50 protein-coding genes and 3 pseudogenes (2 of these 53 only partly in view) are annotated in these 57,169 nt (G+C 67.6%); 23 read left to right on the top strand and 30 right to left on the bottom strand.

Going from position 1 to position 57,169, the window contains the following annotated elements:
- The 5 genes from benC to MUN33_RS06795 all read left to right on the top strand — a co-directional run.
- A protein-coding gene (gene benC, locus MUN33_RS06815; RefSeq protein WP_244804151.1) for a benzoate 1,2-dioxygenase electron transfer component BenC crosses the window boundary here: on the top strand, nt 1–436 show its 3' portion. Its footprint begins 1,157 nt before the window's first position; only the last 436 of its 1,593 coding nucleotides appear in the window; its start codon lies off the left edge, out of view; the stop codon is at nt 434–436.
- The gene (locus tag MUN33_RS06810; RefSeq protein ID WP_244804150.1) at nt 433–1,263 is read left to right on the top strand and encodes a 1,6-dihydroxycyclohexa-2,4-diene-1-carboxylate dehydrogenase; all 831 of its coding nucleotides are present in this window, start codon (nt 433–435) and stop codon (nt 1,261–1,263) included. The genes benC and MUN33_RS06810 overlap by 4 nt, the downstream gene beginning before the upstream one ends.
- Complete coding sequence (locus tag MUN33_RS06805; RefSeq protein WP_244804149.1) at nt 1,264–3,945, top strand: helix-turn-helix transcriptional regulator; 2,682 nt, start codon at nt 1,264–1,266, stop codon at nt 3,943–3,945.
- A gap of 46 nt (nt 3,946–3,991) precedes the next feature.
- Nucleotides 3,992–5,248 carry a benzoate/H(+) symporter BenE family transporter gene (locus tag MUN33_RS06800; RefSeq protein WP_244804148.1) on the top strand — a complete coding sequence of 419 codons (1,257 nt, stop codon included), beginning with the start codon at nt 3,992–3,994 and terminating at the stop codon, nt 5,246–5,248.
- Nucleotides 5,249–5,345: 97 nt separating this feature from the next.
- A complete protein-coding gene (locus tag MUN33_RS06795) occupies nt 5,346–6,476 on the top strand; it encodes a class II histone deacetylase (RefSeq protein WP_244804147.1) in 1,131 nt (376 codons plus the stop codon).
- On the opposite strand, the gene MUN33_RS06790 is transcribed toward MUN33_RS06795, so the two are convergent.
- The 3 genes from MUN33_RS06790 to MUN33_RS06780 are packed head-to-tail and all read right to left on the bottom strand — an operon-like array spanning nt 6,466 to nt 10,302.
- The gene (locus tag MUN33_RS06790; protein WP_244804146.1) at nt 6,466–7,455 is read right to left on the bottom strand and encodes a helix-turn-helix transcriptional regulator; all 990 of its coding nucleotides are present in this window, start codon (nt 7,453–7,455) and stop codon (nt 6,466–6,468) included. The two genes, MUN33_RS06795 and MUN33_RS06790, sit on opposite strands and share 11 nt — an antisense overlap.
- Nucleotides 7,427–8,722, bottom strand: a complete 1,296-nt coding sequence (locus MUN33_RS06785; protein WP_244804145.1) for an MFS transporter — start codon at nt 8,720–8,722, stop codon at nt 7,427–7,429. The genes MUN33_RS06790 and MUN33_RS06785 overlap by 29 nt, the downstream gene beginning before the upstream one ends.
- Complete coding sequence (locus MUN33_RS06780; protein WP_244804144.1) at nt 8,719–10,302, bottom strand: GMC family oxidoreductase; 1,584 nt, start codon at nt 10,300–10,302, stop codon at nt 8,719–8,721. The genes MUN33_RS06785 and MUN33_RS06780 overlap by 4 nt, the downstream gene beginning before the upstream one ends.
- 221 nt (nt 10,303–10,523) lie before the next feature.
- Here MUN33_RS06780 and MUN33_RS06775 point away from each other — a divergent pair, with 221 nt between their 5' ends.
- Together MUN33_RS06775 and MUN33_RS06770 are read left to right on the top strand one after the other, a co-directional pair.
- Nucleotides 10,524–10,847: a hypothetical protein gene (locus MUN33_RS06775; protein ID WP_244804143.1), complete on the top strand. Its 324-nt coding sequence runs from the start codon at nt 10,524–10,526 to the stop codon at nt 10,845–10,847.
- Between the two features lie 6 nt (nt 10,848–10,853).
- Entirely contained in the window at nt 10,854–11,375 is a 522-nt protein-coding gene (locus MUN33_RS06770; RefSeq protein WP_244804142.1) for a hypothetical protein, read from the top strand.
- 33 nt (nt 11,376–11,408) lie between these two features.
- On the opposite strand, the gene MUN33_RS06765 is transcribed toward MUN33_RS06770, so the two are convergent.
- From MUN33_RS06765 to MUN33_RS06740, 6 genes are read right to left on the bottom strand one after another with little or no spacing between them, the layout of a single operon-like run.
- Nucleotides 11,409–12,173, bottom strand: coding sequence for an alpha/beta fold hydrolase (locus tag MUN33_RS06765; RefSeq protein WP_244804141.1), 765 nt, complete (start codon nt 12,171–12,173; stop codon nt 11,409–11,411).
- On the bottom strand, nt 12,170–12,817 hold the full coding sequence (locus MUN33_RS06760) for a CoA transferase subunit B (protein WP_244804140.1): 648 nt from the start codon (nt 12,815–12,817) through the stop codon (nt 12,170–12,172). The genes MUN33_RS06765 and MUN33_RS06760 overlap by 4 nt, the downstream gene beginning before the upstream one ends.
- Nucleotides 12,814–13,545 carry a CoA transferase subunit A gene (locus tag MUN33_RS06755; RefSeq protein ID WP_244804139.1) on the bottom strand — a complete coding sequence of 244 codons (732 nt, stop codon included), beginning with the start codon at nt 13,543–13,545 and terminating at the stop codon, nt 12,814–12,816. Before MUN33_RS06755 ends, MUN33_RS06760 begins: the two co-directional genes overlap by 4 nt.
- Before the next feature lie 5 nt (nt 13,546–13,550).
- A complete protein-coding gene (locus tag MUN33_RS06750; RefSeq protein WP_244804138.1) occupies nt 13,551–14,786 on the bottom strand; it encodes a fumarylacetoacetate hydrolase family protein in 1,236 nt (411 codons plus the stop codon).
- A gap of 38 nt (nt 14,787–14,824) precedes the next feature.
- Nucleotides 14,825–15,688, bottom strand: a complete 864-nt coding sequence (locus MUN33_RS06745; protein ID WP_244804137.1) for a hypothetical protein — start codon at nt 15,686–15,688, stop codon at nt 14,825–14,827.
- Nucleotides 15,685–16,908: a homogentisate 1,2-dioxygenase gene (locus tag MUN33_RS06740; RefSeq protein WP_244804136.1), complete on the bottom strand. Its 1,224-nt coding sequence runs from the start codon at nt 16,906–16,908 to the stop codon at nt 15,685–15,687. The genes MUN33_RS06745 and MUN33_RS06740 overlap by 4 nt, the downstream gene beginning before the upstream one ends.
- A gap of 135 nt (nt 16,909–17,043) precedes the next feature.
- On the opposite strand from MUN33_RS06740, the gene MUN33_RS06735 reads away from it, so the two are divergent.
- From MUN33_RS06735 to MUN33_RS06725, 3 genes are all read left to right on the top strand, one after another.
- Complete coding sequence (locus MUN33_RS06735) at nt 17,044–17,616, top strand: MarR family winged helix-turn-helix transcriptional regulator (protein WP_244804135.1); 573 nt, start codon at nt 17,044–17,046, stop codon at nt 17,614–17,616.
- 145 nt (nt 17,617–17,761) lie between these two features.
- Entirely contained in the window at nt 17,762–19,210 is a 1,449-nt protein-coding gene (locus MUN33_RS06730) for a GntP family permease (RefSeq protein ID WP_244804134.1), read from the top strand.
- A gap of 104 nt (nt 19,211–19,314) precedes the next feature.
- Nucleotides 19,315–19,815, top strand: a complete 501-nt coding sequence (locus tag MUN33_RS06725) for a MarR family winged helix-turn-helix transcriptional regulator (protein ID WP_244804133.1) — start codon at nt 19,315–19,317, stop codon at nt 19,813–19,815.
- 24 nt (nt 19,816–19,839) lie between these two features.
- On the opposite strand, the gene MUN33_RS06720 is transcribed toward MUN33_RS06725, so the two are convergent.
- Complete coding sequence (locus MUN33_RS06720; protein ID WP_244804132.1) at nt 19,840–22,137, bottom strand: cytochrome P450/oxidoreductase; 2,298 nt, start codon at nt 22,135–22,137, stop codon at nt 19,840–19,842.
- Nucleotides 22,138–22,413: 276 nt separating this feature from the next.
- Here MUN33_RS06720 and MUN33_RS14285 point away from each other — a divergent pair.
- Nucleotides 22,414–22,684: pseudogene (locus MUN33_RS14285) on the top strand (maleylpyruvate isomerase); the annotation flags it as partial.
- A 5-nt stretch (nt 22,685–22,689) separates the two neighbouring features.
- Here the strand turns inward: MUN33_RS14285 and MUN33_RS06710 are convergent.
- Nucleotides 22,690–23,529, bottom strand: coding sequence for a hypothetical protein (locus MUN33_RS06710; RefSeq protein ID WP_244804131.1), 840 nt, complete (start codon nt 23,527–23,529; stop codon nt 22,690–22,692).
- A gap of 310 nt (nt 23,530–23,839) precedes the next feature.
- On the opposite strand from MUN33_RS06710, the gene MUN33_RS06705 reads away from it, so the two are divergent.
- Nucleotides 23,840–24,742 (top strand): LysR family transcriptional regulator, encoded by a 903-nt coding sequence (locus tag MUN33_RS06705; protein ID WP_244804130.1) that lies wholly within the window; start codon nt 23,840–23,842, stop codon nt 24,740–24,742.
- Here the strand turns inward: MUN33_RS06705 and MUN33_RS06700 are convergent.
- From MUN33_RS06700 to madL, 13 genes are all read right to left on the bottom strand, one after another.
- Nucleotides 24,719–25,867, bottom strand: coding sequence for an acyl-CoA dehydrogenase family protein (locus MUN33_RS06700; protein WP_244804129.1), 1,149 nt, complete (start codon nt 25,865–25,867; stop codon nt 24,719–24,721). The genes MUN33_RS06705 and MUN33_RS06700 overlap by 24 nt on opposite strands.
- A gap of 18 nt (nt 25,868–25,885) precedes the next feature.
- Entirely contained in the window at nt 25,886–27,133 is a 1,248-nt protein-coding gene (locus MUN33_RS06695) for an acyl-CoA dehydrogenase family protein (protein ID WP_244804128.1), read from the bottom strand.
- Complete coding sequence (locus MUN33_RS06690; protein ID WP_244804127.1) at nt 27,130–28,731, bottom strand: acetyl-CoA acetyltransferase; 1,602 nt, start codon at nt 28,729–28,731, stop codon at nt 27,130–27,132. Before MUN33_RS06690 ends, MUN33_RS06695 begins: the two co-directional genes overlap by 4 nt.
- Entirely contained in the window at nt 28,732–29,556 is an 825-nt protein-coding gene (locus MUN33_RS06685; RefSeq protein ID WP_244804126.1) for a crotonase/enoyl-CoA hydratase family protein, read from the bottom strand.
- Nucleotides 29,553–32,012: a CaiB/BaiF CoA-transferase family protein gene (locus MUN33_RS06680; RefSeq protein ID WP_244804125.1), complete on the bottom strand. Its 2,460-nt coding sequence runs from the start codon at nt 32,010–32,012 to the stop codon at nt 29,553–29,555. Before MUN33_RS06680 ends, MUN33_RS06685 begins: the two co-directional genes overlap by 4 nt.
- Before the next feature lie 283 nt (nt 32,013–32,295).
- Nucleotides 32,296–33,216 (bottom strand): ACP S-malonyltransferase, encoded by a 921-nt coding sequence (locus MUN33_RS06675; protein ID WP_244804124.1) that lies wholly within the window; start codon nt 33,214–33,216, stop codon nt 32,296–32,298.
- A complete protein-coding gene (locus MUN33_RS14215; RefSeq protein ID WP_369414942.1) occupies nt 33,213–33,842 on the bottom strand; it encodes a malonate decarboxylase holo-ACP synthase in 630 nt (209 codons plus the stop codon). Before MUN33_RS14215 ends, MUN33_RS06675 begins: the two co-directional genes overlap by 4 nt.
- The gene (locus MUN33_RS06670; RefSeq protein WP_244804123.1) at nt 33,839–34,636 is read right to left on the bottom strand and encodes a biotin-independent malonate decarboxylase subunit gamma; all 798 of its coding nucleotides are present in this window, start codon (nt 34,634–34,636) and stop codon (nt 33,839–33,841) included. Before MUN33_RS06670 ends, MUN33_RS14215 begins: the two co-directional genes overlap by 4 nt.
- On the bottom strand, nt 34,633–35,736 hold the full coding sequence (locus MUN33_RS06665) for a biotin-independent malonate decarboxylase subunit beta (protein ID WP_244804122.1): 1,104 nt from the start codon (nt 35,734–35,736) through the stop codon (nt 34,633–34,635). Before MUN33_RS06665 ends, MUN33_RS06670 begins: the two co-directional genes overlap by 4 nt.
- Nucleotide 35,737: 1 nt before the next feature.
- On the bottom strand, nt 35,738–36,607 hold the full coding sequence (locus tag MUN33_RS06660) for a triphosphoribosyl-dephospho-CoA synthase (RefSeq protein ID WP_244804121.1): 870 nt from the start codon (nt 36,605–36,607) through the stop codon (nt 35,738–35,740).
- A gap of 4 nt (nt 36,608–36,611) precedes the next feature.
- Nucleotides 36,612–38,261: a malonate decarboxylase subunit alpha gene (gene mdcA / locus MUN33_RS06655; protein ID WP_244804120.1), complete on the bottom strand. Its 1,650-nt coding sequence runs from the start codon at nt 38,259–38,261 to the stop codon at nt 36,612–36,614.
- Between the two features lie 44 nt (nt 38,262–38,305).
- Complete coding sequence (gene madM / locus MUN33_RS06650) at nt 38,306–39,079, bottom strand: malonate transporter subunit MadM (protein WP_244804119.1); 774 nt, start codon at nt 39,077–39,079, stop codon at nt 38,306–38,308.
- A 1-nt stretch (nt 39,080) separates the two neighbouring features.
- Nucleotides 39,081–39,482, bottom strand: coding sequence for a malonate transporter subunit MadL (gene madL / locus MUN33_RS06645; protein WP_244804118.1), 402 nt, complete (start codon nt 39,480–39,482; stop codon nt 39,081–39,083).
- A gap of 157 nt (nt 39,483–39,639) precedes the next feature.
- Between madL and MUN33_RS06640 the strand changes: the two genes are divergently transcribed.
- Nucleotides 39,640–40,581 (top strand): LysR family transcriptional regulator, encoded by a 942-nt coding sequence (locus MUN33_RS06640; RefSeq protein ID WP_244804117.1) that lies wholly within the window; start codon nt 39,640–39,642, stop codon nt 40,579–40,581.
- A 91-nt stretch (nt 40,582–40,672) separates the two neighbouring features.
- On the opposite strand, the gene MUN33_RS06635 is transcribed toward MUN33_RS06640, so the two are convergent.
- Nucleotides 40,673–41,257: a hypothetical protein gene (locus tag MUN33_RS06635; protein WP_244804116.1), complete on the bottom strand. Its 585-nt coding sequence runs from the start codon at nt 41,255–41,257 to the stop codon at nt 40,673–40,675.
- A gap of 441 nt (nt 41,258–41,698) precedes the next feature.
- Nucleotides 41,699–43,084, bottom strand: coding sequence for an aminotransferase-like domain-containing protein (locus MUN33_RS06630; RefSeq protein ID WP_244804115.1), 1,386 nt, complete (start codon nt 43,082–43,084; stop codon nt 41,699–41,701).
- Between the two features lie 114 nt (nt 43,085–43,198).
- Here MUN33_RS06630 and MUN33_RS06625 point away from each other — a divergent pair, with 114 nt between their 5' ends.
- The 3 genes from MUN33_RS06625 (at nt 43,199) to MUN33_RS06615 (ending at nt 45,938) form a co-directional block, all read left to right on the top strand.
- The gene (locus MUN33_RS06625; RefSeq protein ID WP_244804114.1) at nt 43,199–44,452 is read left to right on the top strand and encodes a Tm-1-like ATP-binding domain-containing protein; all 1,254 of its coding nucleotides are present in this window, start codon (nt 43,199–43,201) and stop codon (nt 44,450–44,452) included.
- A gap of 54 nt (nt 44,453–44,506) precedes the next feature.
- Nucleotides 44,507–45,337, top strand: a complete 831-nt coding sequence (locus tag MUN33_RS06620; RefSeq protein ID WP_244804113.1) for a phosphoenolpyruvate hydrolase family protein — start codon at nt 44,507–44,509, stop codon at nt 45,335–45,337.
- 151 nt (nt 45,338–45,488) lie between these two features.
- On the top strand, nt 45,489–45,938 hold the full coding sequence (locus MUN33_RS06615) for a hypothetical protein (protein WP_244804112.1): 450 nt from the start codon (nt 45,489–45,491) through the stop codon (nt 45,936–45,938).
- 18 nt (nt 45,939–45,956) lie between these two features.
- Here MUN33_RS06615 and MUN33_RS06610 read toward each other — a convergent pair whose 3' ends face one another.
- The gene (locus tag MUN33_RS06610; protein ID WP_244804111.1) at nt 45,957–47,432 is read right to left on the bottom strand and encodes a GntP family permease; all 1,476 of its coding nucleotides are present in this window, start codon (nt 47,430–47,432) and stop codon (nt 45,957–45,959) included.
- 147 nt (nt 47,433–47,579) lie between these two features.
- On the opposite strand from MUN33_RS06610, the gene MUN33_RS06605 reads away from it, so the two are divergent.
- The 3 genes and pseudogenes from MUN33_RS06605 to MUN33_RS06595 all read left to right on the top strand — a co-directional run bounded on the left by MUN33_RS06605 (nt 47,580) and on the right by MUN33_RS06595 (nt 49,556).
- Nucleotides 47,580–47,996 (top strand): PTS transporter subunit IIC, encoded by a 417-nt coding sequence (locus tag MUN33_RS06605; RefSeq protein WP_255806593.1) that lies wholly within the window; start codon nt 47,580–47,582, stop codon nt 47,994–47,996.
- 265 nt (nt 47,997–48,261) lie between these two features.
- Nucleotides 48,262–48,582, top strand: a pseudogene (locus MUN33_RS06600) (transposase); the annotation flags it as partial.
- A 25-nt stretch (nt 48,583–48,607) separates the two neighbouring features.
- A pseudogene (locus MUN33_RS06595) lies at nt 48,608–49,556 on the top strand (IS481 family transposase).
- A gap of 289 nt (nt 49,557–49,845) precedes the next feature.
- Here the strand turns inward: MUN33_RS06595 and MUN33_RS06590 are convergent.
- The 3 genes from MUN33_RS06590 to lepA are packed head-to-tail and all read right to left on the bottom strand — an operon-like array spanning nt 49,846 to nt 53,210.
- Complete coding sequence (locus MUN33_RS06590) at nt 49,846–50,445, bottom strand: hypothetical protein (RefSeq protein ID WP_244804109.1); 600 nt, start codon at nt 50,443–50,445, stop codon at nt 49,846–49,848.
- Nucleotides 50,446–50,491: 46 nt separating this feature from the next.
- Complete coding sequence (locus MUN33_RS06585; RefSeq protein ID WP_244804108.1) at nt 50,492–51,349, bottom strand: DUF4747 family protein; 858 nt, start codon at nt 51,347–51,349, stop codon at nt 50,492–50,494.
- Nucleotides 51,350–51,359: 10 nt separating this feature from the next.
- Complete coding sequence (gene lepA / locus MUN33_RS06580) at nt 51,360–53,210, bottom strand: translation elongation factor 4 (RefSeq protein ID WP_244804107.1); 1,851 nt, start codon at nt 53,208–53,210, stop codon at nt 51,360–51,362.
- 612 nt (nt 53,211–53,822) lie between these two features.
- On the opposite strand from lepA, the gene MUN33_RS06575 reads away from it, so the two are divergent.
- The 4 genes in view from MUN33_RS06575 to MUN33_RS06560 are tightly spaced (at most 27 nt apart) and all read left to right on the top strand, a layout consistent with a single transcriptional unit that may run on beyond the window.
- Nucleotides 53,823–54,005 (top strand): hypothetical protein, encoded by a 183-nt coding sequence (locus MUN33_RS06575; RefSeq protein ID WP_244804106.1) that lies wholly within the window; start codon nt 53,823–53,825, stop codon nt 54,003–54,005.
- On the top strand, nt 53,998–55,422 hold the full coding sequence (locus MUN33_RS06570) for an amidase (RefSeq protein ID WP_244804105.1): 1,425 nt from the start codon (nt 53,998–54,000) through the stop codon (nt 55,420–55,422). Before MUN33_RS06575 ends, MUN33_RS06570 begins: the two co-directional genes overlap by 8 nt.
- Before the next feature lie 27 nt (nt 55,423–55,449).
- Nucleotides 55,450–56,115: an AmiS/UreI family transporter gene (locus tag MUN33_RS06565; RefSeq protein ID WP_244804104.1), complete on the top strand. Its 666-nt coding sequence runs from the start codon at nt 55,450–55,452 to the stop codon at nt 56,113–56,115.
- Nucleotides 56,115–57,169 carry the 5' portion of an ArsB/NhaD family transporter gene (locus MUN33_RS06560; protein ID WP_244804103.1) on the top strand. Its footprint extends 151 nt past the window's final position, so 1,055 of the gene's 1,206 nt are visible here — the first part of the coding sequence; its start codon is at nt 56,115–56,117; its stop codon lies beyond the right edge, outside the window. The genes MUN33_RS06565 and MUN33_RS06560 overlap by 1 nt, the downstream gene beginning before the upstream one ends.

The raw sequence follows: 57,169 nt of genomic DNA, 5'->3' as shown, positions 1-57,169 counted from the left end.
GTTCGAGGCCCGGATGGCCCTGGAGTTCGGGGCCCTCGAACTGACCGTCGGCCGCCTCGGCGACGCCGACATCGCGGAGTACCGGGCCCTCGCCGAGGCCGCCAACGACGTCCTCGACGGAGACCACATCGTCGACTCGGCGGAGTTCACCCGTGCGAACAACCGGTTCCACGAGTTCCTGTTCACCCGTACGGGGAACCCGGCACTCCTCGCGGCCTACCGCAACCTCACCGTCGTCGACGTCATGAACGAGACGCTGAACGACGCGACGTGGATCCACCGGGACATCGCCGACGAGCATCTCGCCCTGGTGGACGCCGTCGCCGCCGGCGACCGGGACCGTGCCGCGGCGGTCATCCGCAGCCACAACGACCATGCGGTCACCACCATGAACACAGCCATCGACGGCGGAGCAGACACGGAGGCCGGGGCATGAGCGCCCCGGTCGGCCCCGGGACGGGGGAACGCCCCAGGCACGTCACGCCGGAACGGTTCTTCGGCCAGTCGGTGATCGTCACCGGCGCCGCCCAGGGGATCGGGAGAGCCGTGGCACAGCGGATCGCGTACGAGGACGGCAACGTCCTGCTCGTCGACCGGTCCCCCGTCGTGGAGGAGGTCGCCGCCTCCCTGCGCGACGTCGGCGCCGGCACCGTCGCGGCGTTCACCGCCGACCTGGAGACCTGCGACGGGGCGGAGCGCGCCGTCGCCACGGCGGAGGAGGTCCTCGGCACCCTCGACATCGTGGTCAACAACGTCGGCGGCACCATCTGGGCGAAACCCTACGAGCACTACTCGGCACCGGAGATCGAGCAGGAGATCCGCCGCAGCCTGTTCCCCACGCTGTGGATGTGCCACGCCGCGATGGCGGTCTTCACCGGCAACGGCGGCGGCACCGTGGTCAACGTCTCGTCGGTGGCGACCTCGGGGGTCAACCGGGTCCCCTACGCCGCGGCGAAGGGTGGCGTCAACGCGCTGACCCGCGCCCTGGCGCTCGAGGGCGCCCCGCACGGGATCCGGGTGGTGGCGACGGCCCCCGGCGGGACCCTGGCACCGGAACGCGTCATCCGACGAGGCCCCGGCCCCGACGGCGAGGACGAGGAGCGCTGGTACCGCCAGATCGTCGACCAGACGGTCGACTCCTCGCTGATGAAACGGTACGGCACCCTGGACGAGCAGGCGGCCCCGATCTGCTTCCTGGCGTCTGAGGAGGCGTCGTACATCACCGGGACGGTCGTCCCGGTGGCCGGTGGGGACCGCGGTTAGATGGCGGCGCACCTCGACTCCACCGCCGACATCCTCCGCCCGACGATCCACGAGCTCGTGCGGGCCGTGGAGTCCGCCGCCCCCGGTGACGGTCGGGTGCTGGTGGTGTCCGGTCCGCACGGGTCGGGACGCAGCGGTGTCCTCCGCGGCACCCTGGCGGCGTTGCCCGGGTGGCGGTCCGCCCGTGTCACCGCGCTTCCGTGGCACGGCCACGACAGCGGCACCCTGGCACGGCTCCTGGCCGCGCGGCTGGGCGCCGACGCCACCCTGGCCGGGACCGCCGACGTCCCCGGGGCCATGACCGTCCTGGCCGTGGACGACGCCCAATGGGCCGACACCGGCACCGTGCAGGAGCTGGTCTCGCTCGCCCGGCACAGTACCCGGGGCCGCGTCGCGGTCGTGCTGTCACTGCCGGACGGGGCGGGGAGCGGTACCGCCGGCCTGATACGGGAGATGGCCGACACCGTGACGGTGCTGCCTCCGCTCGACCTGCGTGACGTCCGCGCCTTCGCTCTCGCCGTCTCCGGAACCAGGTTGGGCCCGGAGGCCGCCGCGCAGCTCCAGGACCTCACCGGCGGTCGTCCCGGCCTGATCCGCGAAGTCCTCGACTCCGTCCCGGGGGACCACTGGCGGCAGGCGTCCCCCTCGATCCCGGTCCCGGAGTCGTGGCGGGACGCGATGGCGGCGAGACTCGACGCCGTGGCCGACCACGGCAGGTCCCTGCTGCCGGTACTGCAGGCCGTGGCCCTGTTCCCGGAGGGTGCGACGACCGACCTGGTCCGCACACTCACCGCGGACGACGGCACGGGGATGGACCACGCCGTGTCCCTCGGTTTCTGCCTGCTGCACCCCAGCCCCGGACACCCCGTGCTGCGCCTGGTCTCCCCGTCGGACCGTGCGGTCCTGACGTCGATGACCCCGCCGGGCCGGAACGCCGCGATGCACCGCGTCGCGGCCGAGCACTTCGCCGGCCTCGGCGACACCGACGCGTCGCTGCGGCACCGGGCCCTGGCGTTGACCACCCCGGACGGGGAACTCGCCGCGACCATCGCGGACCGCGGGCACAGGCTGGGGGCCACGGGCTACTGGCGGCGCGCCGCGTCACTCATGACCCTGGCCGCCGAGATCGCCACGGACGCCACGCACCGGGAGCGCTACCGTCTGGACGCCGCCGAGGCGATGCTCGGTGCCTCCGACATCCCCGCCGCACGGCTGCACACCCGGGCGTTGTCCCCGGTGATACCGGTCGGCACCGCCGCGGTGCAGCGGCATTCCGTCCTCGGCTACCTGGCCCTCCACGAGGGACGACGGGCCGAGGCCATCAGCCACATCGACTCGGCGTCGGACCAGCTGGCGTCGGACGGGCCCGACGGGGACGACATCGTCCCCCGTGGGCTGGCCTCCCGCGTGGCGTCGCGCCAGGCCCTGCTGAACCTGGCCGAATGGCGGCCGGAGCAGGTGGTCGCGTGGATGGACCGGGCCGACCGGTGGGCCACCGCCGGCGCCGCGGCACGTACCGAGTCGCAGGCGATCGCCCTGATCGCCCAGGGCGCGATCACCGGACGGATGCCGGAGGAACCCGTCGACGACGGCAGCGCCGGGCTGCACGTCCAACGCCGCAACATGGCGATGGGGTGGCTCTCGCTCGTCTTCGACGACCCGGTCACCGCCCGGCAGCGGCTCCAGCGTCGCACGCAGGTCGACGGCTCCGAACGGATCAGCCTGTGGCAGGACGCCTGGTTGGCCCGTTCGCAGTTCGTCATGGGCGAATGGGACGACGCGATGACCACGGTGGAGCGCGGGCTGGCCCGTGCCGAACGTTTCGGGATCAGCTTCCTCGAACCGCTGCTGCTGTGGACCGGTGCCCAGATCTCCGTCTTCCGGGGAGCCCCGGGTCTGGCGCGCAACTACATGAACCGTTTCGCCGTGGGCACGGACTCCTTCGTGGTCGAGCAGGTCCCCGCCGCGATGTGCCGCCTGCTGTTCGGCAGCCTCGACAACGACCTCGCCTCGGCGGTCCATGCCGGCGAGAGACTCACCGGGATCCAGGGGCACACCGACATCTCCCAACCGGGCTTCTGGCCGTGGGAGGACGTGTGGGCCCAGACCCTGATGCGGGCGGGCAGGTTCGCCGAGGCCGAGGAGGTCACCACCCTGGCCGAGGAACGCGCCGCGGCGTCCGGGCTGCTGTCGCTGCAGGCGAAACTCGGCGTCCCCCGGGGAAACCTCCTGATCCAGCGCGGTGACGTCGACGCCGGCCTCCGGGTGCTCGACGACGCCGCCGACGCCATAGGCACGCTGCCGATGCCGTCGTACCAGAGCCGGATCCTCTTCGAGTACGGCCAGCTGCTGAGACGACTCGGCCAGCGCAGGCGGGCCGACGAGCAATTCGCCCGCGCCGCCGAGGTGTTCGCCGCGATGGGTGCGACGACCTTCGTGGAACGGTGCAACCGGGAACGGCGGGCCGGCGGGCTCGGCCCCCGCACCGTGGACGCCACAGGAATGACGCCCCAGGAGAAGGAGATCGCCGCGGCGGTCGCCGACGGGGCCACCAACCGCGAGGTCGCCCGGGACCTCTTCCTCTCCCCCAAGACCGTCGAGTACCACCTCACGCGGGTGTACCGGAAACTCGGGATCCGCTCCCGCTCCGACCTCGCCAGGGCCCTCGATGACCGTGCCTGACTCCCTGACCGGTGCTGACGGCCCCCACGATGAAAGGACTCCGCAGATGACCTCGTCCACCCCCGGCCGGAGCGGGTTTCCGCTCCTGGCACTGGAACGCCCGGACACGCAGGCACCGTCGCTCCGTGGCGTGCTGGCCGACCTGAACCCCACCGCCGTCGCCAACGGTCTGGTCGCCCTGCTGTTCTCCGCCTCCGGGCCGATCGCCGTCATCCTGACGGCCGCCGGCCAGGGCGGGCTGTCGCAGGGCGCCACCGCCTCGTGGATCTTCGGGGCCTTCCTCGGAAACGGTGTCCTGACGATCCTGCTCACGTGGCTGTACCGCACGCCCTTCGCGGTGTTCTGGACGATCCCGGGCACCGTGATCGTCGGCGACGCCCTGACCCACCTGACCTTCAGCGAGGTCGTCGGCGCCTACCTCGCCACCGGTGTCCTGGTGTTCCTGCTCGGGTGGTCCGGTCTCGTCGGCAGGATCATGGACCTGCTGCCACCGCAGATCGTGATGGCGATGGTCGCCGGGGTCTTCCTCCGGTTCGGCCTGGACCTCGTGGACGCCTCGACCGACGAACCGTCCGTCGCCCTGCCGATGATCGTCGTGTTCATCGTCCTCACCGCCGTACCGACGCTCGGCCGTGTCCTTCCCCCGGTGGCCGCGGCCACCGTCGTCGGGATCGTCGTGGTGGTCGCCGGTGGAAGCATGGCGCCCGGCGCGCTGGACGACGGTGTCGTCGCCCGGCCGGAGTTGACCACCCCGGAGTTCTCGTGGGCGGCGATGGCCGAACTGGTGGTGCCGCTGGCCATCACGGTGGTCATCGTGCAGAACGGCCAGGGCGTCGCGGTCCTGCGTGCCGCCGGGCACCGGCCGCCGACCAATGTCGCGGCCGCGGCGTCGGGCCTGTGGTCGCTGCCGATGGCACTGGTCGGGACGGTGCCGACCTGCCTCACCGGCCCGACGAACGCACTGATCGTCAGTGGTGGCGAACGGTCACGGCAGTACACCGGTGCCCTGGTGTGCGGCACCGGGGCGATCGCGGTCGGCATCGTCGCACCGGCGTTCACCGGGCTGGTGCTGGCCATGCCCGCGGTGTTCCTCGCTGTGCTCGCCGGCCTGGCGATGCTGGCCCCGCTGAAGAACGCGTTCCTCGCGGCATTCTCCGGTCCCGCGTCGACAGGGGCACTGGTGTGTCTCCTGGTCACCTTCTCCGACCTGGTGCTCGCCGGGGTCACCGCCCCGTTCTGGGGTCTGGTGGCGGGCCTCGTCGTCGCACGCCTGGTGGACCGGCCGTCGCCGCCGTCGGCGTAGCCGGGGCGAACTACCGTAGTTTTCCGGTACCGGGGTCCACGGGCACGGACGTAGCTTTGCAGTGTCACAGCTCACTACAACACCAGGAGACGGAACCATGTCACAGCCACGACGCGTCGGATACCTCTGGGACACCCTCTACGGGTGGGTGGACAGCGGCAGCGGCGGGTTCACACCCGCCGACCCGGCCCGCGGTCTGCAACCCATCAGCCACCACATCGCCCACGCCGACACCAAACGCCGGTTCCACGAGGCGGTCCAGGTCTCCCCGCTGCGTGACCTGCTGACCCCGGTGCCCGCGGTCGCCGCGACGGAGGAGGACCTGCTCCGGGTCCACACCGCCGGACACGTCGACGACATCCGGTCCCAGTCGGAGAGCCGGTGCGGCGGCGACGGCGGCGACGGGGCGACGCCGCTGGGGCGCGGCGGTTACGACATCGGGCTCCGGTCCGCCGGAGGTGCGGTCAGCGCCACCACCGCCGTGGTCAACGGCGAGGTGGACGTGGCCTACGCCCTGGTCAACCCGCCCGGACACCACGCCGAACGCGCCCGCGGCATGGGGTTCTGCCTGTTCAACAACGTCTCCGTCGCCGCCGCCCACGCCCGCGAGGTACTCGGCGTCTCCCGCATCGCCGTCGTCGACTGGGACGTGCACCACGGCAACGGCACCCAGGACATCTGGTGGGACGACCCGTCGGTGCTGACCGTCTCACTGCACCAGGACCGGTGCTTCCCGGCGGACTCCGGCTTCCGGGAGGAGAACGGTGCCGGCGCCGGGGCGGGCGCCGCCCTCAACATCCCCCTGCCCCCGGGCAGCGGGAACGCCGTCTACGAACTCGCGGTGCGCGACGTCGTCATCCCGGCCCTGCGCGCCTTCCAGCCGGAACTGATCATCGTCGCCAGTGGTTTCGACGCCGCGGCGATGGATCCCCTGGCCCGGCAGATGGTCACCCAGAAGGGCTTCAAGGCGATGACGGAACTGGTGATGGAGGCCGCCGACGAGCTGTGCGACGGCAAGGCGGTGTTCATCCAGGAGGGCGGCTACAGCCCCTACTACGTCCCCGTCTGCGGACTCGGGGTGCTCGAGGTCCTCACCGGCACCGAGACCGGGTTCGGCGACCCCTACTCCCCGGTGCTCGACCCGCAGGGTGTCGACGACCTCCACGACCACCAGCGCCAGGCCGTCGCCGCGGCAGCCGAACTGGTGGCTAACGTACCTACCGCGTGACGGTGCCGCGGACGATCTGGTGCAGGGGCGCGGTGTCGGGGTGGGGGATGTAGAGACCCGAGCCGAGGGCGATCACCACGGCCTCCAGACGGCTCGCCGCGTCCAGTTTGGTGCGTAGCGAGCTGACGTACGCCTGGACCGTGCGCACCCCCAGGTACAGACGGGCCGCGATGTCGGCGTCGGAGGCACCGCAGCACAGGGCACTGAGCACCTGCAGTTCCTGGCCGGTCAGGCCACGGGTGAGCCCGCCCGGCGCGGGGCGGGCCGTGACCTGCCCCGGTTGGACGATCTCGACGGTCACCGCCTTCCCGTCCACCCACCACAGGTGTTCGACGAATGCCAGCGGTCCGGTGCAGAACGCGTCGACATGCCGGGTGAACGCCTCGTCGGCGGCCAACCGGCGCCCGACGTCCGGGTCGTGCTGCGCCTCGCGACGCGCCCCGGGTGCTGCACCGGTGCCGGGGTACCGTGCCCGGACCTCGGCGACGAGGACCCCCAGCAGACCGGAGACGGCCAGCGCCGCTTCCCGGGGAGGCCCGTCGAAAGCTCGGGGGTCACGGCCGGAGAAGTGTGCCATCCCCACCGGGGACTCCCCGCAGAACAGTTCGAGGGTCATCCCGTCGGCGTACCCCTCCTGGGCGAGGTGGTCGCGGAACAGGCGGGAGGAGGTGAACTCGCCGCGCACCTCGGACGTCGAGAGCGTCGGCGGCAACGGCGCGTCGGCACTGGCGTAGCGGGTGAACCCCAGGGTCTCCTTGCGCGGGAACATGTGCGCCAGCGCCCAGGCGGTGTTGGAGGAGTAGCCCGTACGGAAGATCTCGACCGGCCGGGACACACCGGGGTCCCCGTCGATCGCGAGGACCTGCGCCGCGTCGAAGGGGATGAGCGCCCGCAGGAGCTCGAAGGAGGTCCCGAGGTCGGGGGTGCCCGCCCCCGACCGGGGCAACGGGTCAGGCGGGGTCCGGAATCCGTGCATCATCGGGTCCGAGACTACCGGCCCCGGATCCCCGGTGGCCGGTCCCCCGCGACGTACGTCGCCCGCCGGCCACGATTCCCACCGTCATCGCCAGGCACACCGCGGCACACCCCGCGTACAGCGCGAACAGGGACGGGGACCCACCGGCGGCGAAGGCGCGCCCGCCGACCACCGGGCCGAGGAACGACCCGACGTAGGCCATGGCGTTGGTGATCGCGATGACCGTACCCCGCAGCGGCGGGGCGACCTGGTTGGTCGCCGCGGCACTGATGAGGTTCTGGGTGGAGTGTCCGCCGATCCCCATCAGGCCGACGAAGATGACCGCGAGGACGAGTGACGCCGGTTCGGTCAGCAGCCCGAGGAGCCCGGCCAGGGTGAGGGCGGCGCAGACGACCGCCACTCTCGCCGGGCCGACCCGGTCGCCTGCGGTGGCGGTGAACCAGGAACCGACGACGGCGGCGCCGGTGAGCACGAAGGTGAGCGTCAACGCCTGGGTCAGGCTGAAACCGCTGCTACGCATCGCCTCGGCGAGCCAGGCGTTCAGCCCCAGCCAGGTCACGAGGTTGACCACACTGGCCAGCGCCACGAAGATGACCACGACCCGGGTCGAGGGGGCGAACAGGGAGGTCAGCCGTCGGGACGGGCTCAGTGTGGTGTTCCTGACCTCCTCCGGCTCACGGATGTGGCAGGCCAGCGACACCGCGAGGATGACGAGGGTGAGGACCGCGCCGGCCCAGTAGTTCGACCGCCACCCCCAGTGCGGCATGAGGAAGATCCCGAACAGCGACGCCAGGACACCGCCGACCGGCACGCCTGCGGTGGTCAGGGTGATCACCAGACTGGCCCGGTTGACCGCGGCGTGGTTGCGGGCCAGCGTCATCGCCGAGGTGAACGCGGCACCGATGCCGATTCCGGTGAGCACCCGTGCCAGGCCGATCACCGTGGCGTTCGGGGCGAGCGCGACCAGCACGGCGCCGACGGCGAAGACGCCGACGGCCACGGACATCAGCCGGTGCCGTCCCCACCGGTCGGCCAGTGGACCGCTGACCAGGATCCCGACGAGTCCACCGGCGTAGACGACACCGCCGATGAGTCCGGCGGTGGCCGGGTCGAGGCCGAGGGCGGGGTCGTCGAGGAGCAGCGGCACCGTGATGCCGAAGGTGATCAGGTTGTACCCCTCCATGACCACCACGAACATGCACAACGCCACCACGGCGGTGCTGGACAGGGGGCTCCGGGTGCCGGTGGCCCCGGGTGCTGACGTAGTCACACCAGTTCTCCGATCGTGTTGTCGCGACGGCCCGTGCCGCCGACGATGAATGATGCCGCGCGTTCCCCGACGAGGATCGCCGCGGCGTTGGTGTTCCCGGTGGTGACCAGGGGCATCACCGAGGCGTCGGCGACGCGTACCCCCGTGAGCCCCCGTACCGTCAGGGTCCGTGGGTCCACCACCGCGCCGGCGTCCAGTCCCATCCGGCAGGTCCCCACCTGGTGGTGGTAGGTGCTCACGTGGTGCCGGACGTAGTCCTCCAGTGAGGCGTCGTCGTCGGCGACGTCGGGGCCGGGGTAGAGCTCGCGGGCTCCCCATCCGGCGAGCGCGCGGGTCCGCCCCATCTCGCGGCACTGACGGACCGAGGCCACCAGTGCATCGGTGTCGGAGGCGTTGTCCAGCGCGGACAGGTCGATCCGCGGTTCATCGGCGAGACCGGGGCCGGACAAGGTCACCGTGCCGCGGGCCTGGGGTCGGATCAGCCCGGCCACCAGTGAGAACCCGTTGTCCGGTCCGGTCATGCCGTCCAGGTACATCGGGATCGAGAAGTGGATGGGCTGGGTGTCCGGCACGGTCAGGTCCGGTCGACTCCTCCAGAAGTGGTGGGTCTCGGCCACCCCGGTCGTCGGGGCGGGGACCGGGGTCTCCGTGGTAAAGACGACCGGGACCAGGAAGTGGTCCTGCAGGTTCCTGCCCACGCCCGGCAGGTCGAGGACGGGCTCGACACCGACCGCGGCGAGTTCCTCTGCCGGGCCGATGCCGGAACGCAGCAGGATCACCGGTGACCCCACCGCACCGGCAGCCAGGACCGTCTCCCCTGCCCGGAGCGTCTCGCGGCGGTTGTCCCGGACGTACTGGACACCGGTGACCGCGCCGTCCTCGACGAGGAGCCGCTCGACCTCGGCACCGGTGATGATCTGCAGGTCCGGGTGGTCGGCGACCGGGCGCAGGTAGGCGTGCCAGGTATTGAACCGCTTGCCCCCGCGGACGTTGAGCTGCATCCGGGAGACCCCGTCGACCTCGCCGTCGTTGTAGTCCGGGTTCACCGGCAGGCCGATCTCCACCGCCGCCTGCAGGATGCTCTCCTGCACCGGGTTGACCTCGTACCCCTCGACGACGTCCAGCAGCCCGTCCCCTCCCCTGGTGTCGGAGGCGCCGCCGTCGAAGTTCTCGATGGCGCGGAACACCGGCAGCACGTCGTCCCACCCCCACCCCGGGCACCCCAGGTAGGACCACGTGTCGTAGTCCTGTCGTGCACCGCGGCACCAGATGGTGCCGTTGAGCGCGTGCGAGCCGCCCATCACTTTCCCGCGGGGCAGGTGGATCCGGCGGCCCGCACACGACTCCTGCTCGACGGTGTGGAAGTCCCAGTCCTCCGGGCCGTGCCACAGCCGGACCGACGACCACAGGTCGGCGATCAACGGGTTGGTGTCGTACCCGCCGGCTTCAATGACGGTGACCTTCTCGCCCGCGTCGAGCAGACGACGTGCCACCACGCTGCCGGCGGATCCGGCACCGACGACGATGTAGCCGGTGTCCGGTGTCCCCTGTGTTCTGTCCGTTGTGTCCGTTGTATCCATGGCGTCCCGTTCTCCGTCCACGGGACGCTGGGGCCCGTGGAACAACTGAAGTAGTTTCACCGGTAAACGCTAGTCAGCGACCTGCGCGCCGATTTGTCGTGGAGTGCCGCGCACTTGGCCTGGAGTGACACCGGGGACGGCGGCACGAAAGCGATCAGAAGTTCGAGCAGGGAGGGGCCCTCCACCGCCTCATGTCCACAGCGGCACGTAACCTCACCTTCATGAATGACACACCAGAACTGGAGATCGTGGCAAGGACACGGCACGATGCCTTCACCCCGGCGGTCCCCACACCCCGCATCGGTGTCCCTGCGCCCACACCCGACGCCACCGCACACCGGAAGCTCGTGTCCGAGGTACTGGAGTCCACGACCCGCGACCTCCAGAAGATCGCCGAGCAACGTCGGGCAGCCTTCTCCCACACCTACTCAGTGGAGGCCGCCATCCTCTATTCCGTGCTGACCGTCGTCGGTGCGGTACTCACGGTGCTACTGGGCATCTGGCTGTTCAATGTGGGCGTCGACATGGAGATCGGGGGCGAGTGATTCTCCATGAGCAGTAAAGGTCAAGACAACCCCGGCAGCGGATGCGCCCTCATCATCCTGGCAGGCATTGCCGTCGTCATCCTCGCGTGGGCCATCAAGATCGGACTCGTCATCCTGGGTGTCGTCCTCATCGTGGGTGGAGCACTCGGAGGCGTCGCCCTGGTCCTCATGTTCTGGTTCGGTGTCTCCGAACGCCCTAAGGCGCAGGCCGCTCTCAGCGACTTCGACGCGACGTTGGCGGAACTCTCGACAACGTCCGCACGCCGTCTCTCCTCCGCGCTGACCTCCTGGGACGACCTGCAACGTAACCGCGGGGTGGGCACGACCCTGGAGAAGGCGTACTTCGCCGAATCCGTGGACGAGGTCGCCCAGGCCCTCTTCGACGACATCAACACCCACATGAAGCGTGGCGAGGAGCTCCTCGCCGCCGCCGAACACCAACTCGACCGCGAACAGCGCATCGAGCACCTGCACCAGCAGGATCTCACCACTCTCCATCTGGAGATGCTGCGCCGGCAGGTGAGCTGAGGGCGCGGAGTGCCCCGGGGGCAGATAGTGCTCTCAGATAGTCGGTCGTCCCAGAAACCGCCCCACCTTCGCAGCCACGTTCAGCGGCATCTCGTCCATCGCGTAATGACCGACCTCCGGCAGAACATCGATTTCCAGACGAGGATAGGTCACACCGAAGCTGGACCGCACCGCGTCCTCGGTGACCGCCGGGTCCCGGTCCCCCACGAAGACCTTCACGGGGACGTCCCTCGTCCCGAGTTCACCGAGGAAGTCGGCGTCGGCCCAGGCCCGGAAATACCCGCCCACGGCCGCGTCGACCGACGTCACCCGGCTGTCCTCCGCCACGGTCCGGGCGAACCGCTGCGGCAGGCTGTTCCCGGTGGTGATGTCGATGATCGTCCGGCGTGCACCGGTGTCGGACTCCGCCGCCTCGAAGAGGGCACGCTGTTCGCCACCCATCGGTGTCCCCGCGGCCCCCACCGGAGAGACACCGACCAGCGACTCGATGCTGCGGGACGTGTCGGCGAGGACACGCTGCATGAACACGCCACCCATGGAGTGGCCGAGCAGCGAGACCCGGGCACACGGCAGCTCCTCCAGCAGTGCGCACATGTCCGCGGAGATCTCGTCGACGGTGAAGTCCCCCGAGACGTCCCGGCGCCCACCGTAGCCCCGGTAGTCGGGGAACACCCACGTGAAGCTGTCGGTGTCCAAGTGCCTCTCCCACGGCCCCCAGCCGCCGGAGTGGCCGAACCACCCGTTCAGGCACACCACCGCGTGGTCGCCGGTCCCTGTCGTCCTCGCCTGGACACTCATCGTCCCGTCCTCTCGTCCACCATGAACTCCGCCTCCGTCATCGCCCGGACCTCCTCGACACCCACACCCGGTGCACACTCGGTGAGCACCAGGCCGGTGTCGGTGACCTCGAAACAGGCGAGGTCGGTGATGATCCTGTCGACAACACCCACGCCGGTCAACGGCAGGGAGCATTCGCGCCGGATCTTCGGGGAACCGTCCCGGGTGGTGTGCGTGGTCATCACCACCACCCGCGGCGTCCCCGCCACCAGGTCCATCGCCCCGCCCATGCCCTTGACCATGTGCCCGGGGACCATCCAGTTGGCCAGGTCACCGGTGGCGCTGACCTCCATCGCGCCGAGGATGGCGACCTTGACGTGGCCGCCCCGGATCATGGCGAAACTCGTCGCGGAGTCGAACACCGACGCCCCAGGCAGCAGGATCACGGTCTGCTTCCCCGCGTTGATGAGGTCGGGGTCCTCGTCGCCCTCCAGAGGGAAAGGGCCCATCCCGAGGATGCCGTTCTCGCTCTGGAGCGTGACGTGGATGCCCTCGGGCAGATGGTTGGCGACCAGCGTGGGCATCCCGATGCCGAGGTTGACGTAGTCACCGTCACTGAGCTCGCGGGCGGCGACCGCCGCCATCTCCTCCCGTGTCCAGCTCATACCGCCACCCCGTCCGTCATGGCCCCGTGCCGGGGCCGTACCGTCCGCTTCTCGACCGGTTTCTCCCTCGGTACCGCTTCGATGACCCGTTGGACGAACACCCCCGGTGTCATCACCGCGTCCGGGGCGACCGTCCCCCGGCCGCCGAGGTGCTCGACCTCGGCGAGGGTGACCGTCCCGGCGGTCGCGCACAACGGATTGAAGTTCTGCGCGGTCAGGTGGTAGACGAGGTTGCCGTCCACGTCCCCGCGGGCGGCGTGGACGAGCGCCAGGTCGGCGACGATGCCCCGCTCCTGGACGTAGGTCCGGCCGTCGAACTCGGCGGTCGGCTTCCCCTCGGCGACGAGGGTACCGACCCCGGTCGCCGTGTAGAACGCCGGGATCCCGGCGCCCCCTGCCCGGAGCCGTTCGGCCAGCGTCCCCTGCGGGGTGAACTCGACCTCGAGGTCACCGGACAGGTAGAGTTCCGCGAAGCGGCGGTTCTCCCCCACGTAGGAGGCGATCACCTTGCTGACCTGGTTGTTCTCCAGCAGGATGCCGAGGCCCTGCCCGTCGACCCCCATGTTGTTGGACACGATGGTGAGGTCCTTCACCCCGGAGTCGCGCAACCCCTCGATCAGGTCGAACGGGTTGCCGGACAGGCCGAAGCCACCCACCGCGACCGTCATGCCGTCGCGGGCGTACCCGGCGACGAGTTCCGCCGCCGTACCGTCTGTCGTCTTCCGCATGCTGTTCACACCCCCGTCGCCGGACGGACCGTGCCGACGCACTCGCCGAAGTCGAGGGTCTGCCCGTCCGGCCCCGGTGCGGTGGCGCGCATCACCACGGTCTGTCCGTCCCGGAGGAAGACCATCTCCGTGCCGTCCCGGAGCACCAACGGCTCCTTGCCGCCCCAGGACAGCTCCATGAACGACCCCCGGGTATCCTTCTCCGGGCCGGAGACCGTGCCCGACCCGAACATGTCCCCGGCGCGCAGGGACCCGCCGTTGACCGTCATGTGCGCCAGCATCTGGGGGGCGGTCCAGTACATCCGCCGGTACTCGGGGCGGGACACGACCTCACCGTCGAGCTCCACCTCCATGTGGATGTCCAGGCCCCACGGGCCACCGGCCTCGGCACCGTCCCGGAGGTAGTCCGCGAGCGCGAACTCCCGCGGGGGTGTGTCGACACGGGCCTCCTCCAACGCCTCGAAGGGGACCACCCAGGTGCCCACCGACGAGGCGAAGGACTTGCCCAGGTTCGGTCCCAGCGGCACGTACTCGAAGTTCTGGATGTCGCGGGCCGACCAGTCGTTGAAGAGGAACACACCGAAGATGTGGTCCGCGGCGTCCGCCACCGCGACCTCGGTGCCTGCCGGGGCTCCGCCGCAGACGAAGCCCATCTCGGCCTCGATGTCCAGGCGTGTCGACGGCCCGAAGTCCGGGACGCCGTCGGGGGTCGGGCGCAGGCCCTTGGGCCGGATGACGTCCGTCCCCGAGATCACGACGGTGCCGGAGCGGCCGTGGTACCCGACCGGAAGATGCTTCCAGTTCGGTTTCAGGGCCGCCTCGTCGGGCCGGAACATCCTGCCGATGTTCGTCGCGTGGTCCTCGCTGGCGTAGTAGTCCACGTAGTCCGCCGGCGTGAACGGCATGCGGTAGCTCACCTGGCCGACGTCCACGCTCGCCGCCTCCACGGCCGCGGCACTTCCCTCCGCCGTCACCGCGTCGGTGAGCCAGCGACGGAGTGGACGCCAGACCGCGGGGCCGCCGGCGAGCACGCCGTCCAGCCCGGGGCCGCCCACCGCCTCCACGACCTCGGGGTCGAGACCACCGAGGGCCTCGGCGAGCGCGGCGATGTCGATGACGCGGTCGCCCAGGCGGGTCGCGAGGAACGCCCGGTCGCCCCGGTCCGCCGCGGTGACCGACGCATAGGGGAGGTTCGCGGTCCCGAACCCGTCGGTGGAGAATGTCTCTGCTGCAGTAGTCATGGGTGTACTTCCTCTCTCGTGGGACTCTCTCGTGGGACTCAGTTGTGGGACGACTCGGGTTCGGTCAGCCCCTCGAGCACGTGGTCGCCGACACCCCCGAGTTCGCTCAGGGTCGTCAACGGCTCGAGGGTGCTGCACGCCCCGAAGCTGGTGAAGCTCTCCCGCCAGCCGGTGCCCGCCTGGACGGTGCGGAGGACCTCGCCCCCGTCGTCGCTGCCGAGCAGGATCTCGGCGCGGTCGGGGTCACCGGCGCGGAGGGCGACCACCGCTGCGGCGATGTTGAGGAACCCGAAGTGGTCCAGGGTCTCCCCGGCCGGCTGTTCCCGGTAGCGCAGCGCCCGGTGGAGACCGGCGGTGAGCTTGAACGGGAGGTCGGCGTGCACGGCGGTGTGGAGGACAGCCAGGAGTTCGGCCGGGCTGGGGTACAGCGACCGGGTGACTCCGCCGGTCCGGAACTTGAGTCCGAGCCCGTGGTCCCGCATCCACGCCGTCCTCGCGCTGTCGACCAGGTCGAACGGCAGCTCGACCCACACGGCGAGGTCGCCGTGGGTCGCGGCGAAGGACGCCGCCGCCGCGAGTTGGGTGTCCACCGCCGTACCGGAACCGGTGGTCGGGTCCACCTTGACCTCCACCGCCGCCAGCCGTGTCGTGGACGGCAACGAGTCGAGCAGGACCACGACGTCGGCCAGACCACCCGGCGGCACGACCGCCGAGAGGTCGAGGGCCGCACTGTCGGCCAGTGCCGACGCCTCGGCGACGTCCGCGAGCGGCACGACGAGGGGGCCGGTGAACTCCGCCGCCGGGAGCGTCCGGTTCTCCAGGTGCTTGGCGACGGCGTCGGGGAGCGACGCCAGGCCCGGGGGGAAGACGGCGGCGTCGTCGATGAACGACCTGAACATCACCGGTCCCCCTCCCCCAGCCAACGCCCGCCGGTCCACGAGGACCGGTAGGAGAGGTCGTTGACCGCACGTCCGGCCTCCCCGAGCGACAGGGGCTGGAAGGTGTCGACCATCACGGCGAGTTCATCGAAGAAATCCTTGCCGATCGACGCCTCCGCGGCACCGGGCTGTGGCCCGTGCGGGTGTCCTCCGGGATGCAGGGACACCGAGCCCTTGTTGATCCCGGAACCCTTACGTGCCTCGTAGTCACCGTCCACGTAGAACATGACCTCGTCTGAGTCGACGTTCGAATGGTAGTAGGGAACGGGGATGGCCCCCTCTGCGTAGTCGACCTTGCGAGGGACGAAGTTGCAGACCACGAAGTTGTGCCCCTCGAACACCTGGTGCGAGGGCGGTGGTTGGTGGACCTTCCCGGTCAGCGGCATGTAGTCGTTGACGTTGAAGACCCAGGGGTAGAGGCATCCGTCCCACCCGACGACGTCGAACGGGTGGGTCGGCAGGACGTGGATGGACCCGCTGATACCGGAGGGGCCGGAGCCGCGGTGCTTGATGTAGAGCTCCACGTCCGTCTCGGAGGGGTCCGCCAGCTGCAGCTCCGCGGGGCCACGCAGGTCCCGTTCGCAGTACGGTGCGTGCTCGAGCAGTTGCCCGTACCGGGACAGGTAGCGACGCGGTGGCCCGATGTGGCTGCTGGCCTCGATGAAGTACAGGCGCGCGTCCTCCCCGTCGCGGAGTACCCAGCGGTGGATCGTGGCCCGCGGGATGTTGATGTAGTCGCCCTCGGCGACCTCCAACGGACCGAACTGGGTCTCGACCAGGGCGGAACCCCGTTCGACGTAGACGAGCTCATCGCCCAGTCCGCTCTTGTACAGCGGCGAGGTGGTGTTGACGTGTGCGTAACTCAGCCGGACGTCGGAGTTCCCGAGCACCAGCCGGCGCCCGCGTACGGCGTCCAGGTCGGTTCCGTCGGCCGCGCCGGCGAGGTCATGCAGCTTCAGGTGCAGCGGAGCCAACGGGTCGTTCGGGGTGAGCGTGTGGTCGGGGACGTCCCAGGGACGGATGTCCACGAGCGCGGAGGGGATCCCACGGTGGTACAGCAGCGAGGAATCCGAGGAGAACCCCTCCTCCCCCATGAGTTCCTCGTAGAGCAGCTCGCCGCTGTCGCTACGGAGTGCGGTGTGACGGTGCTTCGGGAGCGTCCCGAGGCTGCGGTAGTAGGCCATGGTGTCCTCCTTCAAGGAAATGACTGTGGCGACAAACATACACCATTCTAGTTAAGTTGTGAAGTAGTTTTCCGCCGAGATCCCGTCGGTCCCGCCACGGCGACCTCCCCGGCACCTCGCGATACTGTGGTGACCATGACCAACCAGGACACGCCCGCCACACAGGACACCCCACCCCGCCCCCGGTACAGCGGCGGACTGGACTACTGGAACTTCGTCGACCACGTCCGGGGCCGGCTCGCCGCCGAGTCGCCCGACTCCGACCATGCGGCGACCGCGGTGATCCTCGCCCTGGTGCGCGGCGCGAGCACGTTCAGCAACACGATGGAGTCGACGATCCACCGCCCGGCCGGGCGCAGTTGGGCAGGCTACCAGCTGCTTTACACGCTGTGGCTGGCCGGCGACATGTACCCCTCCGAAGCCGCCACCCTCACCGGCATGAGCCGGGCCGCCGTGTCCGGCCTGACGGCGAAGATGACCGAGGAAGGCATCCTCACCAAGGTCCCCGCCCCCGAGGACGGGCGCAGCCACCTCCTGCACCTCACCGACGCCGGCGTCACCGAGGCCAGGACCCTCTACGAACGCCAGAACACCCAGGAGACCCGGTGGGCGGACGCCCTGACGCCGGAGGAACGGTCGATCCTGCTGATCCTCATGGACAAGCTGCTCAGCGGCACCGCCGCGACCGAAGCACGCCAGCGGCGCTAGCCACGCCCGCCGGGAATCCGTTCAGGCACGGACATAAACTAGTTCACATCTTGACTTGATTATGTGATGTGAATAACATCCTGCGGTACGTTCCCCGCCCATTCTTCCGGGCGTGGCCCCACCGCTCCCCGGCAGAAGGGATCCCATGGTTCTCGCATCACTCGGCGTCGTCCTGGCGTTGGTCGTCCTCATCGTGCTCGCCTACCGCGGCCACTCCGTCATCGTCGCAGCCCCGGTCGCCGCCCTGATCGGGGTCCTGTTCTCCGGCGCCCCACTGATGGCGTCGTACACGCAGATCTTCATGCCCGCGGCCGGCAACTTCATCGTCAGCTTCTTCCCGCTCTTCCTCGTCGGGGCGATCTTCGGCACCCTGATGTCCTCGTCGGGGTACGCGGACGACCTGGCACAGTGGATCTCGAGGCTGGTGGGGGCGAAGAAGGCGATCCTCGCCACGGCGATAGCGACGGCACTGCTCACCTACGGCGGAATCTCCGCCTGGGTCATCGCCTTCACGATCGTCCCCGTCGCCAACTCGCTGTTCCGCGAAGCGGGCATCCCCCGGCGGCTCATGCCGGCGGCGATCGCGCTCGGGATCTTCACCTTCGCGACCGCGGCGCTCCCGGGTAGTCCGCAGATCCACAACGCCATCCCCACGCGGTACTTCGGGACCACCACCTACGCCGCACCCGTGCTGGGCATCATCGGCGCAGTCGTCACCTTCGCCCTGGGCATGGCCTGGCTGGAGTACCGCACCCGTACCCTCGTCGCCGCCGGCGAAGTCTACGAGCCGCCTGCCCCGCAGGCCGGGACGACCCCCGCAGGTACCGACGCTGCACCGTCGGCGGCCACCCGAACGGACACCCCGACGTCCCGGTGGCCCGACCGCACCACCACACTGCGTGGTCTCCGGGGACTCCTGCCGATCCTCATCGTCGTGGGGATGAACCTCCTGTTCGTCTACGTCCTGTCCACGAGAATGGACTTCTCGTACCTGGCCGAGGACAAGTTCGGCGCCACCGACATCAGCGCCGTCATGGGCACCTGGTCGGTGGTCATCGCCATGGCCACGGCCATCATCGTGATCTTCCTGATGAACCCGGGCATGTTCAGCACCTACGTCCGCAGCCTCTCGGAGGGCGCGAAGAACGCCGTGCTCCCGGCGTTCACCACCGCCTCCGAGGTCGGCTTCGGCGCGGTCATCGCCTCGCTGGCGGTGTTCGCGGCCCTGCAGAACAGCATCTTCGACGTCAGCGACAACCCGGTGGTGATCGGCGCCGTCGCCACCGCGGTCATCTCCGGGCTGACCGGTTCCTCCTCCGGCGGGCTCACCATCACCCTGGAGACGTTCGGCGACCAGCTCACCCAGCTGGCGAACGACCAGGGGATCAGCCTGGAGCTCCTGCACCGGGTGATCGCGATGGCGTCGGTCAGCTTCGACTCACTGCCCCACAACGGCGCCATCGTGACCCTGCTGCTCGTCTGCGGGCTCACCCACCGCCAGTCGTACAAGGACGTGGGCATGGTGACCATCGTCCCCCCGTTGATCGGCGTCCTCGTCGTGATGGGCCTGGGCGCGGTGTTCCCCGCGCTCTGAGCCTCTCTGAGCTCAGCCGAGCCCCTCTGAGCCCCGCTTTTCCGGCACCCCACGCGGTTCACCCGCGTGGGGTGCGTCGCTGTCTCCGCAGCTAGAATCGTCCCATGTCCCGAGAGAGCTTCGCCACCGGTCCCGAGTACTGGTCCTTCATGGACCGGGCGCGTCAGAAACTCGACGACCGCGACATGCCGTCGACCCGGATGCTCCTCGCGCTCAACCGGTCCTCCGAGGTCATCAAGAACGCCCTCGAGTCCACCGTCCACAAGAAGCACGGGCTGACGTGGCAGGGGTTCAAGTTCCTGTTCGTGCTCTGGGTCTCCGGTGAGCTCGAACCGCACCGTACCGCGGAGCTGACCTACCTCCGTCGGGCGACGGTGTCCTCGCTGGCGAACGCGCTCGAGGAACGGGCACTCATCACGAAACGCCCGTCGGAATCCGACGGGCGTTCAGTACTCCTCTCCGTCACCGGGGACGGAGAGGAGCTCATCGAGACGGTTCTCCGGGAGCAGCAGGACAGCCTGACCCGGTGGGCGTCGCCGCTGACGCCGACGGAACAGCAGATCCTGGTCCTCCTCCTGGAGAAGCTCCTGGCCGGCCAGCGGTGAACCCCGGGCGCCGGCCCGACGCTCTCACAGGTCGAGCGTCAGCGGCTTCCCGGCACAGGACCGCGACACACACGGCATGACCACCGCGCCGGACTGCCGTTCCCGCGCCGACAGCACGTCGTCACGGTGGTCGATGTCCTCCGGTGCGGCGTCGACGACCCCCAGGACGCACGTCCCGCACAGACCTTCACGGCAGTCCGCGTCGACGTCGAACCCCGACGTCTCCAGCGTCTCGAGAAGCGTCTGACCGGCGGGGACGTCCAGGACCTGGCCGGTCGAGTTGACCGTGACCTCGAACGGTTCATTCGACGACGGGTCGACCGCCGACGTCGACTGGAACGACTCACGGGTGACGGTCCCCTCGGGCCAGGACGAGAAGGCCTCGAGGACCGCGTCGGTCAGCCGGTCCGGGCCACAGGTGCACACCTGCGTTCCCGCACGGTACTCCTCCACGATCCCGGGCAGGTCCAGCCTGGTCCCCTCGCCCGAGACGTGGAGCACCAGGTGGTCCCCGTGGTCGTCCCGGAGTCGGTCGAGATAGGCCATCCGGTCCCGCTCCGGCCCGCAGTAGTGGACCGTGTAGTCGATACCCCGGGCCTTCGCGTCGTCGGCCAAGGCCAGTATCGGGGTGATGCCGATACCGCCGGCGATCAGGATCCTCCGGTCCACGTCGGGGTCGACGGCGAAGTTCTGCCGGGGGCCACGGACACGGACCGTGGCCCCTGCCACGACATTCTCGTGGATCCACCGTGAGCCGCCGCGACCGTCCGGTTCACGCGCCACCGCGATCTCCCAGGCGTCGGACGAACTCCCGCACAGGGAGTAGCGGCGGCTGACGTCCCCGGCGTCGATCTCGACATGCGCCCCGGGCTGCCACCCCGGGAGCGGGCCGCCGTCCGGCACCAGACGGATACCCATGACGTGCGGGGTGAGCGGGCGTACCTTCTCGACGGTCATGGTCCTGGTACGCAGGTCCTTCCCGGGGCCGTTGAACACGATGCCCGGGAACTCCGGGGGAGCGTCCTCCGCCGTGCCGGCCGCGCGGGTGTCGGCGTCCCATTCGACCCAGAGGTGCTCAGGCCCCCGGAAGGACGTGTTGGGGACGAACTCGAACTCCTGGTCCACCAGCCGCATGGAGGGGAACCGGCTGGTGAGCTCCTGCAGGATCACCTGGAGTTCCAGGCGGGCCAGGTTCTTCCCGAGGCACTGGTGGCTACCGAAACCGAAGGTCAGGTGGTCGGTCGAGTTGTCGCGGTAGAGGTCGATGACGTCCGGGTCGTTGAAGTGCCTGGGGTCGCGGTTCGCCGCCGCCGAGACGATGAGCAGCCGCTCCCCCTCGTCCAGCCGCTGGCCGCCCAGGACCGTCGGCCTCGTGGTGATCCGTCGCCACGCCGCGACGCCCCCGCTCAACCGGAGGCACTCCTCGATCGCGTTGGGGATCAGCTCCGGGCGGCGCACGAGCTCCTCCCAGACCGAACGGTTCTCCAGGAGCAGCTTGATGGCGTTGGACGCCGAGTGTGCGGTGGTCTCGTGGGCGGCGACGATCCCCGCCATCATGATGGAGTGGAGGTACGAGTCCGTGACGACCTCCGGCTGCTCCTGCTGGGCGCGGATGCTGTAGGGCATCCAGCCCGGCGCGTCCGGGGTCTCCCGCAGTTCGGCGAGGATGTCTCCCGCCAGGTTCCAGAAGTTGCCGACGTTCTCCGCGATCTCCTCCTGCTGCTCCGGGCTCGGCCGACCCCAGGTGTTCACCGTGTGGGCCACCGAGTAGCGGCGCAGCATGTCCATGTCGTGCTCCGGCACCCCGAGGAAGTGGAAGGCCACGGTCAGCGGGACCTCCCACAGCAGGCTGTTGACCAGGTCGGCGCGTCCGTCGGCGGCGAACCGGTCGATGTACCCGGTGACCAGTTCGCGGACCATCTCCTCCTCGCCGTCGAGGTGGGCCACATCGAACGGTCCCGCCAGGGCACGGCGCCGTGCGGTGTGCGCCGGTTCGTCCTCGTTCACCAGGGTCCGGCGCATCCCGTAACCTTTGGCCTCCAGGATCTCCTGTGCCTCGGGCGTGGCCGGGGTCAGCTTCTCCAGGGCGACGGAGGCCGAGTAGGTCGACTGGTCGCGGAAGACCTCCTGGACGTCGTCGAAACGGGTGACGACCCAGTACCCGAGTTTCTCCGAGTAGAAGATGGGCTCGTTCTCCCGGGCCCAGGCGCATGCCTCACCGGGGTTGAGCTGGTAGTCCATCTCGAACGGGTCGAAGTCCTTCGAGGCCGAACCCGAGCTGTACGGGCAGGCGGACGCCGCTGTGGTGTTGGTCGTGGTCATCAGTGTTCCCTCCTGCAGCGACGTGGCCGGTCCGACGTCTCCTGCTGTTTCCTTCACAAGATGAACGTAACCCAGGTCACAGCATATAGTCAACTGTCGTACTATATTTCCCCGTGGAGATCCGGACGATCCAGGGAATAGAGCAATCAACCCGGGGTGACGCGGCGCGAAAGTAGTATTTTCAGGAACTATATGGCGGTCCCCCCGACGTGTTCGATACGCCGGAACTCCGGTGTCCGTCGTCCCCGCTAAGGTGCGCCCCCATGAGGACCGACGCCCGCCACCGAGACGCCGTGGATGCGCAGCAGGGAGGTGTGGATCCACGCCGTGGACCTCGACACCGGTGCCGGCTTCGGCGATATCCCCGGCCCCGTCCTCAGGACGCTACTGACCGAGATCCCCGCCCGATCGCGATCGCCGGCAGGTCGTCAGCGGTCCCCTGCCCGGACTCGTCCGCTGGGCCGCGGGGCGCGGCGCCGCCGGGGTGACCGCCACCGACGGGTCAGGACGGCCCGTCCCCGTCCCCGCTCCTCCACGGTGGCTCTAGGAGGTCTACCCTGCGCTGGTCGTCGGTTCCGGCGCGACACCGTCGGTGTCCGCCCCGGAGGAACGCTCCGGGATGTCCATCAGCACCCGGCCGTTCCCGGTGGTGGCCAGGACCAGCTGTGCTGCGTCGGGCTGGACCTCGAAAGCGCCGTAGAGCAGCTTCTTCTCGCCCTTGTCAATGTGACCGAATCCGGGCCAGCGATTCGCCCCGTCATCTGGTTCCTCGCAGTACCGGGTCGCAGTCTCCACCGGCTGGGTGTATCCGTCTGCCGACAGCGCTGTCAGCGCGTCCATCCCGTACTGGTCGTCCCCGTGGTTGGTGACGTCGATGGTGAGTTGCACGATGCGGCTGTCCGGCGCCTTCTCGGCGATCCGGGGGTCCACCATGCCGTACTTGCAGGACTCGTCGACGGAATAGTCCTGGATATTCGTCACGACCTCGATGCCGTCCCAGGTGGTCACGGTGAACCCGTCGCCGACGCCGATGACGTCGTCGCCCGAATCGGCGTCCTCCTCGGCGACAGGCGCGTCGAATCCGCCGGACGGAGAGTCGGAGGCCGCCTGTGCCGACCCGGCGTCCACACCGTCGTCACCGTCGTCCCCGGTACTGAGGAACGTGAAGGTGAGGGTCGTGGCGAGGACCCCCACCAGCAGTGCCGACACACCGGTGACGGCGAGGTGGACGCCGCTGAACCGGCGGCCACCGGTCACCGGTCCCAGGCTCGGCTCCGGGACCGGCCGACCCCAGCCTTCCTGGACGGGTTCACAGCCCGGGGTTGACACACGGGACGGCTCGGGGTGGTCGTGGTCTCCGGGCTCGGGGACGGGGTCGTGCGAGACAGGCATGGGGGATCCTCTTTCGGCGTAGAGAAGGCGTAGAGAAGCAGGCCGGGACATTCGCCGGACAATATACGTGCGCCCGACAATATACGTGAGCGTAAGCATATCTCCCACACATCAGACGCTGATCTTCGGGACAGCTTTCCGCAAGAACGCGACCTACATCAAGGTCCTGTGCACGGGTGGAGAACGTCGCCTGGACGGGTTGTACCCTCCGCCACCGAGGCAGCGTCGGCTTGTACACTCTGCGACAGACTGTCGAAGACTGTTGCCCCAGGATCCACGGACCCGCTGACCGGGAGGCCCCCGCGCACCGATGAACATCGATCTCCACCAACTCGCCGTGTTCGTCGAGGTCTCCCGCACACGCAATGTCGCCAGGGCCGCGGAGAACCTTGGGCTCACCCCGTCCCCGGTGAGCCGCACGCTGCGCACCCTCGAGCACCGCACCGGCCCGCTGTTCCACCGTGCGCACCACGACATGCAGCTCACCGATCACGGCCGGGCACTGCTCGGAACCGCGGTGAGCATCCTGCAGTTGTCCCGCGTCTTCGAGGACAAGGCCGCCGGTGTCGAGCGGACGCTGCGCTACGGGGCCACCCCCTGGGTCCCTGACTCCTACGCCGACGCCTTCCGCACCGCCGTGGGGTTGTCCGGCATCACTCCGGAGGACACCGCCTCGGAGGTGTCGGTGACGCTCCTGGAGAAACTCCGGTTCGGTGAGATCGACATGGCGCTGGTCCACCTCCCCGTCGACCTGCCCGACATCAGTTCACTGGCCCTCGGGAACTACACATTCGACCTGATGGCAGCCGCCGACGATCCCCTCGTCAGGATCGCCGCCGACGGCCCCGTGCCACTCGCGGCGCTTCGTGGCCGGCAGGTCGTCACCCTCCCCTTCTCGCAGATGCAACCGGACTCGGGCAGTAATGTGCGCGACTGGTTCATCCAGGCCGGGGTCACCGACATCACCGAGGTCACCTTCAGCGACTACGCGGTGCTCACGTCCCGGCTGGCGCGTACCCACGAGATCAGTATCGGGGCACGCGGACACTCGCTCAGCCAGGTCCGCGGCACCGACGGTAAAGTCGTCATGCTGCCGGTCAAAGACCCGCAACCACAGTTCGAGATCGGTGTGGTCTGGCGCTCCGCGGCCACCGCCCGGCGCGAGGAGATCGACCGCGTGGTCGCGGCGCTAACCGACCGCTTCCGGAACTGACACCGCACCGATACGCCTGGCGAGATTGGCCCGGTGGAACTGGCCGTCGCCGAACAACAGCTGGTCGGCGCGTGCCCGCTTCAGGTACAGGTGCGGGCTCGCCTCCCAGGTGAACCCCATACCGCCGTGGAACTGGATGTTCTGGTGGGTCGCCGACACCGCCACGTCCGTGCAGACGCCGGCGGCCAGGGACGCTGCCGCCGCCAGCTCCTCCGGGGCGTCCTGCGCCGCCCACAGGGCGTAGCGCGACGCCGACGCCGCGGACTCGACGTCCACGAGCACGTCCGCCGCCATGTGCTTCAGCGCCTGGAACTCACCGATGACCTGCCCGAACTGGACCCTCTCCTTCATGTAGGCCACCGCGTCCTCCAGCGCACGCCTGGCGACGCCGACCTGCTCGGCCGCGAGTCCCACCACGGCCAGGTCCAGCACGCGGGACACCCGGTCCCACCCTGCGCCCCTGTCCCCCAGCGGAGTCGCCGGGGCGTGGTCGAAGCTCACCCTGGCGATACGGCGGGTGGGATCGAGCGTCCTGACCCCCTGGCGGGAGACGCCGTCCCCGAGGTACACGCTGAACAGTGAGACACCGCTGTCGGGTTCGGTTCCGGTACGCGCCGGGACGATGAACAGGCCGGCGTTCTGTCCGTCGACGACCTCCGGGCACGTGCCCGAGACGGTCCAGCCGCCCGCGGACTCTACGGCGGTGACCGTGACACCGGACTCGTCCCACCGGCGGTTCTCACCGGGGAACGCCAACGTCCCCACCAGTGATCCGTCGGCGATGCCCGGCAGGATATCCCGCTGAGCGGCGGCGTCCCCGCACTCCAGGACCGCGGTGCCGGCGAGCACCGTGGTGGCGAAGAACGGTGCGCACAACAGTGCCGAACCGGCCTCTTCCAGGACGATTCCGAGCTCGGCCCAGCCGAACCCCTGTCCTCCGTACTCCTCCGGGATGGCGATGCCCTGCAACTGCAGTTCCCGGGCCATCCTGTCCCACACCTGCGGGTCGTATCCGCTGTCGGTGGTCATGGCCTCCCGGACCCGGGGTTCCGGTGAGACGGTCGCGAGGAAGTCCCGGACCACCGCCCGGAACTCCTCCTGCTCCTCGGTACGTGATGCAAACATGTCGTCGGTTCTCCCGTCCTACTTCTCTCCGCTGAGGCTGCGGTTCACGGCCTTGCGTACGTCGCGGAACGGCACGCCCTTGTCCGGCTGGGCCCCGCGTGGCAGCCCCAGGACCCGTTCACTGATGATGTTCCGCTGGATCTGGTCGGTGCCGCCGCCGACGGAGTTGAAGAACCCCATCATCATGTCGTACGACGTGCGGTAGGCGTCGGGGTCGCCCTCCTTGTCGTACTGCAGGCCCCGGGTGCCGAGCAGGCGGTACTCCAGGTCGGACGCCCCGTGGAGGATCCGGGAGTTGGCCAGCTTACCGAGGGACGCCAGTGGTGAGGCGCCACGCGAACGGTTCTCCATCTTCGCCCGGGCCTGGGTCCAGTCGTTGGTCAGTCGCCAGGTGTGGATCTTCATGATCTCGTCGACGATGACCGGGTCGTCCAGCCTGTCTGCCGCTCTCGCCGCCTCGACGAGGTCGTCACTGCGGGTGAACAGCGGCGAGGAAGCGGGGCTCCCGTTTTCCCCGGACTCCACCGTGTCCCTGCCGACCTGGGCCATCTCCCCCATGCCCCGGCGTTCGGCACCGAGGGCGGACTGCAGGACCTTCCAGCCGTTGCCTTCCCCACCGATGAGGTTCGCCGCCGGGACGACAGCGTCGGTGAGGAAGACCTCGTTGAACTCGGAGTCACCGGTCATCTGCCGGACAGGCACGACCTCGACTCCGTCCTGCTGCATGGGGACGATGAACAGGCTGATCCCGGCGTGTTTCGGCACGTCCCAGTTCGTCCGGGCGATGAGGATGGCGAAGGTCGCGCGGTGGCCGTTGGTGGTCCACACCTTCTGTCCGTTGAGGATGTAGTTCTCGCCGTCTCCGGACAGTTCCGCCGTGGTCTGGATACTGGCGAGGTCCGATCCGGCCCCTGGCTCAGAGTAGAGCAGACACCCCAGGTCCCACTCGCGGGTGATCATCGGGCGCAGGAGCCGTTCCTTCTGCTCGGCGGTACCGTAGTCGGTCAGCGCGGCGCCGGGCAGCAGCAGCCACGAGACCTCGGAGAACGGGGCGACGTCCCGCGCACCACCGGGGACGCCGGCGTCGTCGAAGGCGCGGAGCACCTCGCGGGCCTGGTCGCGGGTGTAGCCACGGCCGAAGTTCTCCGGAGCCCAGGACGGTACCCCGTATCCTGCGTCGACGATCCTGTTCCGCCAGGCGAGGTCGTCGGTGCCGCTCCAGTTGTCCGTGATCCACTCCGCCGCTTCGTTGTAGATACTGCTCATGCCTGTGCCTCCTGTGTGGTGTCGCGGGTGGTGCCGCAGATGATGTTGCGGTCGCCGTCCTGCCTGATCTCCAGGGTCGACCCGAAGACCGCGTCCGACATCAGCAGCCCGATCACGTCGTCGGACGTGCCCGGCTCACTGACGGCGAGGAGCCGGGCGTTGTCCGGGGTGCGCGCGACGACGACGCCGATCCAGTCGCGGTTGAGGTCGGTGGTCACCGTGTAGGACTCGACCGTCGCCGGTCCGGAGTAGTGCTCCACGATGTCGGGGGCGGGCACGGCGTCCAGCTCCGCCTGCAGGGGCGTGTCGTCCCAGCGGGCGAACGCCACCGGCGTGGTCGAGTACACCCCGGAGGAGTACTTCGTCATCCACCCGCCGTTGGCACCGACGAAGCCGAAGGTGCCGGGATTGTCCCGCAACCGGTCGACCATCTCCGCGATGGCGTGCATCGAGTAGTTGTTGCCGGCCCCGCCGAAGAACGGCAGGCCCCCGGTGAGGGTGAGGCCCCGGGGATCGTCCGGGGTGATGCCCAGCCCGTCGCAGATGTTGAACACCGGCACCGGGAAACAGCTGTACAGGTCCAGGAACCGCAGGTCGTCCGCGGTGATCCCGGCGCGCTCGACCGCGGTACGGGCCGACGACACCGATGCCGGGGAGACCGACAGGTCGGCCCGCTCCAACACGGTGCGCTCGGTGAGGTCGCAGTAGCCGTGCAGGAAGACCCACCTGTCCTGCGGCACCCCGAGGTCCCGCGCCTTCCCGACGGAGGTCAGCAGCACGGCCGCACCCTGGTTGACCTGGTCCCTGGCGACCATGAACCGCGGGTAGGGGTCGGCGATGAGCCGGTTGCGCTCCGTGACGGTCGCAAGTTCCTCCGCGGTGCGCTCGGTCGGCGCCGCGGCGTAGGGGTTGGCGGCGGCGACGGAGGTGAACGGGGCGAACAACTCCCCCATCTGCGTCGCGTACTCCTCCCGTGTCATCCCGAGGCGTCGACGCCGGGCATTCTCGAAGACCGCGTACTCAGGCGGTGCGCCGAGGAGCCCGTGGCGGACCTCGTAGGGCACGTGGAGGTCGTCGACCTGCATGCCCCGGTCCTCCAGCTGGCCACCGACGGTCTCGGTGAAGTCAGGGGCGTCATCCCGGCCGGCCAGGGCCCGCACCGTGGAGATCGCCTCGGAGCCGGTCAACAGCACGACCTCCGACTCACCGTCGGCGATGGACCGGCAGAACTCGGTGACGAGATGCTGCGGCCCCTGGCCTCCGACGACCTCCAGGACGGCGCGGCGCGGGTCGGCACCGATCCGCGCGGCGACCGAGCGGGCGATGTTGTCCGACTTCCCGAGCGGCGCGACCGCGCCGGGTGTGGAGATCTCGAACTGCCGGACGACGGCGATGGTGTCGATGGCGGCGACGGCGTCGATGGCCTCGGCTGCGTCGGGACCCAGGCCGGCGTCCTGCACCGCCCTGCGGGACGCCTCCCCGGCGAGGTCGGCGGCGGACCAGCGGTGGTAGTCGTCGGCGGTGACGGGGTCGGCCACCTGGCCGACCCCCACGAGGACGGGGGTACGGGGGTCGAGTGTGTCTGGTGCGTCGGTCATCTACTCCGCCTTCCATTCCGGTGCACGCTTCTCCGCGAACGCCGTCATACCTTCCCAGGCGTCGGCGCTGCCGAGCAGTGCCGCGATCTCGGTGTCGTTGCGTGACCAGTCGACGTCCTCACCGGCGACGGTGCCGTCGGTGACGCCGCGGGCGACCCGCTTGGTGGCCTGGACGGACAGTGGTGCGTTGCGGTTGATCTTCTCCGCCAGTTCCAGGGCCGTGTCCAGGACGCGGTCCTGCGGGACGACACGGTTGACCATGCCGAGTTCGTAGGCGCGGTCCGCCGTGATCGGCTCGGCGGTGAGCATGCTCTCCATCGCGACCTTCACCGGGATCTGCCGGGGAAGCCGGAACGCCCCACCGGCGGCGGCCATGATGCCGCGGGTGACCTCCGGCAGTCCGAACGAGGCGGTCTCGGAGGCCACTGCCAGGTCACTGGCCAGGGTGATCTCGGTCCCGCCGCCGAGGGCGAAGCCGTTGACCGCGGCGATGACGGGCTTGGAGATCCAGTGCTTCACGAACCCGGCGAACCCCCAGCTCTTCAGTGGTTCCTCGGTCATCCCCAGCTCGCCGGCGGCTGCTGCCCTGAGGTCGGCGCCGGCACAGAACGCCTTGTCGCCGGCGCCGGTGACCACGACGGTGCGCACGTCCCTGGTGTGTTCGGCCTTCTCCAGCGCCTCACCGAGGGCGAGGGCGAGCTCGCGGTTCACGGCGTTGCGTGCCTGTGGCCGGTTCAGGGTGACGAGCAGGGTGTGTCCGCGTTGCTCGACGAGGACGGGGTCGGACTGCGGGGTCGGTTCAGTCGGTTCGGTCGATTCAGTCACTGCGGTTCTCCTGTGGTGGGTGTGCTGGTGGTCTCGGAGGGGTGGGGTTCCAGGACACCCCGGGCGACGAGGTCGTCGATGGTGGCCTCGTCGAGTCCCAGGACGTCGCGGACGACCTCCCGGGTGTGTTCCCCCTGCAGGGGCGCGGGTCCTGACCTGGCGTCCCCGAGCCGCAGACTGCGGCCCTCGGCGGCCATCGTGGGGAACGGCTCGGCGAACTGGGGCTGGGTCATGGTGGTGAGCAGTCCCCTCTCCGAGAAGTCGTGGTCGTCGGCGACGTCGGCGAAACGCATCATGTGCCCGGCGGGGACACCGATGTCCTGCAGCAGGCGTTCCGCGGTGACCGCGTCGCGGGTGGACGCCCATTCCCGGAGCGCGTCCTCCAGTTCCTCATTATGGGCGAGACGTCCGGCGTCCGTGGAGAAACGGCCGTCACCGATCCATTCCGGGTGGCCGATGACCTCGGCCAACGCGACGAAGTGCTCGTCGCCGTGCCCGTCGACGATGATCCACTCGTCGTCCCCTGCAGCAGGGAACAGACCCCGCGGGGCATCGTGTGGGCCGCACAACGCGGCCAGACCGGAGCCCGGCTCCAGCGATTCGGCAGCGAGGTGACCGGCCATCGCGGCGAAGATCGCGTCGACCTGGGCGGTGCTGACCACCCCTCCCCGTCCGGTGCGCGCCCGCCGCAGCAGCAGCGCGACCACTGCGACGGCGTTGAGCCGGCCGACCACGTGATCGGGGTAGATCGTGATGGTGTCGCTGAAACCGTCGGGGTCGTCCGGGTAGCGCCACAGCGCCGACAGCCCGGACGCCGCCCGGACCAGCGGGCCGTACCCCATCTTCGTCGACCAGGGGCCGGTGTCGCCGTAGGCGGAGGACTCCGACAGGACGATCCCTGGGTTGATCTCCGCCAATGTCTCGTAGCCGAACCCGAGTCGCTCGAGGGTGCCCGGTTTGAAGTTGGTGAGCACCACGTCCGCCTCGGCGACGAGGGCCCGGAAGAGTGCCTTGCCGTCGTCGGTGGTGAGGTCGAGGCCGAGGCTGCGCTTGTTGCGGTGGCCCCAGGCGAAGCTCTTGGTCATCTCCACGCCCGGCGACATCTGCCGGCACCCGTCCGGGAAACCGGTGGACTCGATCTTGATGACGTCGGCGCCGTAGTCGGCGAGCAGACGGCCGGTCTCCGCTCCCATGACGATCACCCCGAAGTCCAGGACGCGCAGGCCGGCGAACGGGAGGCGCCGGTTGTCGTGCGGATTGTCGTCCCCGGCGGTGTCGGCGCGTCCTGCGGGGAGCGGGTCAGCCAGACGTGGGGCACGCCAGGTTCCGTCCGGTACCGGATCGGGGGTGGCGCCGGTGATCCCGGTACGCACCCCGTCGACGGTGTACACGCCCGTCGGCAGCGTGGCGACGCGTCCATCGGCGAGTGCGACGTCGCGGAGACTGCCGTTCGCGCGGAACGCGGGTTCGGCGACGACATCGGAGAGCTCGTCGATGGATGTCGTCGGTACCCGGAGCTCCTCGCCCTGTCGCACGGCCTCCGCGGTGGTCATACCGGCGAAGAGGTCACGGTAATAGGCGAAGATCCGGTCCTTGTGCTCCACGCGGTAGGCCGGACTGTCGTACTCCGGTGCACTGAGCTCCTCCGGGTTCCCGAGCCATGACAACATCGCGCGCCACTGGCGCGGCGACAGCACGCAGATGCGCACCATCCCGTCGGTGGTGGGGAAGATCGGGTACAGCGCCCGGGCGTCGGGACGTCCGTGCGGGACGTCGAAGGGGTCCATCCCGGTGCGTCCCGACCCCTGCATCCCCATCGGCGGGTCGAAGATGTGCACCAGTGCATCCAGCGTGGAGAAGTCGATGAGGTCGCCGGTACCGGTGCGCCGCGCAGCGTAGTACGCGGTGACCGTCATCCAGACAGCCTGCGGGGCGACGGCCCCGGACACGAGGAAGGCCGGCGGCAACAGCGGCTCCTCCCGGTCCGGTAGCCCGGACCGGGACAGGATCGTCGACAGCGCGAACTGCACGTCCGGCGTGGACGCCCAGTCCTTCTTCGAGCTCAGTTCCCCGAAGTCGCTGAGGACCGTGACGACCTGTTCCGGATGGCTGTCGACGAGGAGCGCCGGATCGACGAGGTTGCTCCGGACGTAGTCCGACCGCCGGTCGACCAGCACGATGTCTGCGTCGGCGGTGAGTGCGTCGAGGTCCTCCCGGGCGGTCGCACCGGCCGGGTCGACGGTGACGAACCGTTTCCCGGCGTTCGCGATCTCGAAGGTCAGGCTGACGCCCTCGGCGACGACGCCGTCCCGGCGGTCGCGCGAGCCTCCCGGCGGTTCGACCCGCAGGACGTCGGCCCCGAGGTCAGCGAAGTACCGGCCGATCATCTGGAAATCACCCTCGGCGAGATCCAGGACCCTGACCCCGGCCAACGGTGGATCGACAGTGTCTGTCATCGTGGTTCCCTGTCCTTCCCGGGGCGCGGTGCACACCCCTTGTGTCACCGAAACTACGAGGGCGCGGACCGCCACGCGACGCAAATGATGGCGACGGGGAATGGCAGGCGGTGGGTGGTGGACGTGCCAATTGTTGGCACGTTGACCGCCAGTTCCTGGTCGAGTCCGACCCGACCGTGGCCCCCAGGGTGTCGGATTGTCGCCGCCCCAGGAAGGGTTCCGGGTGGATTTCCTACCTGGGAGGGTGATGACCCGACATGGCGGATGACGGAGCCGGGAGACCTCAACGGCCTTCGGTCACCCTCCAGCGGGCGACGGTCTCGTCGAGCCCGACACTGTCGACCGACCAGCACCGGAATTGACCGTCGAAGCCACGGAGCATTCCGAGCAGGCTCTGTCCGGGAGCACACTGCACCCAGTTCGTGACTCCCCGTTCGGTGACCCCCGCCATCCCACTGGACCACTGCACAGGCTGATCCGTGGACGCGACAAGATCCGACAGGACCGCCGCCCCATCGCGCAACAGGCGTCCCGAACAGTTGGCCAGCAACGGGAATGCCGGACGACCGGCGCGTATGTCCGCCACCGCGTCCTCCAACGCCGCCCGCGCCGGTGTCATCAGTGGACTATGTGCAGGCACCGCCACGTCGAGCCGGACGACCCGCTGCGCCCCTGCATCAGCCGCAGCCAGCCTCAGCCGGTCAAGAGCCGCATCCGATCCGGACACCGTGCACTGCAGTGGCGTGTTCAGGTTCGACACCCAGACTTCGTCGGCAGTCGCCGCCACCAGGCTGCGGACCGCTGCCTCGGACAGCCCGACGACGGCCGACATACCGTAACCAGCCGGTGCTGCGGCCGCCATCCGGGATGCCCGGACGTCGACGAGGCGCAGCGCATCACTGAACTCCAGGACACCGGCGGCCACTGCCGCACTCCAGGCGCCCAGGGAATGCCCCGCACCGGTATCCGGACGGAACCCCCTGTTCCACAGTGCGGCGTTGATCCCACTGTGCAATGTCAACAACGACAACTGCACCGCGCGGGTCCCGCGGAGGGACAATTCCGAATCAAGGTCCCACATGTCCTCACCGAGGACCGCGGAGGCCTCCGCCACGTGGTCAGCGACCTCGGGGAGTTCTGCCCACCGGTGCAGCATTCCGGGGCGCTGGCTCCCCTGGCCACCGAACAACATGACCGTCGTCATCGCAGGCTCCACAGGTTGCCGAGTGGAACCGGTCCATCCGCGGTACGCTCAACGGCCGTGTCCACTCCAGTAGCCAGTTCCTGCAGGCTGACTCCGCCTCCGGGAGTCTCGACAAGGGCATCGATCTCGACCCCGGTCTGGGCACTTATCTGGTCCAGCATGACCTGCATCGGTCGGGCCTCAGATGTGTCCGGGACGCTGTCCACCCGGATCACGAGGTCAAGGTCACTCGTCGACGACGCCGCCGGATGCCCGGTCGCGAGCTCGGCACCGACACTCCCCCCGGGCCCCCAGTCCCCCGGGAACGGCAGTTTCCGCAGCAGCGACAGGGCCCGGAACACCGGCAGGTCCCGGGGCGGGTTCCGTAGAACCAGGTCGGAAGGTCGGAGCACGCTGAGGCATGCCGAGGCCGGAACCTCGGTACCCCAGCGTTGATGTCGGTGTCTCCCCCGCACACCGATCGCCAGGTGCCCACCGTCAACTGGACTGGCGCGACGGATTACCGCCCACGGTGATGCGGAGAGGCTGTCGACGGCCCAGGGTTGTCCCTGTTCCGAAGCCCGCCCGCAGAGTTCAGTGACAGCATCGGGCGATAATTCGACGATGTCGTGGACGACGGCATTCACCACTGGTCATTCACCACCTGGCGGACTTTTCTCGACAAGGCTCGGGACTGGTGTGCCTGCTCGGACTCGAGACGACACCGCAGGTCCGTCGTCCCGCTGTCCCGGATATCCGTCAGAGCGCGCCCCAGGACGTCCCGGGTCGCGGCGACATCGGCGGCGTCCGGCGACGCGGGGTTCGCAGGGGACAATGACTCGAACACCCCTCCGAGTGAGGTGAAGGAGGCTCCGTCGAAGGCCATGGCCGGAACGGATTCGGCTGCAGCCTCCATCTCCTCCACTGACCGTCGGGTGATCCGTGCAGCGGCCTGCTTCCCCATCACCTGGACCTGGACATCGTCGTGCTCGAGCATGATGATCCGGTTCGCCTGCATCCCGGTGGACAGGAAGGCACCGGAGATCGCCTTGCCGACAACCAGGCTGATGACCGGTCGACCGGCGAGCCGGGTTCGCGCCAACGCATTGACCGTGGTCGCCATCGTGGCATTCAGTCCGAACTTCTCCTCGATGAATCCATACGCCTGACTGGGCACATCCACCACGATCACGAGAGGCATCTCGGGGTCCTCGAGGCCCGTCACCCATTCAGCGAGCTCAAGAGACTCGCGGAGACCGACCTCACCGTCCCTGGCCCGGGGGAACCGGCTCTCCGGATCCGGAACCACGGCGACCAGCGCAGCCGTCGTGCCGTCGTCCAGCACCGTACGACCGGTCAACAGTGATCCGCTGGTGTCTGCGCCCGTCGTGTCGAGGGCGGTGAACCAGACGGTTCCGTACTGGGGGGTGGCGTTCATCATTTGGTCCTCTCTGCGTCGGTGGCGGCAAGTTCCCGGGTGAGTTCATCGACCCGGTCTGCACGGTGTCTGTCGGTGGGCGTGTTCCACCCGCTGATCACCGCTTCCCGGACAGCGGCAGGCCGGTCTGCGACAAGTGTGTCCGCCCGGCCGGTGGCGACGCGGTGCTCCCCGCCAGTGACGGCCCATACCGTGCTCCGGTCGGCGGAGTTGAATTCCTCGATGCCCGCCTCGGTCTCGATGACCTCCGGGCCGTTGAGGGACAGCCGGCCGGCCCGGGTCATGATGATCCGGTCGCAGAGCCCCGCGGCGATCCCCATTCCACCGAAACAGCCGACCATGCCGGCGACGATGGCGGTGACCGGGACATGACGTTGCAGGGCGACGATGCCGGCATGGATCTCCGCGATGGCCAGGAGGCCGAGGTTCGCCTCCTGCAGTCGGATACCACCGGTCTCCAGCACCAGGATGACCTGTGTGGGGTGCCCGTTCTCCGCGTCGACCAGGGCTCGTTCCAGGACGGCGGCGATCTTCGCGCCGGAGACCTCGCCGATACCACCTCCCTGGAACTTCCCCTCCAGTGCCACGACCGCTGCGGGGACTCCGTCCACGGTGCCCCGCGCGACGACTGCGCCGTCGTCGGAGGCGGGGACGATGCCCTGACGTTCCAGGTGGCTGGATTCGACGTGGTCGGACGGCGGGAGGATCTCCCGGTAGGTTCCCTCGTCGAGGATCGTGGCTGCACGCTGCCGTGCATTGAGTTCGGTGAACGGCATACCGGCGGTACCCCTGGTCGCCTCGTCGTCCGGTGCCGCAGCGATCTCGAAGGCCTGGGACAGGCGGAGGGAGACCATACCGGGAGTCGCACCGAAATCGTTGATGCGCACATCGCAGGCGATTTCGTTCCGGCTGAAGAAAGCGTCGAGGACGCCACGCCAGGTGGTGTCGAACCCGTCCACCGAGGTACGGACCGTCACGGTGACGGTGTCGGACGACGCCGGTGGCGCAAGGGTGATCTCGAGGTCCCCGGACCCGACCACCCCTACATGGACGTCCGTGTCCACTGGAGTGGTCGCCGGGTAGTCAGCGGTGATGAGTTGCATGTCAGTTGTCCTTCGTCGTCAGAAATAGTGCACAGGCCAGCAGGTCAGCGCTACCGCCGGGTGAGAGCCTGCGTTCGGTCATCCGGGCGTCCAGGCGTGCGAGGGCGTCCTGGTCGAGGGACCCGGTGCAGAGGGCGTCCTCCAGAATCCGGGTGGATGCCTCGCGGACCATCTCCAGTGCCACGCGCCCACCCCGGTGGAGGAGACAGGTGTCGTCAAGGCTGCTCATGGAGGTGAGGAGACCGACCAGGCTGGCGTCGTCCCGGCTGAAACCGTCCTCACGCGCGGTGCGCACAGCACGCGTTATCGCCCGGACATGCGGGAATCCGTTGGCGGCCTCCGAGACAGCGCCTCCCACCCCGTACCTGTGGCGGGCACGCGCCCCCGGTCGCTGCCCGAGGTCGACGGCGCTGTCGTTCAGCGAGGCGATCTCGCCCGCGCGCCGGGTCACGGCGCCGACGGTGGCCGGGGAGCCCGCGGCGCGCAGCCCCGCCGTGGCGGTGACCATCAGCCCCAGGTTCCAGATGGCACCCCGGTGTGTGTTGACACCGCCGGTGGCAAGCATCATCTCCGCCTCGCCACGGCGCCCGACCAGGCCGAGGGTGTCGCGCAACTCCTGCCCGACCGGGAGCCGTGCCCCGTGACCGGCGAGTGCATGGAACGTGGGCTGCAGGACGTTGGCGGACCGGCACATGAGGGCGCAGTCCATGTCCGTGTGTCCACGTGTCCCGTCGGGCCCGACCAGGCCCGGTTTTCCGCGCAGCCGGACTTCCGAGACCAGGGCAGCGACCGCCGATGTAGCGATCTGCGCGGAGAGGCCCCTGCGTACCGCCGAGGACCGGGAGCGTGTCGTCGTGAGCGTAGTTGTCATGGAGTCACCAACTCCGGAACTTCGCGGGCGGATCGTACAAGCCCCCGGACCAGTCGACGAGTTCGTCGATGGAGTGAGCCGCCAGGAGGCTTCGGTTCGCCTCCGCCGGACGAACACCGATATCGGCGGGGAGGGCGAGAAGGCCGTCGCGACGCAACGCATCGACCTCCTCAGGTGTGGACCGCCGTCCCACCGGGGTCACCCCGGCGAGAGCCGAGACCACCCGTCGGCGTTCATCGAGACTCTGTGCCTTGTAGAGGTAGCCGACCCCGACCTCGGAGACGAGGTGGGTGAGATCGTCGCCGTAGACCATCACCGGCGCCAGGTCCATGCCGGCGTTGTCGCCGACGGCCACAGCATCGAGCTGTTCGACGAACTTGGGCTCCGAGCCTGCGTTGAAGGTCTCCGCGATCTGGACTACCAGTTTGCGTCCACGTTCCACACCGAGTTGTCCGCGCCCCTCCGAGAGGTCGAACCAGGCCGGCGAGGAATGACGACGGCCTCGTGAGTCAGCACCGAGGTTCGGTGCACCGCCGAACCCGGCGAGCCGTCCCTGGATCACCGTCGACGAATTCCCCTCCGGGTCCACCTGGAGTGTGGAGCCGACGAACATGTCGGTGGCGTACAGCCCGGCGGACTGTGCCGCCATTCTGTTGGATCGCAGACTGCCGTCAGGACCGGTGGCGAAGATGTCGGGACGTGCGGCGACATACCGGCTCATCCCCACTTCCCCGCCGAAGGCGGAGATCTGCTCGACCCAGCCGCTCTCGATGGCGGGGATGAGGTTCGGGTGCGGGTTCAGGGCCCAGTGCGTGCAGATCCTGCCTTTGAGTCCGAGTTGTTCCCCGTAGGTCGGCAGCAGCAGTTCGATGGCGGCGGTATCCAGGCCGACGCCGTGGTTCAGTGACGTGACCTGGTGACGTTCGTAGACGCCCCTGATGGTGAGCATCGCCAGGAGGACATGGACATCGGTGAGATCGCGTGGGTCGCGGGTGAAGAGGGGCTCCACCTCGAACGGTCGGTCGGCCTCGACGATGAAGTCCACCCAGTCACCCGGTACGTCGACACGGGGGACCTTGTCGACGATCTCGTTGACCTGGGCGATGACGATGCCGGATCGGAAGGCCGTCGCTTCGGTGATCGTGGGGGTGTCCTCGGTGTTCGGACCGGTGTACAGGTTGCCGTCGCGGTCGGCGGAGACGGCGGCGACGAGAGCCACTTTCGGCGCCAGGTCGAGGTACATCCGCGAGTAGAGTTCCAGGTAGGTGTGGATCGCCCCGACTTGGAGGGTCCCGTCATCGACGAGCTGGGCGACGCGGGCGGACTGTGGCCCGGAGAACGCGAAGTCGACCTTACGGGCGATACCGTCCTCGAAGATGTCGAGATGCTCCGGCCTGGCGATCGAGGAGAACAGCATGTGCAGGTCATGGATTCGTTCGGGGTCGACCTGCGCCAACGCCCGGGACAGGAAGTCCGCCTGCTTCTGGTTGTTCCCCTCCAGGGCGACGCGGTCGCCCGGTCGCATCACGGCGTGGAGGAGATCGACGGTCGAACCGGTCGGAACAATTTTCCCGGTGGCCAGGCCCGCTGCCTGGCGCAGTCTCTCCGCTTTGTCTCTGCGGCCGGTGTCCCAGAGTGTGGTGTTGTCTGTCATGGGTATTCCTTGTCGTTTGGGTGATGCTGAGCCGATCGGTCCGGTCAGCCGAACAGGGCACGGAAGAGGAAGTAGAAGACGGACGGGCCGAGGAGACAGCCCAGGCCGGTGTAGAGGCTGGAGGTCACCGCGCCGTAGGGGACCAGACGCTTGTCGATGGCGGCGAGGCCACCGGTGACCCCCGAGGTGGTGCCGAGCAATCCGCCGAAAGCCATCGCCGACTTCGGGTTGTCCAGTCCGATCCAACGGGCGACGAGCGGTGCCGCGATCATGGCGAGCATGGACTTCACCAGTCCCACCGCCACGGACAACGCGATGACCTCGGAGGATGCCCCCACAGCCGTGCCGGTGACCGGGCCAACGATGTATGTCGCGGCACCGGCGCCGATGGTCGCCAACGACTCCGCGTCGTTGTAGCCGAACGCGAGTGCCACTCCCGCCCCGACGACGAAGGAGACGACCATTCCGAAGATGAGGGAGATGACGCCCGCGGGCCCTGCCTTCTTCAGTTCGCGGACATCGACGCCGTACGCGGTGGCGACGATGGCGAAGTCCCTCAGCATCGAACCGCCCATGAGGGCGAGACCGCTGAAGAGACTGAGGTCCGCGAGGCCCTTGTCCCCGCCGGACTGCAGGCCCCCGAGGTAGGCGAGGACGAGACCGAGGAGGATCGCCACGGCCGAACCGGCGACGTGTCCACGGGTGAGGGTCCGTCCTATCCACCCGCCGACGAGCATGACCAGGCCGACCAGGGCGAAAGCGAACAGGAGCGCGTTGTCCTCGATGAGGGTGGTGATCGTGTCGATGATGTCGCTCATGTCAGGCTTCCTCGTCTTCCTTGTCGGTCAACGGGGGAAGGGGCTCTGAGACCGGGCCTATTTTGGCGACGGCGGGGACCAGTGCCAGTGAGGCGATCAACACGACCACGCCTGCGGCGATCGCCATGACTCCTCCGTCCACGGCGCTCCGTACGTTCTGGGTCATGGCCATGGCCACGACGATGGGGATGTAGATTCCCGACCAGAACAGGACGCCGCGCTCTGTGACTCTCGGCAGATACCGCCTGCTGCGGAGCCAGCCAGTGACCAGGAGCAGCACGATCATCGCGAACCCGACGCCTCCGACGTCCGCATCGACTCCAAGTAGTTGCCCCAGCAAGGTGCCGATCGCCTTCCCCACCAGCACGCACGCGGCGAGGATCGCCGTACCGTAGATAATCATTCTGCCTCCGGTTGATGTAGTGGTCTGTCATATCTCACGTTCCAGATGTGACCTGCGTCCCACTTTGCACCCGGGGTAGTTTTCTGGTCCAATATGAAAAATGACCGACTCATGCACATCTGCATTGATTCGCACCGCTCCCCGAGGAGGCTCCACCGTGACAGTTCCTGCGACGCCGACGTCCTCCCAGATCGCCGTATTGACTGGCGCACTTCCGGTACTCCGCGAACTGGGTCGGGGAACCACGCTGACGCAGACCGCCCACCTGCAGGGCCTGTCCCAGCCAGCCCTGAGCCGCATGGTGATGCGGTGGGAAGCGGAACTCTCCGTCCCTCTACTCCACCGGGTGGGCCGCGGTGTGGCACTGACCCAGGAAGGCCACGCCCTGGCCAATGCGGCGACAGATGCTCTCAGCGTGTTCGAGTCGTCGCTGGAACAGGTCTTGGATGAACGGGACGCCAGGCCGGTACGCCTGGGCGCCCTCCGGTCGCTGTCCGGGCGTATCGCCCCGCTCCTCGCCGACACACGGTCGCCGGTGAGCCTCAGCGTGTCGGAGGGGTCGGCGAGTTCGCTGCTCACACAGCTGGAGGCGGCGGACCTGGACGCGGTGATCGTGGGGCCCCGGCCCACCGGGAGGATATACAACTGGACGTTCCTCGCACATCAGCCGTTCCACCTTGTCGTCCCCGACGGCCACAGGTGCGCAGACCAGTCCTCGGTACGCTTGGAGGAGGTCGCCGACGAGAATTTCGTGGCGATGGACGCACACTACACGACCAGGCAGTTCGCCGATGAACTGTGCGCCGAGTCCGGGATTGCACCGGACATCACCGTGGAGTCGGACAATTCACATACCCTGAGATCGTTTGTGCAGGCAGGCGTCGGACTCTGCATTCTTCCGGCGGTCATGGCGGACGCGACCGGTGTCGTGTCGGTCCCGATTCTCCGGCCGGACGGGAGGCCGGCCGTCCGTGAGATCGGAATGGTCCGCATGGCCGGTCGGCGCCTCCCGCCTCATGTCCGGAGTGTTCTCCGCGAGCTGAGCGCGCTGTTCGAGGGCAATGCCGGACTAGTGCACGGATCGCATACATCCGCCTGAGCCATGCTCACCACCGTCGGAGGCACCGATCTGTCGCGGCCCGACGCACAAAGACCACCGTGGGACGCCCCCGTACCGTCCGGACATTCCGTCAGAGGTCCCGGAGCCGGAAGGACACCCCTGTGACGACCGGCACCCGGAACTTCTGCGTGCGCTCCTCATTCCACGTCCACAACAGTTCGAAGGACGCTTCCAGTGCAGTGAAAGCTAGCGTGTCTCCCCTGTCTGCGAGCATGACCAGGTGATCGGCACATTCACCGTCCCACCGCGAGACTATCTCCAGTCCTTCGCGGGTCACCACGCTGACTTCCGCCCGCTGACCAGCGGCACGATCCCATAGGTCCGGAATCTCGACTACCCTCCCCTCGATCCGCATCGGTCTCTTGCCGAACCTGTCGTAGATCCGTCGCGGACTGAGGAACCGGGGCGAGACGAGATCGAAGAAGACACCCCAGACTTCGATCACTGTCGCCGAACGTCGGGCGAAAGTACCTTCCCGTGCCGCAAAGATGATCTGGGTGCCCACCGTCAACTGCGTCAACGCCGCGGCTGCGCGGCCGTCAGCCCACTTCACCAGGAGATTGCACCCCCGAGGCAGCCCCTCGATCTGGATCCGGGTCTCTGTCCAGTCCGGGGTTTCCACAGGCGCTGCGCTTACGGTACCGATGTACTTCATGAATCGGACAGTAAGCATATGGACAGACGCCACCGCCTACGGTCCACACAGTTGTTCGACAGCTGCCGCGCCCCAAGCAGTTACGCTGTGCGACCTCCAGACGACTGCGAGGTCGACACAGTCCACGTCCATCCCGCCACTCGGCCGTCGCCCGGTGATCGTGCAGCACTGCGCCATGCCCGTCGGGTCGATCCGAGAAAGACATACTGTTCTAACACGTGGAGAATAGCGGCAGCGTGTCCGTGTCCACCGTACCGATCCTTTGGCGTTGCTCATCGAGACCGAAAAACGACTAATGCACGTGTTTCTCCCGTTCCCTGGGGAGCACTGCCCCTGTCACCTCGCAGAACCTTCGAACACTGCCGCCCGCAGGCACCCCCGGTGCACCGCAACGGTGTAGCGCCACCTCAGTACCTCCTACCCCACCGGCGCCGCCCTCCCCTACCCTCCGCTGATACGCCCCATCGCCTCGCGGAGCACCTCGGGTTCATGCCACAGTGGCAGCCGCAGCATGGTGCGTTGGCCGTCGTGCGGCGAGAAACTCGGCCCGGCGACCAGGCGGACCTGCACCCGCTTCGCCTCCTCCGCCAGTGCCAGGGCGTCCTGACCGGTGTCGACCCATAGGCCGGTGCCGCCGTGCACCGGCCGCCACGTCCAGTCGGGGAAGACCTCGTGCACGACTTCCCCGGTACTGCGCAACCTCGAGGACAGCATCTCCCGTCGTTCCCGGCGCGCCTCCCCGGCATGCTCCAGGAGTCGGGTGGCGACCAGCTGGCTCATCACCGGTGTGGCGAGGTCCTCGGCCTTGCGCAGCTCCAGGATCTGGCGGATACGCGTCCGGTCCGCCCGCACCCACCCGATGCGCAGCCCTCCCCAGAACAGCTTCGACAGGGTCCCGACCATCACCAACAGCTCATCATCGACGTGTCCGGCCAATGTGGAGGCGACCCTGCCGTCACAGGTCAGGTCGTAGGAGCAGCAGTCCTCGACCACCGGGACGTCCTCCCGTGCGGTGACCGTGCCGATCTCCCGGCGGACCGCGTCGGTCATCGTGGTCCCCGTGGGGTTGTGGACCCCGGTCTGGCAGTAGAGCATCGCTGGGTGCCGCGCCACGGCACGTCCCAGCAAGGCAGTGTCCAGGCCGTCCCGTCCGACCGGGATTCCCTGCACCTGCGCCCCGAGGAGCCGTAGCGCACCCAGTCCACCGCGGTAGGTGGGGTCCTCGACCGCCACCGTGTCGCCGGGGGATACCAGGCTGCGCATCGCGAGGAACGTCGCCTGCTGTGCACCGTTGGTGACCAGGACCTGCTGGGGGACGGTAGGGATGCCGTCGCGGGTCAGCCGGTCGGCGACCGCCTGCCGCAGTACCGGTAGGCCGGCCGGGAAGTACCCGTCGGTGTCCAGGTAGTCCCCGATCCCGGACAGGCCCACCGGCCCGGCGCCCAGCAGGTCGCGCACCACCCCGGAGGCCGGGAGTGCCCCGGTCGACAGGTCGATGACGCCGGGGGCGGTGCCGGTGAAGGAGAACAGCCGCCCGTCGGTCGCCGCCAGCGCCCTCCCCGAGCGGATCCTGGTCCCCGACCCCACGGCGGACGCCAGGTAGCCGCGGGCCTCCAGGTCGGCGAAAGCCACGGCGACGGTGCCGCGCGAGACCCCGAGGGCGGCGGCACAGTCCCGCTGGGACGGCAGGACGCTGCCCGCCGGGGCGAAGCCGGCGTCGATGAGTTCGAGCAGCGCCGCCGCCAGAGCGTCCGGGAGCCGGGTGCCGGGGCGGGCCCAGTCACCGAGCATACGGCTGAGTTCCGCCGCGTCCATCCTGGGTGCCATGGCTCCCAGTATCGTCCCCCAGCCGGCGGAATGGACCATTGCCCCGGAATTGGCACAGCGGCGTGAGCCGAAGCACACCTACGGTCAGGGGAACCGACCATGAAGGAGCACACCATGACCACTGTCGCCCTGCTGGGGACCCTCGACACGAAACAGGAGGAGTTCAGCTGGCTGCGCGCGCGGCTGCACGAGCACGGGACGGAGGTGGTCGTCATCGACGTCGGGTCCTTCCCGTCCGGCGGGGACGGTGTGGACGCCGGGGCCGGCGGGATCGGCGCCGACGTGACCTCCGACGAGGTCATCGCCGCGGCCGGGGAGGACGCCGCCGCGCTGCGTGCCCGGCGCGACCGCGGGGAGATGATGGACGTGATGGGGCGTGGTGCCGCCGTCGTCGTCGCGGACCTGGCGGCGGCCGGACGGATCCAGGGGTTCCTGTCGATCGGCGGGTCCAGCGGCTCCTCCGTCGCCGCACCCGCCATGCAGGCCCTCCCGGTCGGGTTCCCGAAGCTGCTGGTCTCCACCATGGCCTCGGGGGATGTCGCCCCGTACGTCGGTGAGTCCGACGTGACCCTGATGTATTCCGTCGTGGACATCGCCGGGATCAACTCGGTGTCGACGATGGTGCTCGGCAACGCGTGCGCGGCCATCGCCGGCATGGCGGCGGCCTACGGTACCCGGCTAACCGCCCCCACCGAGGACCACCGGCCACTGGTCGGCGTGACGATGTTCGGGCTGACCACCCCGGCCGCCGACGAGGCGCGGGCCACGCTCACCGACCTGGGGTACGAGGTGCTGGTGTTCCACGCCACCGGTGCCGGCGGGCGGGCGATGGAGAAGCTGGTCTCCTCCGGTTTCCTCGCCGGGGTCTGCGACCTGACCACCACCGAGCTCGCCGACGACCTAGTCGGCGGTGTGCTCAGTGCCGGCCCGGACAGGCTGGAGGCCGCCGGTGCGGCCGGTGTCCCCCAGGTCGTGAGCGTCGGGGCGCTGGACATGGTGAACTTCGGACCGCGCGGCACCGTACCGTCCGCGTTCGACGACCGCACCCTCCACGTCCACAACCCCACCGTCACGCTGATGCGTACCTCGGCCGACGAGATGGCCGAGCTCGGCCGCCGGATCGCCTCGAAACTCGCCGCGGCCACCGGCCCCGCCGAACTGTTCCTGCCCCTGCGCGGGGTCAGCGGTATCGACGTGGACGGACAGGCGTTCCGCGACGCGACCGCCGACGACGCCCTGTTCACCGCCCTGCGCGACGGACTGGACGGCACCCCGGTGGCCGTCCGGGAACTCGACCTGGCCGTCAACGACGCCGGCTTCGGCCGAACGATGGCCGAGGCCCTGCACCGCCGCATCACCGGAAACTGACAGAGTATGCCGGGCACCGGCACACAGTCCCCCACAGACACGAAGGAGAACACCATGTCACGCCAGGAGATCCTCGACCGGTTCCGTCACCAGGTCGCCGCAGGAACACCGATCATCGGCGGTGGTGCCGGCACCGGCATCACCGCGAAGTCTGCCGAGGCCGGCGGCATCGACCTGCTGGTCATCTACAACTCCGGACGGTTCCGCATGGCCGGACGTGGCTCGCTGTCCGGCCTGCTGGCCTACGGCGACGCCAACGAGATCGTCATGGACATGGCCCGCGAGGTCCTGCCCGTGGTCCGGCACACCCCGGTGCTCGCCGGGGTGAACGGCACCGACCCGTTCCGCTCGATGCCGCGGTTCCTGCAGCAGGTCAAGGACGCCGGCTTCGCCGGTGTACAGAACTTCCCCACGGTCGGCCTGATCGACGGCACGTTCCGTGCCAACCTCGAGGAGACCGGCATGAGCTACGGGCTGGAGGTCGACATGGTCAAGGCCGCCCACGAGCTGGACCTGATCACCTCCCCGTACGTCTTCGACACAGAGCAGGCCAGGGACATGGCGCGGGCGGGTGCCGACATCCTGGTGCCGCACATGGGCCTGACGACGTCGGGGACGATCGGCGCGCAGACCGCGATGAGCCTCAGCGACGCCGCGGTGAAAGTGCAGGAACTGGCCGACGCCGCGCGGTCGGTGAACCCGGACATCCTGTGTCTGTGCCACGGTGGGCCGATCGCCGAACCGTCGGACGCGCAGTACATCCTGGACCACACCGACGGCATCGTCGGCTTCTACGGTGCGTCGTCAATCGAGCGCTTCCCCGCCGAGACCGGAATCCGGAGGCAGACCGAGGACTTCAAGGCGGTCACCTTCCGTCGGGATTGACCTGACTGGCCTGACTGACCCGACGGGACCGGCGCTCAGCCCGCAGCGCCACACAGGTGTTCGACGGTGCGGTCCGGTGTGCCCGGGGATGTCCGGCGACCGTCGTACGGTGTCGGTGAACCGTGACAACGCACAACCCCGGGAGGCCCCGATGACCACTGACCCCACCGAACTCTGCGCCAACTTCTGGGCCTACGTCTCCCCCGTGACCGGGCTCGTCCAACGCGTCGCCGGACGGCTCTACGCGCTGACGGGTACGGAAGAGGACCGGTACGCCGTCCTCCAGGCCCTGGCGCCGACGGACTTCGCCGCCTCCCTGTGGACGCCCGTCCCCGAGTCGATGGTGCTGGACGTCGAGTTCATCGAGGAACCATTGCGTGGAGTCGTACGTGCGGACCTGCTGGCCGATCCCCGGGTCCACGAACAGGTGTTCAGGCCAGTCGTCGACATGCTCGTCGAGGCCCTACCGCGCCAGATGCGCATGGTCGACGGCGTCCCGACCGAGGCGGTCATGCCGGTGCCGGACACGCTGCTGCATGTCACCACGAACGTCTTCGAGTACGACGACGGGGGCGTCGCCGTGCAGGTCCGGCGCTGCTGAGGGTGCCCGCGCCCGCTCTTACACGAAGACGGAGACCAGCAGCGCCATCAGCAGGCCGAAGACCGACACCAGGGTCTGCACGGTCATGTGGGTTTTGGTGGCCTGGCCCAGGGTCATCCCGAAGGACTCCTTGACGAACCAGAAACCGGCGTGGTTCACCCAGTTCAGCCCGACCGAACCTGACCCGATGGCGATGACCACCAGGGACACGTACGCCGGCGGCATGCCGGCCACGAGTGGGGCGAGGATCCCGGTCGCGCTGACGATGCCGACCGTCGCCGACCCGGTGCAGAACGACAGGGTCAGCCCGATCAGCCAGCCGAGCAGGATCAGGTTCATGTCGAAGCCGGAGACCACGTCCACGATGGCGTCGTTGATGTCGGAGGTCTTCAGCACGGAGTTGAACATGCCGCCGCCGGCGATGATCAACGCCACCCCGGCGACCGAGCCCAGGGAGCTGCCGAAGGACGCCTTGACGTCCGCGCCGCTCATCTTCGCCGAGGCCGACAGGACGACCGCGGCGAAGAGCACGCCGACGAACATCGCGATCACCGGTTCACCGAGGAAGGCGGCCGGGGTCTTCAGCGCCGATTCCGGGGCGACGAGGTCGACCACGGTCTCGAAGAGCATGAGGACGACCGGTACCAGGACGCACACGAACGCCAGCCAGGTCGGGACCGGGCGCAGGACGTGGCCGGACTCCGTCCCCGTCCGGGGTGCGGCGTCGGGTTCGGCGGTGTCCACGGCGCCGGACGTGGCGTCCGGCGTGGCGGTACGGGCGGCGATCTGCATCTGTTCCACGGTGGTGCCGGTGTACTGCCGCACCAGCTTGTCCTCCGGTTCCAGGGAGATGCGCGGGGCGATGAGGTGTGCGTAGACCGGGCCGGACAGGATGACGGCGGGGACGGCGCACAGCAGACCCAAACCGATGGTCAAGCCGATATTCGCGTCCAGACCGTTGACGGCGATGGTCGGCCCCGGGTGTGGCGGGAGCATTCCGTGCAGGCAGCTCAGCGCAGCGATCGCGGGGATGAGGATCTTCAGGTACCACGTCTTCGGACGACCGGCGGCGACGTCGAGGCGTAGTGCGACACCGTAGATGACGGGCATGAGGACGACGAGGCCGACCTCGAAGAACATCGGGATGCCGATGAGGAAGGCCACCGCGGTCATCACCCAGGGAGCGGTGCGCGGGGAGCTGTGGTCGACGACGAGGTCGGCGATGCGTCCGACGGCACCGGAGTCGGCGAGCAGGCGTCCCAGCATAGCTCCGAGGAAGACCACCAGGCCGGTCTCCCCCAGCGTCCCACCGGCACCGTCGATGAGGGTCTCCGGGATGTCGGCCATGGGCAGGCCGGCACCGACGGCCGCGACGAAGGAGACCACGGTCAGGGCGAGGAAGGGGTGCAGTTTCGTCCGCCAGTTGATCAGGAAGATCAGCAGGATGATCGAGACCGCCAACACCCCAACTAGATAAGCAGGTGAATCAGTCATGGGAGGGTAGTTTACTCCGGGAGATCGCGGGAGCCTGAGGCGCGGAGGGGTAAGGGTCGGGCGGCAGGACGTCCCAGAGGCCAAGCTGCGTCTTCGTCGATGCGTGACAACCGCCTCTGATGGCGTCACGTAGCAAATAGGCGCCCGTTGAAACCCAATCAAGGTCTGAATCAACGAGCTGGCCCGATACAGAGCGCGACATTCTCCGCCGGTGTCTTCATCATCCTCGCCGGCGTGCGCGTGGTGCTGGGCGAGATCGTCCCGGCGTTCAAGGGCATCAGTGAGCGCCTGGTAAAGGACGCCAAGCCAGCACTGGACGTCCCGATCACCTTCACCTTCGCACCGAATGCGGTGCTCATCGGTTTCCTGTCGAGTTTCGTCAGAGGCCTGCTGGGCATGGGCATCATGGCGATGGCAGGGACGACGATCGTGGTCCCGGGCGTGATCGCACACTTCATGACCGGTGGTGCCTCCGGCGTGATCGGCAACGGTGTCGGTGGACGGCGCGGCGCGGTGCTCGGCGCCTTCGTCAACGGCCTGGCCATCACATTCCTGCCACTGTAGCTGCTGCCCGTCCTCGGCGACGTGGGACTGTCGGACTCGACGTTCTCCGACGCGGACTTCGGCGTGACTGGTCTGTTCCTGGGCTACCTCAACCAGGGTGGCGGTCAAACGGCCATCATCATCGGACTGGTTGCCGCGGTCCTGGTGACCTACGCCGCCTCGTTCATGATCGGTCGGCGGGAGAAGAAGGTGGAGGACTCAGCGACTACGGAGGACGGTGCCGACGAGGCCTCGGTTGAACCTTCGGAACCTGCGAGGCGGTTTCTACCAGGATGTCATTGCCGCGTACGGTGTCCCGGACAAGTCACGGGGCAACAAGTTGATGGCCGAGTTGATCGACACGCTGCGTAAAGGACTCCCGAAGGGGTTGGAGGAGCTGGCGCAGTTCGGGCGTACATTGTGGCGCCGTCGGGCTGACATCCTGGCGTATTCCGACGTCGGAGCGTCGGACGGGCCCGTCGAGGCGGTCAACGGGAGACTGGAGCACCTGCGCGGTATCGCATTGGGGTTCCGAAATCTTGACCACTACATCTTGAGGTCACTGTTCCATTCGGGACAGCTGAAGGACCAGATCAACGCACTGTGAATCGCGAAGAGCCCGTAATGCCAGACTGACCCCCGCCTGTAGGCGACTGATCATCGAACGCCACCAGCAGGGTTGGAAACAGGCCCACATCGCTGCCGCAATGGGAATCTCCCGGCGGTACGTGGCACGCTGGATCAGCCGCTACAGGGTCGAGGGCCTGGCAGGTTTGGAGGATCGTTCTTCAAGACCCCGTACCTCGCCCTTACGAACATCGGTGCACCTCGAACAATCGGTCATCCAGCTTCGGGGCGATGAACGTGTGAATCGTGACGAGATCGCCCGTCGCGTGGGAGTGTCGCCTCGAACGGCATCGCGGATCCTCGCCCGGCACGGCATACCGCACCTGGCTCATCTCGATCCGATGACTGGGGAACCGATCCGCGCATCCAAGACCACCGCGATCCGATACGAGCGCGACCGGCCCGGGGAGCTGGTCCACATGGACGTGAAGAAACTCGGTCGCATCCCTGATGGCGGTGGCTGGAAATCGCACGGCAGATCACGGCGAGAACAGACCTACCAACGCACGCGACCGGTCGGTTAAGACTACGTGCACTCTCTGGTCGATGACCATTCGCGGCTCGCGTACTCCGCGGTGCTCCCCGACGAGAAGGGTATGACCTGCGCGGCGTTCTTGGAGCGTGCGAGCGCGTACTTCGCCGAGCACGGGATCACCCGGATCGAGCGTCTGATCACTGATAACGCGTGGGTGTACCGGTACTCGCTGCGTCAGGTCTGCGCCGATCACGGGATCAGGCAAAGGTTCATACGTCCGCACTGCCCTTGGCAGAATGGAAAAGTCGAACGCTTCAACCGGACCTTGCAAACCGAGTGGGCGCACCGGCGCCCCCTACGCCACGAACTCGGAACGCACACAAGCGCTTACGCCCTGGCTCGAGTTCTACAACACTGGGCGCTGCCACTCAGCCCTGAGGGGCCTCCAACCGATAAGTCGACTGGAACCAACCTCCTGACCGGGTACACCTAGCCCGAGTCGCTCAGCACTGCTCTCAAGCCGGGGTTTTCTAGGACGACGAGACGTTTGACAACCAGTTGGGGTGCCGCCGGGGAAACGTTCCGGTGGTGCACTGGTTACAACTAGACTCGTCGGCATTCCCAGCGCAGGTGTCTCTCATCGAAGGGCTACGAGCCATAGCCATTCGGCAAGCTCCGACCCGCATCTTGGACCAAGCCCTTATTTCCGCTCTATGGTGTTCAGTCACGATTCACTAGGCGCATACAGTCGATCTAAAACAAACTAGCCTACTTGTCCATTTCAACCTTCAGTGCATACTTTGCCACCTGCATAACCACATCAACCATATTCATCAACATCGAAAATGATACCGTAACGAGCACGCAAGAAAAGAGAACGGCAAGGAAGTCTAAACTGAACCAGCTAATCATTGAGAAACGCAAAGACTCATTGAAAGAGGTAGAGAAAACTAAAAAAGTGAAGAAACTTAGCACATTGCAAGTGACCGCCCATAGCATAGCAAAAGCTAACTCATCAAACTTGCTTGGTCTATTCTTCAAATGATTTTCACTGGGCTGGGATAGGACCTTCAGCAAACGCGCCCCTACGACGGAAAGAATAATAGCAGCCGCAGTAAAAGTAGTGGGTACCGACACCTGAAAGAAATCTTTGGCCGTATCAGAAGCCCGCGCTACGTCGAGATTTCCACCTCTAGAAAATAACATCAGCAATACTGCGAGCAAAGCCCCCAGAAATAAGCCAATGCGGATATGGCGATCTCGCAGAAAGAGTAGAGATCTCCTCGGCAACACTTCACTTGAGAAAAACCCATTCGGTGACGAAAAGCACTTTCCCAGCGCGGTTCCCAGCGCGGTACCGATATTCACTATTACCCTCCCCGTAACCTAATATCTCGCCTAGCCCATGTAAAACTCATTCACCCTTCTTAATTATCTTTTCAGCGACCCTAAGAAGATCGACTCCGATACCGCTAACCGAAGTTGAAACAATCCTCTTCTTTCTACTGTTCCTATCATTGAGAGTTGTCGTACCGGAATCTCCCTCATTCCTAACCTCTGCCTTAATTCCGGAAACTGAGGGTGTTTCCTTGTTTAACTCTTCTTCGAGTGAAGGAAGCACTCCAGCTGTATGATTCAACGTCCCTCCAGGAGCAGCCTCATATTCGACGCCCACCCGCGACGCATCCGACGGCTGGGCTTGCGCTTTCAGATCATTCGCGTCGGCCCAGTCGTAATTCGGCTCCGATATTGTGATATTGACCTTTCGGATAATATCGTACGCGAGTATTGATTGCATGAATGATTCGTCTATGGCTGGCGTATAGTCAATGGTGAGCCCTTGCTTATACTGCCCCCTCGCAACCTCCTCTAGGTAGTTCATCATCTCCGAAAGCGGTATTTTATTCTTGGAGCGACTGTGGTATATTCTTCTTTTTCGAGGATCTATTAACAGCCAGCCTCGTTTTGCTACTTGTCCAGGAAGGTCAATGGATTCCGTAGTGTATCCAACACGCGGGTTCCACACTTCAACGTTGTCAACGCCGTCAACTTGAACGTATTCCATTAGCCAAACGTTCTCTCCTCTAGTAATATTTTCAATCATAACCGATCGGTTTACTCTCCCCTGAGAGTCCTTCTGATCAATAACCCTACTCTGTGCCGGAACAGTAGAAATTTTTTCCATCATGGCGAGGTAGTTAAAATCTTCTTCTTCTTCAAGATGTCCATGGATGACATACTCGGCCAGAACAAAGGTCCATTTGTTCGTCATTTAAATTAAATTACCCTTCATCCGTTGACAGCGCTGCAACAAACGCTTCCTGAGGGACGGACACCGACCCGATGGACTTCATGCGCTTCTTGCCTTCTTTCTGCTTCTCCAGCAGCTTCTTCTTACGTGAGATGTCGCCACCGTAGCACTTGGAAAGCACGTCCTTGCGCAAAGCGCGGATATTCTCACGCGCGATGATCTTCGAACCGATCGCTGCCTGCACCGGTACCTCGAACTGCTGACGAGGGATCAGCTCCTTGAGCTTCTTCGTCATCTTGTTGCCGTAGTGCAGAGCGTGATCTCGGTGCACGATCGCGCTGAACGCATCCACCGGCTCACCCTGCAGCAGGATGTCCACCTTCACCAGGTCAGCCTCCTGCTCGCCGTTCTCCTCGTAGTTCAGCGAGGCATACCCCTTCGTCCGGGACTTCAGCATGTCGAAGAAGTCGAACACGATCTCACCGAGCGGCATCCGGTAACGCAGCTCCACACGGTCCGTCGACAGGAAGTCCATGTTCTTCATCTGCCCACGCTTCGACTGGCACAGCTCCATCGTCCCGCCCAGGAACTCCTCCGGCACGATCACTGTCAGATCCACCATCGGCTCGTAGACCTCACGCAGCTTGCCTTCGGGCCAGTCAGACGGGTTCTGGACATGCAGCTCCGTCCCGTCCTCCCCCACCACACGGTAGACCACCGACGGTGCGGTGGAGATCAGGTCCAGGTCGAACTCGCGCTCCAGACGGTCACGCGTGATCTCCATGTGCAGCAGGCCCAGGAATCCGCAGCGGAAACCGAAGCCCAGCGCCGTCGACGTCTCCGGCTCAAACGTCAGGGACGCGTCGTTCAACTGCAGCTTCTCGATCGCCTCACGCAACTCCGGGTACTGGTTCGCCGAGATCGGGAACAGACCCGAGTACACCATCGGCGTCGGCTCGCGGTATCCCGTCAGCGGCTCGTCAGCGCCGTTGACTGCCCAGGTGACCGTGTCACCCACCTTCGATTGGCGGACGTCCTTCGCGCCGGTGATGATGTAGCCCACCTCACCCACACCCAGGCCCTTCGACTTTTCCGGCTGCGGGGAGATGATGCCGACCTCCTGCGCCTCATGCGTGGCACCGGTGGACATCATCTCGATCTTCTGTCGCGGCTCCAGGGTGCCGTCCATCATGCGGATGTAGGTAACCACGCCACGGAAGATGTCGTAGACCGAGTCGAAGATCAGTGCGCGGGCCGGTGCGTCCTGATCGCCCTCTGGGGCAGGGACGAGCTCACAGACCTTGTCGATCATGTCCGGGATGCCCTCACCGGTCTTCGCCGAGATACGCATGACGTCCTCCGGCTCGCAGCCAATGATGTTCGCAATCTCCAGGGAGTACTTGTCCGGGTCCGCGGCCGGCAGGTCGATCTTGTTGAGGACCGGGATGATCTCCAGGTCCTTCTCCATCGCCAGGTACAGGTTCGCCAGCGTCTGCGCCTCAATGCCCTGTGCGGCGTCGACCAGCAGGATCGCCCCCTCACACGCCTCCAGCGCACGGGAGACTTCGTAGGTGAAGTCCACGTGGCCGGGCGTGTCGATCAAGTGGAGCACCAGCTCCTCGTCCTTGTGCGCACCGTTCCTCGGCACCCACGGCAGCCGGACGTTCTGCGCCTTGATCGTGATCCCGCGCTCGCGCTCGATGTCCATGTTGTCGAGGTACTGGTCGCGCATGTCACGGTCGTCGATGACCCCCGACATCTGCAGGATGCGGTCGGCCAGGGTGGACTTGCCGTGGTCGATGTGCGCGATGATGCAGAAGTTCCGGATCCGCGAGGGGTCAGTGAACGTCTCGCGGGCGTAGTTCTTCTGCTTGGGGGCCATGGGTGTCGTCCTCCTGGTGGTGCATGGTCCCGCCGTGGATCGCCGCGGCAGGAAGATATCAGGCCGAGTCTACCGTGCCGTGGGGCGTGAGTTGGAGTCGTATAGGCCGACCAGAGTCGACGTACGCTGAGCGCAAGGCTCGGACGGAAGGAAGCACTCGAGAGCAGCCATCTACGGATGCCACTTCGCCTACGCGCACGAGTTAACGAACGCGTCCTGCGAAGCCTTGGGCATACGAGCCGGTCATACAACGTTCCCACCCACAACGGGCAGTTCCCCGTCCGAGGGGTCCTGCATCGCCGCATCAGAACCTGTTGATTCGTCCGATACGACGTCCGAGCCTCAGCCGACACCACGACTCGTCCCGCCCGCGGCTTTCAGGCCATCTGCCATGCAACCAGGGTACGGGCCCCTCGCAACTGTTTCCACTGGATATGCAAGGGTCGCCCCACGCGACGCTCGCACACCTCAAGCCCCTCACCAGCGACAACACCGATCATATTACCCCCAAAAGCAGGTAGCTCCATTGCGGGTGTGACCCAGGCCACGTACGCTGCCAATTAGTTTCATCTGAAACATTTTCATACGTCAGCTCTCCCATGGAGGTAGACCATGACCCCGTCCATCCAGAGTGTTCTCGCAGCCAAGGGAGTCAATCCCACGGCCGAACACCTCGACAAGCTCGAAGCCAAGTGGGCCGAGATCCAGGAACTCAAGCCCGACTACACCACCGTCGGCCTCGACGACGCCGACATCGCGCTGCGCAATATCCCGGGAGGCGACCACAATGAGTAACACCACCACGCAGTCACTGTTGAAGAAGACCGCCACCGAGATCGGCGAACTCATCCGGACTCGCCAGGTCACCTCCGTGGAAGCCACACAAGCTCTCCTCGACCACGCGCACAGCCTCAACGACACCGTCAACGCCTACATCAGCTTCCGCGACGACCTCGCACTCGCCGAAGCTGCCCGGGCGGACGAAGAGATCGAATCCGGCAACCACCGCGGGCCGCTGCATGGTGTCCCCATGGCCATCAAGGACAACCTCTACCTCGCCGGCGAGGTCACCACGATGGCCTCCAGAATCCACCAGGACTTCGTCTCCGACGACGACGCCACCGTCGTCACCAAACTGCGCGAAGCCGGGGTCGTGATCACCGGGAAACTCAACATGCACGAATACGCCTGGGGGATCGACAACAACAGCCCCCACTTCGGTGCGGTGCACAACCCGTGGAACCTGGACAAGGTCCCCGGTGGCTCCTCCGGCGGGTCGGGTGCTGCCGTGGCCTCCGACATGTCCTTCAGCACGCTGGGCACCGACACGGCCGGTTCGATCCGTATCCCCTCCTCCGCATGCGGGCTCGTCGGACTGAAGCCGACGCACGGGCGGGTCGCCAAGTACGGCTGCTTCCCGCTGGCCTGGACCCTCGACCACATCGGACCCATGTCGAAGAGCGTGGCGGACGCCGCCGCCGTACTCCAGGCGATCGCCGGGTTCGACCACCGGGACCCCACCTCCGTGGACGTCCCGGTGGGAGACTACAGCGCTTCCCTCGGGCAAGGCGTGGAAGGACTCGTCATCGGAGTGGAGGAGGACTACTTCTTCCACAATGTCGACTCCACCGTGGAATCGCTGGTCCGCGCACAGATCGCGGCACTGGAAGAACGGGGCGCAACGGTGAAGAAGGTCTCCATTCCGGCCCTCGCCCACTCCGAGTGGACGGAACTGGCGACGAGCCTCTCCGAAGCCTCGGCGATCCACCACAAGGATGTCGTCGACCGGCCGGAAGACTTCGGCGAGGACATCCTCTTCCTGTTCGAGCTCGGCGAGTTGTTCTCCTCCGTCGACTACCTGCAGGCACAACAGCTACGGCGCGCGATCAAACAGGACTTCGCGGCGGCGTTGCAGGACGTCGACGTGATCATCGCCCCCACCCTCCCGGTGATGCCCCCGGACATCGGCTCATCCGTTGCCGATCTCAATGGCAAGGATGTCGACCTCATCGACAACTTCATCCGGTTCACCGGCCCCAGCAACCTCACCGGACTTCCCGCGCTCACGGTGCCCGCCGGGCTGAATGAAGGGCTCCCTGTCGGGATGCAGCTCATCGGTCGCGCTTTCGACGAGGAAACGCTCTTCCGCGTCGCTGCGCAGGTCGAAGCCTCCGACCCGATGGAAGGACGTCGTGCCCCCACCGGGGCCTGACGTCCACCCTCTTCTCGGAGGCTGACCATGACCAGTGTCGCACTACTTTTCGTGGGCGCCGTACTGCTCATCAACGGGCTGACGTTCTGCGGCCTGCTCGATGGTCGAGCAGGGGTACCGGCGAATGTCCTTGTCGGGGCCCTGCTACTCGCCGCCGCCGCTGCCAGCGTCGTCGAGGCCGGGGGTCTCACGGGGCAGACGAGGATTCCGCTGTACTCGGCGGCTGGGTTCGTGCTCTTCAGCTTCACGTACCTGGGAGTGGCAGGTCAGTCCCTGTTGCGGACCGACGGCCGCAGTCTCGGCGTCTACTGTGGATGGTCGGCGCTGGTCGCCGCCGTCCTGGCCGCCGTGAATATGTACGAGGCCGTGAGGATGGGCTGGCTCTGGTTGGCGTGGACCGTCCTGTTCTTCGCGTTCGCGCTGGCGTTGCTCACTGACCGTGCGCACCTGGGTCGTGCAGCCGGTGTGCTGTCGATCTGGCTGGCGGTGACCAGTGCGACGCTGCCGGGGCTCCTCATGATCGACGGCGCCTGGGACCGTACTCCGGTGTGGGCCGTAGCGGCCGCTCAGCTCCTGGGCGTCATCGCCTACGGCTCGCTGTCGCTCACGCCCCGCCGGCGGCCACGGGCCGGTGCCAAGGATCGTCCCGGTGGTGAGCACGTCCTTTCCGCCGCCCCTGGATCCCCCGGCTGATGCAGCGGACAGGGTGGCTCGCCGCCGGAGCAGTGATCACCGCCGCTGCGGTCCACCTTGTGTGGAGGGACCCGCAGGCGGCGGTGTTCCTCGCTGCCCGTCTCGCGCCGATCCTCGTCTTCGTAACAGCCATGTCCGTGGTGGTCAACCTCGCTGCCGACGCCGGGGTGTTCACCGCGGTCACCCGCCGGGTGACCGTCAGGGCCGGTGCCCTGGGGCCCACCGCGAGGCGTTGGTGGACATGGGCGGTGTCCATGTCGCTGGCAGTGGTGTCCACCATCTTCCTCTCCCTGGACACGACCGTCCTGTTGATCACCCCGCTCGTTATCGCCCTGGCCCGCCATACCGGTGTCAATGTCACTGCCCTGGCGCTCGGTGTGGTGTGGGTGGCGAACCTTGGCTCGCTGCTGTTACCTGTCTCCAACCTGACCAATCTGCTGGCGGTGTCGGGGGACGTCATCGACAGCCAGTCCCATTACATGGCTCTGTCATGGGTACCTGCGACGGTCGCCCTGGTCCTTGCGCTGGCTGCGTCAGCCATCGCCCTCAGGATGTCCGCAGATCCCTCTCCGACCACGACGGACTCCGTCGCCGGAACAACGTCCCCGGTGCTACGGGCGTCCCTCGTCGTACTGGTTCTGCTGCTGCCGCTGCTGGCGTCCCCGGTACCGTTCTGGTTGAGCAGTACAGTCGCGGCGGGGGCTCTCATCGCGCTTTTCCTGCGGCACCCTGTCCACCGGAGGTCGCTGACCTCCGCGTTGGTTCCGTGGTCGTCCCTGGCGTTGATCACGGTGCTGTCGACCGTCGCCGCCTCCATACACTCCACTGGGGCGGACGCACTGGTGAGGGACGCCTTCCAGACCGCAACCCCGGCACCGGGTTTCGGCTCCTCGTTCATGGAACTGATGTCGGTGTCTGCCGCTGGCGGAATTCTGTCGAACATCGTGAACAACATCCCCGCGTACCTCGCCCTGGAACCCGCTGCAGGCACAGCGGCCAGCCTCATGTCGCTCCTGGTTGGCGTCAACGCCGGACCGGTCATCACTCCGTGGGC

This window comes from Corynebacterium kalidii (genome assembly GCF_022869005.1).
Taxonomy (GTDB): domain Bacteria; phylum Actinomycetota; class Actinomycetes; order Mycobacteriales; family Mycobacteriaceae; genus Corynebacterium; species Corynebacterium kalidii.
The sequence above is the reverse complement of the archived record's forward strand: the minus strand, read 5'-3'. Positions and strand labels throughout refer to the sequence as shown.

Coding starts and splice junctions, on each gene's coding strand:
- MUN33_RS06810 (WP_244804150.1), top strand. CDS start 433: ATGAGCGCCCCGGTCGGCCCCGGGACGGGGGAACGCCCCAGGCACGTC.
- MUN33_RS06805 (WP_244804149.1), top strand. CDS start 1,264: ATGGCGGCGCACCTCGACTCCACCGCCGACATCCTCCGCCCGACGATC.
- MUN33_RS06800 (WP_244804148.1), top strand. CDS start 3,992: ATGACCTCGTCCACCCCCGGCCGGAGCGGGTTTCCGCTCCTGGCACTG.
- MUN33_RS06795 (WP_244804147.1), top strand. CDS start 5,346: ATGTCACAGCCACGACGCGTCGGATACCTCTGGGACACCCTCTACGGG.
- MUN33_RS06790 (WP_244804146.1), bottom strand. CDS start 7,455: ATGATGCACGGATTCCGGACCCCGCCTGACCCGTTGCCCCGGTCGGGG.
- MUN33_RS06780 (WP_244804144.1), bottom strand. CDS start 10,302: ATGGATACAACGGACACAACGGACAGAACACAGGGGACACCGGACACC.
- MUN33_RS06775 (WP_244804143.1), top strand. CDS start 10,524: ATGAATGACACACCAGAACTGGAGATCGTGGCAAGGACACGGCACGAT.
- MUN33_RS06770 (WP_244804142.1), top strand. CDS start 10,854: ATGAGCAGTAAAGGTCAAGACAACCCCGGCAGCGGATGCGCCCTCATC.
- MUN33_RS06765 (WP_244804141.1), bottom strand. CDS start 12,173: ATGAGTGTCCAGGCGAGGACGACAGGGACCGGCGACCACGCGGTGGTG.
- MUN33_RS06760 (WP_244804140.1), bottom strand. CDS start 12,817: ATGAGCTGGACACGGGAGGAGATGGCGGCGGTCGCCGCCCGCGAGCTC.
- MUN33_RS06755 (WP_244804139.1), bottom strand. CDS start 13,545: ATGCGGAAGACGACAGACGGTACGGCGGCGGAACTCGTCGCCGGGTAC.
- MUN33_RS06750 (WP_244804138.1), bottom strand. CDS start 14,786: ATGACTACTGCAGCAGAGACATTCTCCACCGACGGGTTCGGGACCGCG.
- MUN33_RS06740 (WP_244804136.1), bottom strand. CDS start 16,908: ATGGCCTACTACCGCAGCCTCGGGACGCTCCCGAAGCACCGTCACACC.
- MUN33_RS06735 (WP_244804135.1), top strand. CDS start 17,044: ATGACCAACCAGGACACGCCCGCCACACAGGACACCCCACCCCGCCCC.
- MUN33_RS06730 (WP_244804134.1), top strand. CDS start 17,762: ATGGTTCTCGCATCACTCGGCGTCGTCCTGGCGTTGGTCGTCCTCATC.
- MUN33_RS06725 (WP_244804133.1), top strand. CDS start 19,315: ATGTCCCGAGAGAGCTTCGCCACCGGTCCCGAGTACTGGTCCTTCATG.
- MUN33_RS06720 (WP_244804132.1), bottom strand. CDS start 22,137: ATGACCACGACCAACACCACAGCGGCGTCCGCCTGCCCGTACAGCTCG.
- MUN33_RS06710 (WP_244804131.1), bottom strand. CDS start 23,529: ATGCCTGTCTCGCACGACCCCGTCCCCGAGCCCGGAGACCACGACCAC.
- MUN33_RS06705 (WP_244804130.1), top strand. CDS start 23,840: ATGAACATCGATCTCCACCAACTCGCCGTGTTCGTCGAGGTCTCCCGC.
- MUN33_RS06700 (WP_244804129.1), bottom strand. CDS start 25,867: ATGTTTGCATCACGTACCGAGGAGCAGGAGGAGTTCCGGGCGGTGGTC.
- MUN33_RS06695 (WP_244804128.1), bottom strand. CDS start 27,133: ATGAGCAGTATCTACAACGAAGCGGCGGAGTGGATCACGGACAACTGG.
- MUN33_RS06690 (WP_244804127.1), bottom strand. CDS start 28,731: ATGACCGACGCACCAGACACACTCGACCCCCGTACCCCCGTCCTCGTG.
- MUN33_RS06680 (WP_244804125.1), bottom strand. CDS start 32,012: ATGACAGACACTGTCGATCCACCGTTGGCCGGGGTCAGGGTCCTGGAT.
- MUN33_RS06675 (WP_244804124.1), bottom strand. CDS start 33,216: ATGACGACGGTCATGTTGTTCGGTGGCCAGGGGAGCCAGCGCCCCGGA.
- MUN33_RS06670 (WP_244804123.1), bottom strand. CDS start 34,636: ATGATGAACGCCACCCCCCAGTACGGAACCGTCTGGTTCACCGCCCTC.
- MUN33_RS06665 (WP_244804122.1), bottom strand. CDS start 35,736: ATGCAACTCATCACCGCTGACTACCCGGCGACCACTCCAGTGGACACG.
- MUN33_RS06660 (WP_244804121.1), bottom strand. CDS start 36,607: ATGACAACTACGCTCACGACGACACGCTCCCGGTCCTCGGCGGTACGC.
- mdcA (WP_244804120.1), bottom strand. CDS start 38,261: ATGACAGACAACACCACACTCTGGGACACCGGCCGCAGAGACAAAGCG.
- madM (WP_244804119.1), bottom strand. CDS start 39,079: ATGAGCGACATCATCGACACGATCACCACCCTCATCGAGGACAACGCG.
- madL (WP_244804118.1), bottom strand. CDS start 39,482: ATGATTATCTACGGTACGGCGATCCTCGCCGCGTGCGTGCTGGTGGGG.
- MUN33_RS06635 (WP_244804116.1), bottom strand. CDS start 41,257: ATGAAGTACATCGGTACCGTAAGCGCAGCGCCTGTGGAAACCCCGGAC.
- MUN33_RS06630 (WP_244804115.1), bottom strand. CDS start 43,084: ATGGCACCCAGGATGGACGCGGCGGAACTCAGCCGTATGCTCGGTGAC.
- MUN33_RS06625 (WP_244804114.1), top strand. CDS start 43,199: ATGACCACTGTCGCCCTGCTGGGGACCCTCGACACGAAACAGGAGGAG.
- MUN33_RS06620 (WP_244804113.1), top strand. CDS start 44,507: ATGTCACGCCAGGAGATCCTCGACCGGTTCCGTCACCAGGTCGCCGCA.
- MUN33_RS06615 (WP_244804112.1), top strand. CDS start 45,489: ATGACCACTGACCCCACCGAACTCTGCGCCAACTTCTGGGCCTACGTC.
- MUN33_RS06610 (WP_244804111.1), bottom strand. CDS start 47,432: ATGACTGATTCACCTGCTTATCTAGTTGGGGTGTTGGCGGTCTCGATC.
- MUN33_RS06585 (WP_244804108.1), bottom strand. CDS start 51,349: ATGACGAACAAATGGACCTTTGTTCTGGCCGAGTATGTCATCCATGGA.
- lepA (WP_244804107.1), bottom strand. CDS start 53,210: ATGGCCCCCAAGCAGAAGAACTACGCCCGCGAGACGTTCACTGACCCC.
- MUN33_RS06575 (WP_244804106.1), top strand. CDS start 53,823: ATGACCCCGTCCATCCAGAGTGTTCTCGCAGCCAAGGGAGTCAATCCC.
- MUN33_RS06570 (WP_244804105.1), top strand. CDS start 53,998: ATGAGTAACACCACCACGCAGTCACTGTTGAAGAAGACCGCCACCGAG.
- MUN33_RS06565 (WP_244804104.1), top strand. CDS start 55,450: ATGACCAGTGTCGCACTACTTTTCGTGGGCGCCGTACTGCTCATCAAC.